We start from the raw sequence: 57,671 nt of genomic DNA, 5'->3' as shown, positions 1-57,671 counted from the left end.
CAGCATGCATGAGGAAGCTGTCTGTAGCCAACTTTCGGTCGTACATAAGGAGCGAAGGGGCAGTGTTCTGCTGCTCATTATCCGGGGGGAACGAGAGCGGATTGCAGAGACGATTGAGGCGTATGAGCCGCATGTGTTTGATTTGCTGCCGTTGACGCTTGAAGAAATTTTCATTTATGAAATGGAGGACGCAGGTTATGACATCCAACCGATTCTTCTGTAGCGGCGGCGTAATTCGCCAATGCCTGAGACAGCATGGCTGGATCGGTCTATTGTACTTGGCGGGGTTATTGTTTACGGTGCCACTGCCACTATTTATGAGTACTGGAAACGAGCGAGTGCCCACGGTTTTGAGAAGCTTGTTCGATAGTACAATCCCAGGAAATGAATTGCAAAATATTATTTTCTTGACTGTGCCTGTGCTGGCGGGCGTGATGTTGCTTCGTTTTATTCAGCGGAAGGGTTCATCAGATTTATACCATAGTCTTCCTTTACGCAGAGAGCATCTGTTATCGGCACATTTAATTAGCGGCCTTATCCTTTTACTCGTACCTATTTGGCTGACCGCGGGAGTAACTGCCCTGCTAAATACGTCGGTTGAACTATCTTATATTTTTTATATCAATGATATTGGATCGTGGGCTTTGGTCGTATCCGTCCTTACGATTTTCCTGTTTACCTTTACCGTGTTTGTAGGTATCTGTGTAGGACAATCGCTGTTGCAAGCTGTTGTAGTGTATGTTTTGCTGTTGTTGCCCTTTTTCTTGTACTCCATGATAAGTCGTTTTCTGGGGCACAATCTATATGGTTACTCTCAGATTTTGGGAACCATTGTTCAGAACGGTAATGGCGTGGGGTTGCGTAGCAGCAATAATATTTGGTATAGTTTATCGCCGTTCGTCCGCATTATGGATTTGTCGAGTAGCGTATTTTCATATGTGGAGCTGCTTATTTATATGGGTGTTTCCTTGCTGTTTGTGATTTTAGGCTATGTGTTATATCGCAAGCGGCTGGTAGAAAAGGCAACACAGGCTATGGCCTTTACTTTCTTTCAGCCCTTTTTTAAGGCAGGGGTCATGTTATGTGCCATGTTGCTGATAGGAGAATATTTTTATAGCACAGGAGGCCAGGGGAGAGATTGGTCAATTTTCGGGTATGTGCTTGGAGCTATTTTAGGTTATATTGCTGTGGAGATGGTCATCCGCAAGACATGGCAAATTGTACGTATTCGCGCTTTGCTGGAGCTGGTTGCATATGGGGCAGTTTTGGGTCTGGCAATGTACATCCCCACGTCTAGTTGGATAGGCTACGAGGAACGGATTCCAACCGCTCATTCAGTCGAGCAAGTCTATGCTGGGCAAAATTTGTATCTGGACGGGGGAGCGACACAGAAAAATCTCTATTTTTCGCAAGATAAAGTTTTTATTGCTGCTGTGCTGAATTTACAGCGTGAGCTTGTAAGTGCACACTCAGTTGGAGAGTCGGCTGGGTCCAATAAAGAACCGCAACAAATGATATCCATTGCCTATCGTTTGGACGATGGTACCATTATGACTCGTAGCTATACATTTCCAGAGCAGCCTTTCCGGGCAGCGCTGGCGAATGTGATGCTGTCTGAGCCTTACAAAACAGTAAGCTACTCACTTGATAAGCTGTATGGTAAAGCGGAGACGATCAGCATTCAATCGGCAGATGATAATGAACGGCGAGTTGTTCTGACTGATCCGGAAGATATTCGTGAATTTGAAGCTGTATTGAAAGAAGAAGTTTTGGGCATGAGCTATAGTGAAATGCAGGCAGGTTCTTACGCGTTGGGGAATATTAATATTGTGAACAAACCTTCATCTATTTTGTCAGAAGAACCAGAGTGGACTCGCACTGTCTCCTTTAATTGGCGTATATCCTTCCACAAGCTGAATGCTTGGCTGGAACGCAAAGGATACGCCGACAAGGTGATTGTCACGTCGAAAGACATTATATCGATTCGAGCTATTCCAATGGTTTCTCAAGAGAAGAAGTCGTATCAGCCCGGTAAGTATATTGAACCAGCGAATTTGTTCAGAATATTGCAGCAGAAGTATAAAGTCACCACAATTGAAGATCCAAAACTTTGGAATACTGTGCTGGATAACCGAAATGACTACAGCTATGATCCACAAGTAGAGAAAGGCACTTATCTGTTCCAAGTTAAAATCAAGTCCATCAGCGGTTCCGGCTTTCATACGATTTATTACTTATTAACCTCAAAAGACATCACACCGGAGCTTGCGAAGGCATTACCGACAGCTCCTTAAGTGGGACAGCATCTGGTTTGGATGGCATATGGACGGAGGTAGATGAACATGGGATGGTTGGGACACGACATATAACAACCTGATCGACGGGCAAGAGCTCCTCCACATTAGAGATGACATAAAATAGATGCACAGAGAGATAGAACGTAGAACATACAGAGAGAAGAGTTCAATAACGTACAGCTCAATGGTGGAGGAGCAAAAATAATATGAAATATACAGAAGATCGTGAATTTCTACAGTTCTTGGAGACTTATAAGCAGTCATTTTCCGGATGGGATTTTTCATTCATCTCGGATACGGGACGTGTGGCGAGCGAGCCCTTGGAATGGTCTTATGTCAGCAAGGCTATGAAGTTTATTCATTCATCCAAGGCGATGCTGGATATGGGAACAGGCGGGGGAGAGCTATTATCTCGGCTACGCCCTTTTCCAGAGATCGTATGTGCGACAGAAGCGTATGCACCGAATGTTCCTATCGCCAAGGAAAGATTGGAGCCGCTGGGTGTGCGCGTTATGACTATACAGGATGGCGATTCCCTTCCGTTTGGCGATGCCGGGTTCGACCTCGTGCTGAATAAGCATGAGTCATTTTCGCCAACGGAGGTACGGCGTATTTTGCGACCAGGTGGGACGTTTTTGACTCAACAGGTAGGGGGCCTAGATTGTGCGGGCATCAACGACCGTTTGGGAGCACCTGATTACGAGTATGCGGACTGGACCCTTTCTCAAGCACTTGCAGGTTTGAAAAGCAATGGCTTCGAAATTTTAGAGCAGCAGGAACAGTTTCCGATACAGCGCTTTTACGATATTGGAGCGATTGTCTATTACTTAAAAGCAATCGAATGGCAGATTACAGACTTTCAGCCGGAGAAATATATAGAACAGCTATATGGTCTGTATTTAGATATTAAACGTGATGGCTATTGGGACGTGAAGCAGCACCGTTTTTTGATCCATGCCAGAGCAATATAAAGAAGATTCGATGACAAAAAGGCCTTTCCCGTGGGGGAGGCCTTTTTTGCCATACGCAGCTTGAGTAATTCATCGCTGGGAAGATCGGATAAGGCTTTTTTTTCCTCCTCTCGTATACTAATCTTTACCATAATTGTACAATGAAGAAGCAATGGCTTCTGTCTCATTTCATTCAATTAGTTATAGGGGGATGTACATGTCTGATCCAAAGGGAGTTATAACCAAGCCGGAAAAGGATGAGTCTGTTCGGACAGCATGGTTTTGGCCATGGTTGGGCGGTACGTTTATGTTTGGATTGTTTTCAGTCATGTTTAATGTAGTTTGGAGTATGGTTGTGGCACCCCAAGTGCAGCTTCTACTGAGGCATGAAGGTGTAACGGATACAACTGTGATTGTAATACTGCTTCTATATGCATGGATTATCGGTCTCATCTTTGCAGCTTATGGTGCCTTGAGTGCGCGTATGTCCAGCATGGGCAAGCTTTCGCTGATGCTGACCGGGCTATTATCATTATTATGTGGGCTGTGGTTGTGGATTGTAGGAATACAAGGGTCTGGTGGTCAACCTGCTGAAGTGTCGGGAGGGGCGTGGGGGCTCTTTTCATTCTATCATGCTTGGGCGGAGCCTGTGTTAGAGGTATTGGGTCCATATACACAGCATGGCGAAATCTGGTTTCTACTGGCTGCACTGCTGCCGATAGTTGGCATGGTAGTAGGAGTTGGGGTGAATCGTTATCCAGCGCTAATCGACAAGAATGGTAAGGTGGATCATAGATGGCAATGGATTGTTGCTGCGATATCTGCTGCGCTCGTCATTGTGCTGACGATTACACTGATGCTTCCTCAACGCCCATACATTGCAGAGAGAGATTTTCCGGTAGTTGACGGGGCTACAGCGGCCATTCCGTTTGCGCAGGATATGCTGCATGAACTGACCGGAATGAGCAAGGCGCGAGCAGCGCACGAACTGAGATTCAACACGACCCATCAGGCATATGTCAATTTGATCGAAAAGAAGGCGGATCTGATTCTGGTGGCTGGTCCTTCCGATGAGGAACTGCGGCTGGCGAAAAGTCGGGGAATACAAATGAAGCTCACACCCATTGGGTGGGATGCGTTTATTTTCCTCGTACATCAAGACAATCCGGTTAGAGGACTTTCTTCGGAGCAGGTTCGCCGTATATATGAAGGGGCTATCCGTAATTGGAATGAAGTAGGGGGCAAGGATCAGCCGATCATTGCTTATCAGCGAGAAGAAAATTCAGGCAGTCAGACATATATGCAAAAGAAAGTGATGGCAGGCCATGAAATGGCTGACCCGCCACGTGAACTACAAATTGGCATTATGGGTGGTATGATTAATGCAGTCGCAGATTTTAACAAGGATCACAACGCGCTCGGATATTCATTTTATTATTTTGCAAATGTGATGCATAATCGTCAAGAGGTCAAATTTTTGTCTATTGATGGAGTGAAGCCGAACAAAGAGCACATCCTCTCGAAGCAATATCCATTCACAGCTCAACTGTTTGTAGTCACACGGGAAGGCGAGGAACCAAGCCCTTCGATGCAACGATTACTCGAATGGCTGCAAAGTGAAGAAGGAACTCGGGCCATCGAAAAAGGCGGCTTTGTTCCTGTAAACTCGTAATCCTGTAACGTTGGTTTGCATTCAGTCCATTCCGTATATTCACCTTAAGAGTGAAACGAAGACAGCAGGGTAATACATAGAATATACATGGCTGTGAATACAATACCCGCACAGCCATGTATATCACCAACATAAGGGGATGAACGAAAATGAAGAAAAAAACATCGGTCTGGGTGCTTTTACTCGCCGTAGCCATAGTGACAGCGGGGTGTGAAACAGGCTCACAAACAAGTTCGCAAACAGGACAAACGGCTCAAAATGAGCAAAAGGGTGCCGTCTCGGCACAAGCGAATGGTTCGGGAGCGACTGTAGATACACCGAAAACAGGAGGACAAGCAACCACAGACACTACTATAGCGAAAGTCCGCATGGACAATATTACCGCGTTGCGTTTGATCGACGGCCAATCCGGCTGGATCGGCGGAAATGGCTGGATTGCCCGAACGGACGCGTCTGCATCCGGTTCAGTCGGATCGACGTGGAATGTGCAATATCAGGGCCAAGGTACGGTTCAGCAGATTTTTGCCTTGAACGGGCAGCAAGGCTGGACTGTTATGGCAGACAGCGGATCGCTGCTGGCCACTCGCGATGGCGGCAAACGCTGGGAGGTTGTTGGGACTGTACCTGAGCAAGGGCAAACGGGCTTTTTACACTTTGTATCATCCAAGGAAGGGTTCAGTGGCAACCAATATACGAAGGATGGCGGGCAAAGCTGGTCTTCGCTCCCCGTGCCTGGCCACATGGTAGGACAGCCATATTACCATGATCGGCAAAACGGCTGGGCGGTTACGCAGGACACAGACCGTTCATTCCAGATTTTACATACCGTTAACGGGGGCCAAAAGTGGACTACTGTCATGTCACGGACAACGGAGGCGCCTCTAAATGGAGCCATTATTCGTTCGGTAGAACGTGGCAACGCGTGGATCGAGCTGGTTGGAGATACGGGGATGAATCAGACGTCGTATTCGCTTTGGCATACTGCCGATAGTGGACAAAGCTGGCGTCCTGTACTGGCGAATGCCACCGCTGGCGGTGGCCCGGCACCAGGTATTAGCCAGCAAGACAATCAGGTTCCTAAAAATGAAGGGGCGGCACCAGGTATGCTCTATGCGGTTAATAGCATTACCGCATGGATGGGCGGTTATTGCGCACCGTGCGACAAGCCCAATACGATTGGCTGGACGACTGACGGCGGCAAGACGTGGAACAATGGAAAGCAAGGCTTTGACGGTTATGGCGGTCAGCAAATCGGGATGGCAAATGCCAAAGAAGGCTGGGCTATTTTTTCGGACTCAGAGCAGGCCCCAGTTATGTACACTACCTCGGATGGTGGACAGCATTGGACGCAGAGCCATGTCTTTGATAAGCCTGTGACACCAGGCTCCTAAGGAGGGAATGCATATGAGCCAACATAAGAAAAGTGTGATCACATGGACGGACGGTCGTGAAGTACCGCTCATCGGGCAGGGCACGTGGAATATGGGCGAAAAAGCCTCACTTCGGCAGGAGGAGGTGCGTGCGCTTCAACTTGGCTTCGAGCTGGGCATGTTGCTGGTGGACACGGCTGAAATGTATGCGGAGGGCGGCGCAGAAGAGATCGTCGGAGAGGCCATTCAGGGGCGCCGGGACGATGTCTATCTTGTCAGCAAGGCTTACCCTCATCATGCGGACCGCCAAGGACTGGCTCAAGCGTGCGAAGCGAGCTTAACCCGCATGGGAACGGATTACATGGATATGTATTTGTTGCATTGGCGAGGGAATATTCCACTGGAAGAGACAATAGAAGGTATGGAACAACTGCGTGAGCAGGGCAAAATCCGCAGCTGGGGAGTGTCCAACCTGGACAAGTCCGACATGGAGGAGCTATGGAACCTGAGTGGAGGCGAAGCCTGCGCTGTCAATCAAGTGCTGTATCACGCGGCTTCGCGGGGCATCGAATATGATCTGCTACCTTGGAGCCGTGCGAATGGAGTGCCTGTGATGGCCTATTGCCCGATTGCCCAAGGTGGTCGCCTGCGACGGGGCCTGCTGGAGCATCCTGTTATGGTAGACATTGCTGCCAGCCACGGGGTAACTCCATCGCAAATTGCGCTTGCGTGGGTCATACGAGACGGTGATGTCTGGGCCATTCCGAAGGCGGTACAGGAATCGCATGTACGAGAAAATGCAGCGGCAGCAAGTATTCGGCTCACCCCTGAACAACTTCAACAAATAGACGAAGCTTTTCCTCCGCCGATGCGGAAGCAGCCGCTGGATATGGTTTGAGGAAGGAGGAGCCCATGACAGAGCGAGAGACAGAACTGCATGAGGTAGATGATCATCTGGATTATGGATTATCCGTTGTATTCATCGGCTTTAATCCCAGCCTGAAATCAGGCGAGGTAGGACATCATTATGCGAATCCGCGCAACCGCTTTTGGCGCATACTTGAGGGAGCAGGCTTGACACCTCGCTTGTACAATCCATCGGAAGATCGGGAGCTGCTGAAGCTGGGCTTTGGTTTTACGAACATTGTTTCCCGTCCCACGAGGGGAATGGAGGACATTGCACGCGAGGAATACGCCGAAGGACGTCTGAAGCTATACGAGAAGCTAAAGGAATACCGCCCGAAGGTTGCTTGCTTTGTCGGCAAAGGCGTGTACACCGAATACAGTAAAAGATCCAAAGTAGATTGGGGATTTCAGCCTGAACCGCTAATTCCTGAGATGCATGAATTTGTGGCACCTTCGTCTAGCGGACTGGTGCGCATGTCGCTGGAAGAAATCACAGATATTTATCGCCGTCTTCAAACGTTCCTTTCGTCAGAAATATCTGAAATGCAGTAAGTACGGTGAATATAGCTAGTACAAAAAGAACCACACGCTTCGGTCCCTGCTGGGAAGAGCGTGTGGTTCTTTGAGCTGTTTCTATTGTAAGGCTTTCGCCTGCCATGCCTGTTCCACGGGAACATAGGGATATCCCAGATCACGTGCGACCGCTTCGTAGGTAATATGTCCATTCAGGACATTGGTGCCACTAAGCAGTGGTTTGCTTCTGCGAAGCGCCTCCTGCACACCCAAATCTGCGAGCTGGAGAGCAAAGGGGAGTGTCGCGTTCGTCAGGGCCAGCGTCGAGGTTTGCGGTACCGCGCCCGGCATGTTTGCTACCGCATAGTGAATGACGCCATGCTTCACATAGGTAGGCTGGTCGTGTGTCGTAATGTGGTCAATCGTCTCGACAATGCCGCCTTGGTCGATGGCGACATCCACAATCACAGAACCGGGCTGCATCGTCTGTACCATGGCTTCCGTTACGAGCCGCGGAGCTTTGGCACCAGTGATTAGGACAGCGCCGATCAGCAAATCACTTTGCGCCACGGCTTCAGCAATGTTGGACGGGGTGGACACTAGCGTATGGAGCTGATTGCCAAAAATATCATCCAGTTGGCGCAGTCTTGGCAGGCTTAGGTCGATTAGTGTCACATCTGCCCCGAGACCGATGGCGACCTTGGCAGCATTGGTACCGACCACCCCTCCGCCAATAATGGTCACTTTACCGCGTTTGACCCCCGGCACACCTGCCAGCAGGATGCCTTTGCCACCCTTTGGTTTTTCCAGCAGTTGTGCTCCAATTTGTACAGCCATTCGACCGGCAACCTCACTCATCGGAGTAAGCAGCGGGAGGCTGCCCTCAACATCTAGTGTCTCATAGGAAATAGCGGCTACACCGTTGTCTGTTAAAGCGCGGGCCAGTGCTGGCTCGGCGGCCAAATGCAGATAGGTGAATAAAATCAATCCTGGTCGGAAATATCCGTATTCAGAGGAGAGCGGCTCTTTTACCTTGATGATCAGATCCGCCTGGGACCACACGTCCGCAGCTTGCTGCACAAGAGTCGCACCCGCAGTGGCATAATCTCCATCCGTAAAGCCGCTTTCAACACCTGCGTGGCTTTCCACAAACACATGATGTCCGTGTTGGATCATTTGAGCTGCACCTGCGGGCGTTAGAGCGACACGATTCTCATTGTTTTTAATCTCTTTCGGAACCCCAATTTTCATTTCATTCACCTCTCCTAAAAATAATGGTTAAGAAAATTTCACTATCATTTTTATGCAGCCTGCTGATTAGTTACATGGACTCAAGCCGATAAATGCAATTCATGTTAGATTAGGTACAGTTTACAAGGGGTGAAGCTCCTTGACATCATACATTTTGTTGGATTATCTGACTTAAAGGCTCGACTTTTTGATGAATATATGTCATGTAAAATGACATAAAGACATATACATAAGGAGAATGCCGATGAACGGTAAAAAAACATTTACCATTGCGGATGTGCTGGAACGTCCCGTTTTCCGGCGGGCGAAGCTGGCGGCGGGGGAACAGGGCGTACATCGCCGTGTGGGTTGGGTCCATGTGCTAGAAATCACAAATGTCTCTCCGTTTGTGAGCCGTCATGACTTGATTTTGACGACCGGCCTGTGGCTTACCCGGAAGGGGGAAGAGCGCGCCGAGTATATGGAGCAACTGATCCGCTCGGAAGCTGCGGGATTGTGTGTGGAGCTGGGCACGAGCATTCATGAAATCCCTTCTGAAATTCTGGAGTTGGCGGAACGACATCACTTCCCGGTCATCGTATTTGAGCAGCCAGTACGTTTTGTTGAAATTACACAAGATATTCATTCCCTACTTATTAACCGACATCATGAACTCCTAAAAGATCTGGAACGATTTTCACGTCAACTTCAGCAGGAAACCCTGCGCAGTACTGATATGAGCGCCCTCTTGCGTGTGCTCCATGACTATGCAGCCCGGCAGGTCATCTACATGTCTTCCATTGATACCAATCGATTCGTACCTTCCGTCCAGCCGGATCTAGCGGACCGTATTGCAGATTTTTATGCCCATGAAGTGGAATCTAGTATGACCGCCGATCGGGAGGGGCATCTGCTGTTTCACCTGAATGAATCCACTGCCGTGTTGTTCCAGCCCGTTGTATGCTTCGGTCAGGTGTTTTCCGCAGTAGGTTTGGTGCTGCATGGTGAAATGCCGACAGAAGAAATGTCGCTGCTGCTCGATTACACGGCCAAGGCAGCCGCTACATTGGTGCTGAGAACACAGTTTCTTGAAGACCGATTGCTGCGTAATCAAAATGAATTGATTCAGGATGTGCTGAGCGGGCAGCTTCCCAGTGAAGAACAGGCCCAGACCCGAATGGGCCTGCGATTGTTATCGAAGGGACAGTATTTATTTTGGGCAGGGGTCATTGAGGTGGAACATCAGGACAAAGATGCCAGTCAGGTACGCAAGGAGTCCATCAATCAGGATGTGCTAGTGCTACTTCGTTCATTGTTGAAAAAAGAAACGTTGCACAATCTGTTGATGATGAAGGGGAGTCAGTGTTACATCCTTTGTGCCAAGGAGGAATTAACACTACGTTCCGCAGCGCAAATGAAAAAAGTGCTTGCCCATACAGTTCAATATATTCAGAACTATGCCGCAGGACAGCTTGATAAGGTGCGCATTCATGCAGGCTTTGGTAAGGTAAGGCATCGCATGACGGGGACGGATCGCAGTTTTGAAGAGGCATATGAGGTCATTGAAGTGGCACGAAGCGTCCCAGTCATGAAGGATCGGTTATTTTACGACAGCATCGGAATCTATCAGTTGTTGAAGGCGGTGCCCCGCATTCCTTTTCTACAAGAGTTCGTAGAGGACCATTTGGGTGGGCTGATTGCGCATGATCGTGAGCACCATATGCAGCTTTTGGATACACTGGATGCCTACTTTAAATCCCATGGTTCCAAGCGTGATACCGCCGGAATTTTGTACATTCACAGACAGACCCTTTATAATCGGCTGGATAAAATTAATGAAATCATAGAGGGAAATCTGGCAGACCCTGACAAACGTCGTTGCCTGGAAATGGCACTACTGGCTTACCGGATGCTTCAGGCTGAAAATTGATTCTAAATAACTAGTTCTATTTTCCATTCTACTCATTTACAATGCGTGTTAACACTGAGATAATAGAAGAGATTACGGAAATATCTTGAAAGGGGATTAATATGAATATAAAAAAATGGATCGCCGTCCCTCTTATTCTGTTAATGGTAGCTTTGACAGGTTGCCAGGCAGTAGGTGGATTTGATGTAAGTAAAAATTTATTGGGAACACTTGATGTGAAATCCCAGCAGACAACGGAGAAAATCTCTCTTAAATTGACTCCAAAAGAAGGAATCACGCAAGGAGATAAGGAAATCGTAGATTTGATTAATTCGATTTCCGTCACTGTGGATGAAGCCAAAGTACAATCGGAGGAACTTGCTTCTGCCAAAGGTACATTGCACATCGATAAGTATAATTTGCCGTTTGAACTTGCTTTAGACCGCCAAGGTTTGGCTATTCAACTGGAAGGTGCCAAAAAACCTTATTACATATCTTTGAACTCGCAAGAGAGTTTGAGCGGTCTGCCTGCTGGATTTGATCCATATGTATATTCCAAAGACGTGAGAGAACTGACGAAAACAGCCGCTGCACTTATGCTCAAGCATGCGCCTAACCCTTCTACCATTTCTGCAACGTCTGTAACCGAGGAAGTATACGGTGAAAAGGACAAAGTGAAACTGACCCATCTGCATGCTGAACTTCGTGGTGATGAGCTGGTAACATTGGTAAAACCGTTCCTGGCGAATCTGGCGAAGGACGAAGCAGGCTTGAAAGAGCTGATCGGGCAAGCCATTGATATGACTAAAACGATTGCTTCCGGCATGAATATTGAAGGTAGTGATAAAGTAACAACGGAACTGAGTGCTAACAAAGAAAAAATGGTCAATGAGGCTTATACCGAAGTTAAAAAGTATTTGGATCTGGCCGTTGATCAGTATGATGTAGGCGTTAGCACCATGTATGCACAGTCCCCTGAAATCAAAACGGTTCTGAGTGCTAACACGGTTCTGAAAAGCGACATGTATTTTGATGAAAAAGGAAATGTTCGCAAAGCGGCGACAGACCTGACGGTTGCTTTGCCAGATGTGGACGGTCTTCCGGTGAAGTCCTTCACAATTCTGACCGAAACTCAATCTTGGAACGTCAATGGTGGTGTGACGGCTGATAAAGTGGATATTTCTAACGGTGTTATTGACTTGAATAAACAAGCTGAATTAACTCCGGGAGCAACGCTGCGCAATTTTGAAGCGAATTCTCCGATCTACAACATTTTAAAAAATGATTTGGAAATTACAAAAGTAGAAACAACTTTCGATCCTAAAGACGATTACTACGTCTTGGAGAATCGTGGTGGTACTGCCTTTATTCCATTGCGTGAACTGACGAGCGAACTGAACTCCGAGTTAAAATGGGATGCAGCTGCCAAACAGACTACTGTAATTGATGATATTACAGGTAAGACGATTAAGCTGAAAAGTGGCTCCAAACAGGCTGTACTGGAAGGAAGCACATTGACGCTGCCACAAGCTCCATATACGGATGAATATGGTACATTGTATGTTCCTTTCAAATCAGTTGCCGAGGCGCTTGGCGCCACAGTAACTCGTAATAATGATGGGGAATATGTACTGAAACGCGACTAAAAAGAAATTCAAGGAACCGGCCCAATTAGGGGCTGGTTCTTTTTTTGTTATATTGTTAAAATGCTCAGTAAAGCGATTAAAATAAGCGCTTACAAATTTTAAAAGTGCCATACTTTCATACAGGGAAAATTGAGATAATGATAGTATCATTCCAGCATAGGAAAACACATACAATTAGGGGGATATACGATGAAGGATATGGAACTATTGAATTCCAGAGAGGGACAAATGGTGCTTGCCCGAATGTACGGTCAACAGCAAATCTCTGAGCAAACGACTCGATATGAATCCCTTATACAGGCGTATCGGGAGCATTTTGGTGTAGCGGATATTGAACTGTTTAGTGCTCCGGGGCGCTGCGAAATTGGTGGGAATCATACAGACCACAATCACGGAAAGGTGCTGGCAGGCAGTATTACACTCGATACCATCGCTGCAGCTTCTAAAGTGGAGGAGTCTGTAATTACATTCTTTTCTGAAGGCTACAAGACGAAGTACGTCATCGATTTAACCGACTTGTCGCCAAAACCGGAGGATGACAGTACGATGCTGCTGATCCGTGGCATTGCCGCTGGTCTACTTGAATTCGGATACCGTATCGGGGGATTCCAAGCTTATATATCAAGCAATGTGTTCTCTGCTTCAGGTTTAAGCTCTTCCGCTTCTTTTGAAATGTTGATATGTACGATATTAAATCATTTTTATAACGAGGGAGCGTTAGATGCTGTTGCTAAATCCAAAATTGGTCAGTATGCGGAAAATGGCTATTGGAACAAGCCGTCGGGGCTGCTCGATCAGATGGCTTGTGCATATGGCGGCTTGATTTCCATTGACTTTGAAAATCCCAAGGAACCGATCATAAATCCTGTTCATTGGAATTTTGAACAAAACGGATATTCCCTCGTTATTGTAAATACAGGTGGAAATCATGCTGATTTAACGGACGATTATGCGGCGGTGCCCAACGAAATGTTTGCAGTGGCTCAGTCTTTAGACGCTTCGGTTTGCCGTGACTTATTGCCGGAGGATCTATATGCCAACCTTAAAATGGTCAGGGAAAAAGCAGGAGACCGTGCAGTACTGCGGGCGTTGCATTTTTTTGAAGAAAATAGACGTGTGGATGAACAGGTGAAATCACTGGAGGAGGGGCGCTTTACTGATTTCCTGAGGCTCGTTACCGAATCTGGTAATTCCTCATGGAAATGGCTCCAAAACGTATATAGAAGTGGGATTGCGCGGGAACAAGACGTATCGGTTGCACTGGCTTTAACCGAAATGTATTTAAAGTCAATAGATAACAGCGCATGCAGAGTACATGGTGGTGGCTTTGCTGGTGTCATCTTGACGATTCTTCCGAATGATCATGTGGATGGTTATAAGGAGTGGATCAGCGGCATGCTGGGAACTCCGGTACTTGTTGTCAACGTCCGTGAGGACGGTGCTGTTAATGTTAGTGATTTGATACATGTTGAACGGACTCATTGCGAGTCTACAAACTAGTCAGTCAGTAGAAGACTTTAACCCATGGGTTAAAGTCTTCGTCCTTTTTATCCCCGATACAGCTTGGGTTTGCGTTATAATAAAGAGATGATAGTTTTAATGAAGGAGGGCCTGTCATGGCTATATACCCGTCCTGGTCCTATTCGCAATCGAGGGCTCAAACGTTCGATGAATGCTTACGCAAATACTATTATCATTATTACGGCTCGCATAATGGCTGGAATTCGGCACAGGGCACTGAAGAGCAAGTTACGTTGTATCGGCTTAAGCAACTGAGCAACTTATATATTTTATTTGGAAATATTACGCATCAAATGTGTGAATCAGTCATACGTGGATGGATGGAAAAAGGGGCTATCCCGCGCACAGCATACCTCGAGACAGCTATGAAGAACATGTTGAATAACAGCTACAAGGAATCGCTACACCGTGAGCTATGGCTACAAGATCCGAAAAATCGCGTCATGCTGGCGGAGGTTTATTACGACGACGAGGTGCTTCCGGAACGGATCGCCCTTATTAAGGAGCGACAGCACGCGGTGATACACAATTTGTACCGTACCGCGGTTTGGCGTGAACTGCAACAGGGAAAGGCCCGAATTGTAGAAGTGGAGAAGTGGGATACGATGCTCCTTCATGAGACGAAAGTGTATGTCAAAATGGATTTGCTCTATCGTAGAGACAATGGAGACATGGTCATCGTGGATTGGAAAACAGGCAAGGAAGGCGATTTTTCCGACCAACTTTTTTTGTATGCTTCCTATGTGCAGGAGCACTATCAGCTTCCTTTGGAGAAGATCGAGGTACGTGTGGAGTATTTGATGACAGGAGAGCATGAGGTATATCGTCCCGCACAAGAGGATATCGACAAAGTGGTTGGTAATGTCGGACGATACATCGATGAAATGAAGTCCTGTCTCGATGACGATTACTATAATCGCCCCAAACCCGAGTCTTTCTTCACTCCGATGCCTTCCCGCAGAGCGTGCGGAGGCTGTAATTTTCGCGAGGTGTGTAAGTACCGAGCGGTGTGAAATGACTTGATCGCCTTTGCCCCCGGATTCCTACCCTAATTAAAGCTAGTGAATCCGGTCATATGGCAAATCTATAATTCTACTATATTTTGAAACCGCTTTATAATTTAGATGATGCGAGGTATGATAAGGGTATTATTGGAAAATGTGAAGGAGGAAGTTAGGAAGATGACGAGTACAGAACATGCACGTATTCTTTTTCAGGGAGATTCTATAACAGACGGAGGAAGGGGACGAAATGAGGATGCGAACCATTGGCTGGGTCAGAGCTATGTGTATCTGATCGCAGGTGCATTGGGGAGCCGTTTGACTACTACGCAGCCAGAATTTGTGAACCGGGGAATTTCGGGGGATCGAGTTTCGGATTTGTATGCACGCTGGAATGAGGACACGTTTAGCTTGAAGCCGAATCTGCTCAGTATTCTAATCGGGGTGAACGATGCCTGGCGGATCGTGGAGCAGGAGCCGTCCGGGGTGACGGACCGATTTGAACGAGCCTATCGCCACCTTCTGGAAGAAACACGTGAAGTGATGCCCGATATCGGGCTGGTGTTGTGTGAACCGTTTATTTTGAAAACGGGAGCTACCGAGGCGCGATGGGACATTTGGCAAGAAAAAATAACGGGGTACCAGCGTATTGTACGTCAGCTTGCGGACGAATTTGGGGCCGTATTTGTGCCGCTCCAGAGCATGTTGAACGAAGCCGCTACCCAGGCGGACGCTTCCTATTGGCTGCATGACGGGGTTCATCCGACAGCGGTTGGGCATCAGTTGATAGCTGATCAATGGATAGATATCGTGCAAAGGAGCCCGCTGGCGATTCGTTAACAGGGTCATACATAGTCTACTCCTTGTCATTTTTGGGTAATACACGATTATGGACATCATTACTTATGTTATGGTTCCATCCAAAAATGAATGTCAAAGGGGGTGCTTCTTGCTTCATTATGAACGGAGCAAGAGAGGGCTATGGAAACGATAAATATCATTCTGGTTATATTACTTATCGCATTAACTGCGTTTTTTGTGGCCTCGGAGTATTCCATCATTCGTGTGCGGGTATCTCGCATCAATCAATTGGCCTCTGAAGGCAACAAAAATGCAAAAGCCGTTAAAAACATTTTGTCTCGGCTGGACGAGTATTTATCTGCTTGTCAGCTCGGAACCACATTAACCTCAATGGCGCTAGGCTGGCTAGGGGAATCTACTGTTGAACATCTGCTACACCCCCTGTTTGTATTGGCTCATATTCCGGCAGGCCTGACGGGAGTGCTCTCCTTTTTGCTGGCTTTTTTGATCTTGACCTATTTCGAGGTGGTCATTGGGGAGCTGGTACCGAAAACATTCGCCATACAGATTGCTGAACCCATGGCATTGTTTTTTGCCCGTCCGATCACGATATTTTATAAAATGACCTATCCCCTGAATTGGGTGCTCAGTCGTTCCTCGCGTGTCATTACGGGTCTCTTCGGGCTGAAAAAGGTATCTGAAGAAGATGCAGCACTCAGTGAAGCTGAGCTTCGTTTGGCGTTATCTGAAGGCTTCCGTAGTGGTGAAATTACACCGACAGAATATCGATATCTGAACAATGTATTTGATTTTGACGACCGTGCAGCGCAGGAGATTATGGTACCGCGCATCCACATCCGTTCCATCTCCCACCAGGCAACAGTGGCCGAGTTTATGGAGCTGATCGAGGACAAAGTTTATAATTTTCTACCTGTAGCTGAACATGGAGACCGGGATCGTATTATCGGAATGATTCGCGTCAAGGAAGCCCTGCATGATTTGGCACGTGGGCACAGCACAGGGAATACGACGCTGGCTTCTTATATTCACCCGGTGCTTCAGGTTATCGAGACGGTTCAAGCTCGGGATCTGCTGATTCAGATGCAAAAACGACGCATTCCAGTAGCGGTGCTGGTGGACGAATATGGTGGAACATCTGGACTTGTCACACTGGAGGATATTATGGAAGAAATTGTTGGAGATATTCCTTCCTATACCGACACCGAAACCCCCGCAGCGTTAACTCCACTCATTACAAAAACAGATGATCATCGTTACATACTCAAATCACAGGCGCTCATTCATGATGTCAATCGGCGCTTGGAGACGGATATTGAGGCCGGGGACGTATATACGATTGGCGGATGGATGCTTTCAGAGCGTTTTGATATCCAGCAAGGAGAAAAGCTGACCATCGGTTTATGGGAGTTTACCGTACTGGAAAAAAACAGTCACCAAATAGACACAATTGAAGCGATGAAGAAAGCAGTCGTTGAACAGAAAAATGACAATGATTTTTAATAATGGAAAATGACTTTGTCGGTAACAGCTCGCTTAAGATGTGACGAATGGCCTGTAAAGCTTGTGACAGCGCGATTCGTCCGTTTTAAGATGCAAGCTGCTACCTGGTAATATATTGTTTTTTGTAATTAGGATAGGGGACTTAAGGCTCTGTATCTTTATGCTCATAAATATATCTGTCTGTGAAAAATTCTACTAGAAATGTAGCAATTTTATGGTAAAATGGAATCAAATTTGAGTTTTTTGGGGTGGGCTACAGTACATGAAGATGTCACTAGGTACGAAAATGGTTACTGCATTTGTCTCAATTTCTGCAATAACCTATGGAACAAGCGCTTTTTTTATTTTTGTACTCAAGGACTGGCTTGCTCAAGGTACACAAGAATGGGTGTACACTTCGATCATTCTGTTATTGGGTGTCCTGTGGAGTGGCATTTTGGGCTGGTTGATCTCAAAATTACTCACGCGGCCCATTGTTAGGTTGGCGAAGGCGGCAGAGGAAGCTTCGGCGGGGAACCTGTCTGTTGTGATTCCTGAACGTCGCTCGGAGGATGAAATCAAAGTTCTGTATGATGCATTTCGGCACATGATGCTGAACATTAAAGATATGTTCAATGAGATCTCGTACAGCACCAGAACCACTTCGCAAAGTGCGGAAAATCTGAGCTTGGCTATTGTACAGGCTACCACACAAATTGAGTCCATGTCTTCGGTGGTAGAAGATATTTTGAATGGCGTGGAGCAGCAAAAGCAAGCATCTGCCCAATCGATTAAAACAGCAGACCGAATGCTGGGCGATTTTAAAATGATGCGTAGCAAATCGGGACATATGCTGGAACTGTCTGGCCATATGGAGCATTCAGTAGATTCGACGCAGACCGTATTTTCATCCCTGATGGATGGAATGGGAGAGCTGACAGCATCACATGGTCGTTCGCAGCAGGTAATTGCACGACTGGAAAAAGAAGCTTCCCAAATTGAAGCGATTACAAGCACCGTGAAGGATATTGCTGAACAAACCCATTTGCTGGCGTTGAATGCTTCCATAGAAGCGGCGCGTGCGGGAGAAGAAGGGAACGGGTTTGCGGTAGTGGCTCACCAAATTCGCGCACTTGCCGCCCAAAGTACGGAGTCTGTGCAGCAAATAAATGCCATCGTTAGCCGTGTGCAGTCACAAATCGTAGAGACAGTGCAGTTGATGCATCAGCAAACGTCATTGGTCAGTGCCGAGGCGGAACGGACAAGCTCTGTGGATCAGACGCTGAACCATTTGAACGCTATTGTACGTGAATTTGTCGAGAGCATCCGTTTAATGGAAGAGGCCGTGACGGAGCAGACGAATCGGGTAGATCAAACCTTTGAGCAGATCCATCGTATTCAGCAAATGTCTGGGGCCTTCTCTGAAGGGGCTCACAAAATTTATACAGCTGCTCATGAGGAGACAGCAATTATGCAGGAAATTTCGTCTTCTTCCGAGGATTTGAAAGTGCTTACGAATAAACTCATGATGAAAACACGTGGAATGCAACTATAATCAGAAATCGTCATGTGAGGCATGATATATACGAACAAAATGTAGCCGCTATACACCGGAAAACGCAGCAAAATGGTTTCCCGGTGTGTAGCGGCTATTTTTTAATTTCAAAAAACTCACATTGTTTTCTAGGGTGGTAAGCCAGATCACTGACGCTGGATTGCACGACGATGGTTTGATCGTCGAAACGGATTATGATTCCGCCAGAGCCAATCAATTGGTCATCCTGAAATACTCGGACACGAAGATGACGTTCCAGTGCCTCATTGAAATCCTGATCTGTAATTAATCGGCGATTAATGGCCATGAGGGTTCTCCTTTGAATATAATATCTTTTATCATAAAGGTAAGGTATTGAACAAGCAAGAAACGCGGCTAGAACATAATTGGCTATTGGGTATAAAATAGAAGGCAATGAAGCGAGAAAGAGATTAAAGGGGGCTAGCTATGGATAGGTCGTGGTCAGGGCCTTGGTTTGATGCCAACGCGCCAGAAGGGTTCGAGGCTTTTTCTCCGTCACATGGGTTGGCTGTATTGGGACTCATTGTTTGCGCTTTGCTGCTGTGGCTGACTAGGGGATGGATTCGGTCGAACAAGCCTGTAAGTGAGGGAATTCGCTGGTTGTTAATTACAGTCCTCATTCTGTCAGAGGTGACTCTGAATATTTGGTATGTGATGCAGCATATTTGGGATGTCCAGACTTCATTGCCATTAGAACTGTGTAGTGTGACACTGCTGTTGTCTATCCTGATGCTCATTTTTCGAAGCCGCTGGTTATATCCGATCATCCTTTTTGCCGGAATTGGAGGGGCGCTCCAAGCAGTACTCACGCCTAATTTGGCATATGCCTTTCCGCATTATCGTTTTATCCATTTTTTCGTAGCTCATAGTGCTATTATTTTGGCAGCCTTGTATATGACCTGGATAGAAGGACTCCGACCGACGTGGAAGAGTGTGGGAGGAGTGATGCTTTTTCTGAATGGCTTGGCGCTGATGGTGTGGATCGTAGACGATGCTCTCGGAGCTAACTACATGTTTCTGGCCGGAAAGCCGTCAACACCGTCGATATTAGATTTTTTAGGGCCATATCCTCTGTATATTGTGGCTGAAGAAGTCATTGCACTGCTGTTCTTTTCTCTTCTGATGCTGTTGTTCGAGGTGCTTCCGGGAGGCAGGCTGTATATCCGCTCGCGTAAAGGAACTGTGCATAGTGCTGACAGGTCGTCATAGTGAGGTTGTAGAGGCGTTGTAAAGCCATATAAAAGCAGCCTATTCCACAAGTATATGACTAGGGATAAGGCTGCTTAGAAGCCTAAACAGTTGTACGAATGGGTATAACGTTCCCCATTCTAATACTTAACGCAGTAGTGATTCTGCTCCGTCTACATAAATTTCCGTACCCGATACATGAGATGACTCGTCTGAGGCGAGAAACAGGACCAGATTGGCAACCTGCTCTGGCTCACCAGGGGCATCCTCTAGCGGATGCTCTCCGCCCTTCGGAAATTCGACTGGAATTTGTACCTTCTTCAAGTCTTCCGAAGGGTACGTGTTATCGTCAATTTGCGTGTCGATAGCTCCCGGGCATATCGCGTTGACCCGAATTTTGTAACGTGCCAGCTCCAGCGCTGCCATTTTCATAAAAGCAACCTGAGCTGCCTTGGTGGAGGCGTAGGCTGAGAATCCAATACCCGAAAAGGTTCGATTACCGTTGATGGAGCTGGTAATGATAATGCTGCCACCGCGTTCTTTCAGGTAAGGGACGGCATATTTAACGGTAGCAAAGGTGCCGCGAAGATTAATGTTCATCGTGCGGTCCCATTCCTCCAGTTCCAGTGTCTCGATAGGGGCCATGGTGCCGTTAATGCCTGCGTTGGCGAACACAATATCCAGCTTTCCGTACGTTTCCACGACTTTAGCGAACCCCTGCTGAATCATATCCGGCTTGGATATATCACATTCCAGTACAAGCGCCTCGCCGCCAGCCTGCTCGATGGTTGCTTTGGTCTCCTCTGCATGCTTGGGTGTCCGATCCAGCATGACCACCTTGGCGCCTTGTTCTGCAAAACGGATCGCGGTCGCCTTGCCAATTCCTGAACCTCCACCACTGACCACTGCTATCTTTCCTTGCAATCTCTGCTCTGCCATTGACTATTCCTCCCATTCCGTTCATAAACTAAACCTGACTCGTTATTCCATACCTCTGGACGTTGAGGGTGAAACAGTCACAGCTGGATTTTATCCCATTTGCGAAATATGGTAACATAGGCGAACCAGCAGGAACTTGTAGCAAAAATATATAGCAGGAACAAGTATGGAGAAGACCGAGTGACGGAGGTGGATCGAATTGAGCTATAACGCAAATAACCGACCCGAATCGACAGACGCTATAGCACTGACCGGAAAAATGAAACCGTGGGCACTAAGCGGCCCCAGTATTCAAATCGATCCGTTGTTTCCCTATTACGCCAACCGTTCGCGGGACAGTATAGCAGATGAGATCGCCCTTGCGGGCTACCAGACCGTTCATTATTTTGTCGTGCGTGAAAATGAAGTGGATGGAGCGCTTGTTGCTGCTTTTCAACGCAGAGGCATAGCGGTGTGGGCAATGGTGCTAGGCAACGGCTCTTTTGGCGTGTCCCAGCTACCGCCGGAGTGGAAAGAATGGCGCATGGAGCTGCTGCGCGAACCGAACGACGGATTTCAGCGGCTTTCGCATTTTGCTCAGGAGTATGTGGAATGGAAAAAGAAAGCCGCTGCCCGGCTCGTCACCGACATTCCGTTCGACGGGTTCGAGGTGGCGGAGCCTTATTTCCCCGAATGGAACGGGCTGCGCAGTGGAGTGTACGGGGATGTTGGGCCGCATGCACAGCGTGCCTTTCGCGAGCGTAGCGGTGAGGACATTCCTGATTTCAGCGACAGGCATGCGCGGAATTATTACCGGAAGGTTCCGAAGCTGTACGCGCAGTGGGTTGATCTGCGTGTGGACGCCGTGAACGGCCTGATCAGCGAGCTGGTGAACGGCGCAGGCGGTGTGCGTGATGTCCGGCCGGACATCTGCGTGGCGACATGGTCGCTTGCTGTGAGCGGACGCGGCGATGTCCCAGGCCAGCTGCGGGAATGGCAGGGTCTGGACGCGGTAGCTATGATCGGGTGCGTCGCCCCGGATATGCACGTACTCCAGACCCATTGGCCGGACTGGATGCGCCGCCGTCTGCCGCCGCAGTATACCCACGGCTACGCCCGCATCGCGCAGTCGATACGGGCCGCTTATCCGGGTCTGCCCCTCGGGGTGCAGGCGGATATCGGTTCTCTCGCGCGTATGGTTCGGGACCGTGAGTGGACGCGGCGGTTTGGCGCTGCCGCCTTGGAGGGCGGGTACGACGCCTGGACCGCCTATGAATACCATTTGGGTGGTTACATGTACGATGAGCCGCCCAAACCGCTTAAGGCGGAACGATCAGCTGAAGATGAGGTGGTTATTTCTTTCAGCAAGCGGATTGCTACACCGTCTGTAGATGAGCTGCGTATATGGAGCCGGGAGGACAGAGCAGGTACAACACGTGACCTGAGCCGCCACCTAAGGAAGGATTCACTAACGTTGTTGGAGCTTGTGGATGCCGTAGCAGACGGAAACCGTCTATTGCTGCGTATACGCAATTTACCAGCGGGGGCGTTCAGCTTGCGCCTTGATGGTGTACAGGATACACCGGAGTTGTGGCTGTTTAAGGGGAGAAAGGTACATCGCAATCTGCCAGAGCATGAAGTGAAGATACCTTAAAATTTGGGTAATAACAAAATAACAGCTGTATAAACGGCTCATTTGCCGTAGCATTATTGAGTTGTATATATTAAGGCAACATCTTTTCAAAACATAAATAAATAGTGGAGTGAAAAAAGTATGTGGGATTGGGATTATCTGATTCGGGTCATGTTCGCTGGCTTGTGCGGTGCGTTAATCGGCTATGAACGGAAGAGTCGGATGAAGGAGGCAGGCATTCGCACGCATTTCATTGTCGGTATTGGCGCAGCGCTCATGATGGTGGTATCCAAATATGGGTTTCAGGATCAAGCCGTCTGGTCTAACCTGTCGCTGGACCCTTCCAGAATAGCAGCGCAGGTTATAAGTGGAGTCGGCTTTATCGGCGCAGGGATGATTTTCACACAAAAAAATAGAATCAAAGGATTGACCACAGCCGCAGGCATCTGGACTACCGCCGGAATCGGTATAGCCGTAGGTGCAGGAATGTATGGGCTTGGTGCAGGTGTGACGTTGTTTATTTTAGCGGCTCAGTCCTTGCTCCATAGTCGGTTTTATCAGATGGCTACCCCGTCTACGCGACAAGTGGTTGTTCAGGTCGACAATGAACCGGGCGTACTGAATCGGATCAAAGAACTGTTGGAGCACAAGAAGCTGACCATTCACAGTTTTCACGCCGAGCGCATCAATAACGGTGAACAGTTGGTTATTCATATGCTTCTAAAGCTGTCCCGGTCAGAAGGAGTGGAGGAATTGCTGTCACTGCTGCAAGAGATGGAAGGTATTCGTTCAGTCGAGACCAAGTCCAATTAGACGAATTTACTGCTCATACAGTAGTTTTTTTGTCGAACGCTGGCGGCTCTTATAACGGAAAAAAACTTTAAAAATAATGATTGAAAACGCTTCCTTTTGTGTATATACTCTTACTACATCATAGAGGCAGCAGCTTAGAGAGCATCAAGGGATAAGCAAAAACGACCTCATGCGTATGCACAAGGTCGTTGCTGTTATCCCGTTTTGAAAGAGTGATTTGAATGTCTTACTTTACTTTGACTGGAGCTGGATATTTTTTACCTAGCGTATCCACAGTTACTTTTTTCATCGTAGCCGGTTGGATCGGTTTGTCATTGCTATCCCGTTTGGAATTGACGATAGCATCGACCACGTCCAGCCCGGACGTTACTTTACCGAAAGCGGCATATTGACCGTCGAGGTAGTCCGCATCGGCAACCATGATGAAAAATTGCGATCCGGCCGAATCCAGATCCGCTGAGCGGGCCATGGATAATACGCCACGTGTATGTTTGAGTGTATTGTTAACACCATTGCTCTTGAATTCGCCTTTAATACTGTAGCCGGGGCCACCTGTACCGTTACCTTGCGGATCACCACCCTGAATCATAAAGCCTGGGATCACACGGTGGAAAATGGTGCCGTTATAGGCTCCCTTTTGTACCAAAGAAATGAAATTGTTAACCGTGTTCGGTGCTACTTCCGGATACAGCTCAAGCTTAATTTTCTTGCCATCATTCATGACAATCGTGACAATCGGATGGGAAACAGCCTTGTTCTTGTCTTTAGTCGCAGCAGGAGTTGAAGTGCTTGTCCGGCTGGCAGCTTCCACATCGGCCGCTTTTGTACCGCATCCAGCAACCAGCACGAGCATGATGGCTAGTAGGCACAGCGTGTACCATGGGCGTATCGTTTTTCGGTTCATTGATATTCCTCCTGAAAGGTTGGATGGTGTAACATCCTAATTTAAAGTTTGGGGGCAGCGCAGAACACTTTTCCATTTTCTATCATACCTTTTTTGCTGGGGATAAGGAAATACGGGTTTGAAAGCCGTATTCTTGACCCATACTGCTGCTATTCCCAAGGAAAGGGGCAGGATCATGATGGAGGTAGACAAAAAGCTGGCAAAAGGTCTCATATGGGGTATGGCGTTCAGTCTGCCGGTTTGGGTAGGGGTGCTGTACTCAGTACAACATATTCGTGACTGGCTATAACATAAAGCGTAAAGATAGGCCAAAACCGTTATGGTTTTGGCTTATTTGTATTTGTGCCAGTCCAAATTGCTGTTATTCAGCAGATGCTCAAAGTTGTTATCTAGCTTCTTCTGTTCAGCTTTTTTTGCTTCGACGGCACGCTGCCGTTCGTCTTCTTTACGCTTGTCCTGTTCTGCTTGGGCTTCATTGGCTTGAGCCTTAAGTTTATTCAGCACATCCTGACTCAACAGATCCTTTAACGTAGCAGGTTTGTCCTGAGGCGCAGGAGCAGGGGAAGACGAATTTCTCTTCTTAGCCATGTCATCATCTCCATTCCATTCGATTATATCAGCTTCTTCACGGTTGTTCCACGATGGAAGGATGAGGGGGGCGGTAGACTTTTCTAATTGAGGGGGTAATAATGGAATGAGCAGAAGGGACGTGTGGCATCATGCATCTATATTGGAAGCGAAACCTGGTCATTTTGTGGATTGGAGTGTTGTTTTGCAGCATGGCCTATTCCGTGTCTATTCCGTTTTTACCTATTTTTCTGAATACGGAAATGGGCGTAAATGATCATTTGGAACTGTGGTCGGGGACTGCCTTTGGAGTCACTTTTCTAGCCAGTGCGCTGATTGCCCCATTTTGGGGTTCGCTTGCAGATAAATATGGACGTAAGCCGATGCTGATTCGTTCAGGCTTTAGCCTGGCGGTGTTGTACCTGATATGTGCTTTTGTAACAGATCCGTATGTGTTCGTAGGAGTACGGTTGTTTCAGGGTCTTCTCTCCGGGTTTATTCCTGCTGCGATTGCGCTGGTCGGAACGGGTTCGCCAGAAGAAAAAACGGGCTATGCGCTCGGTATAATGGCGACCGCTGGGGCGACAGGCAGCATTATAGGTCCGTTGATTGGTGGTGTGGTGAGCCATTATTATGGCAATCGGAATGCCTTTTTCTTCTCTGCAGCTCTTGTACTGGTATCTGCATTAATTGCGACCTTTGGCGCTAGAGAGGACAGCTTCAAGGGAACCCGTACCCGCTCGCATGTTCGTGATGATATCAAGGAGGCTATTGCTAACCGGCCATTGTATTTTTTGCTTATTTTGGCCGGGATAAGTACCTTTTCCGTTATGATATTGGAACCGTTAATTACAGTATATGTGCTTGAGATGGGAGTTGACCGCAGCCAAGCTTCTCTAAGTTCCGGGATTGTATTCTCAGCCGTAGGCATTGCGGCGGTGTTGATGGCTCCTCAATGGGGACGGATTGGGGGACGGACCGGATTTGCACATGTGCTGCTGATTGGACTGATCGGTTCGGGAATCGGGAACATCCTACAATTTTATGTAACCAACTTCGTTGGTTTTGGTGCGCTTCGGTTTGGATATGGATTGTTTTATGCGTCCGTTATGCCTGCTATCAACGCAATGACTGTGGAGGTCACCAAGCCGGAGTTTCGCGGACGAGCCTTTAGCTTGAATCAATCAGCCACCCAACTCGCGACCATGGCGGGGCCGTTGATTGGCGGCATGCTTGGCAGCTGGATGCCAATCCGCTGGATCTTTGTGTTAAACGGTGGCATATTGCTGCTTGCAGCATTGTTGCTATGGGCCAAGGGAAAAAACGTTTTTCCGGTTTCAGCCAAGAAGAACGTCACGGATCAGGATATTCATTCTGCCGGATAGGAGAATGACAGCAGATTGTCTAATGGCATAAGCTTAAGGTTCCTAGAGCAGGTCTTTTTTTGCGCGATTAGATAATTATCCCAAACCTTTACTTTTAGTATACTTATTCATAACCCTCTACACTGATAATATGACAAGGAGGGATATATTATGATAAGAGACGACATTTTGCGTCAACAGCTTGAGAATGCTCGTCAAAAGCTGTATATTTTGCAAGCAAAACATGGTTTTAATCATGCCAGTGTGCTCAGACAGTCTGTAATTATGGATAACCTCATCAATCAATATAACCACCTTTTTTATATAAAAGAAAAAAAACCGACGGCATAAATGTAACCGATGGGCGAGAAACTTTTGGTGAGGTCACTCGCCCTTGTATTGTAGCGCTGATAATTATAACAACGATGCTTGTCTTAACTTTTCTAACTAGTGTGCAATCTATCATTTTAGGTACGGTTTGTTTGATGGGCACTTAGTAAAACACCGATAATAACGACCAAACCGCCGATGATTTGGCGCCATGTAATCGTTTCTTGCAAAAGCAACACAGAAAATAAGACTCCAAATATCGGAACCAAATTCATCAGAGAAACGGAACTGCTCGGTGACAGCTTGATTAATCCGTAATTATAAAGCAAAAACGCGATAACGGAGCAGAATACACCCAGATATACTAACAACATAAACGATCCTGTTGTTGGAACCTGCCAACGATCCTTTTCTAATAGAGCCAACGGTATAAAAAAGATACTCCCTGCAACGGTTTGATAAAAAGATAACGTCACGGGTGGATATTTGTCCACAACCTTACGCGTCATGAAAGTGTAAAACGCCCACGCAAAACCCGTTCCAATCAATATTAAATTTCCGATGAGTTGATTCTTACTATCCGAACTTTCGCCAACTGAAGTCAAGAAATATACTCCGATCATGGCCAGTGCTATGCCGCAGATTTTATATTTGGATAATTTCACTTTATACAAAATAAGTTCAAGCAGCGATGTAATTGCGGGATATGATGCAACAATTAATGCTGCGTTGGAAGCGGTAGTCAGGCTAACCCCTATATTCTCCATTGAAAAATAGAGAGTGATTCCCAAAACACCACTAAACGAAATCGTAGCCAAATCTTTTGGCTTTACTTTGACATGTTCTTTTTTAATCAGCAAAACGATACCTAGCACAACGGAAGCTATAATAAATCTGGATAGACCCAAGGTAAGAGGGGGGAACGTCGTGTAGGCTGCTTTGGTGGCAATAAACGATGTACTCCAGATCAATAGGGCCAGGATCGTAGAACCGTAGTAAATCCTGTTGCTTTCGCTGTGATGAGCTATGACTTTGTTCAAGTTAAATCCTCCCTGAGGTAATCCCCTGTGAAATAAAATAGTTGCTACTATAGTGACTACTATAAAAACGTTACTAAAAAGATAGTGTGTATATCAGTTTTTGTCAAGGGGAAGTGATATAGTAAGGATGAACACGAATTGAGGAGAAGACGTCATGAAACCAAAACCAAATATATTAGAAATTCTACGGGATTTGAATTTTAGTGAATATGAAGCCAAGGCTTATGTGACCTTATTGGAAAGCTCTCCACTTTCGGGATACGCCGTTTCATTGAATTCCGGGGTTCCGAGATCCAAAATTTACGAGGTTTTGTCTGGAATGGTCAACCGTGGGGACATCATGGTCAGTCAAGAAAATACGCCTCTGTATGTGCCGCTTCCGCCACATGAATTGATTGCCCAGAGAAAACGCAAAGCAGAGCAGATTTTCAATGTGGCGCAAGAGAGTTTGGAGCAGTACACGGCATCATTTCAAAACAGAGAGAATATTTGGAATATTTCGGGGTATGAAGCCATTATCAATCGTATAAATGAAGGGGTAAAAGGAGCTAAACACCGAATTTTATTGGAAATTTGGAAAGAGGATGCCGAGGTGTTCCGAGATGCCTTAGAGCAAGTAGCCCAACAAGGAATTGAAGTGATCATTGTAGCGTATGGGGAGCTTAACTTTGATTTCGCTACTGTTTACCGCCATGATATGAGTGAAGAGATTACGTCCGAAATTGGGGGGCGGTGGATTGTACTTAGCATAGACGACCGGGAGGTCGTAGCTGGCATACTTTCACTAGGAGATGACAGCCGCGCTGCATGGACGTTGCATCCGGGTCTGGTGATGCCGATTACGGAAGTGATTATTCATGATATTTATATCATGGAAATCCTATATGAGTTCCGTGAACAATTAGAAGAGAAATTCGGCCCTAATCTAATCCATCTCCGCAATAAATTTGCTATGGGTCCGAATGGCAAAGGATATTATATTCCTTTGACTGAAAAAAGCATGAAACGTGTATAGAGATTGTCTGAGGTCCGATGTGCAAAAATAAACAGGCCCATGGAGTGTTATTCCATGAGCCTAATTTTATTGGATGTTGTGTTCTATTATTTTACGGTTACAATCACACGTTGATAATGCTTTAAAGGATGTTTTCCATTGTCCTGTACTTCTGCAATGATATGAAGCGTATTCCCTGACTTAGCATCTGCGGGAACTGTGAAACTAACTGCATTCGTATCACTACCTTGCAAGTCAATCGTGTTTACTTTCTCTCATTTTTGTTCCCCACTCTGAACGCTCCTATGATGTTTTTTAGGATTATGACCATGTAAGTATTCTTTTTATTCAAGATTTAGGCATAAAAAAAACCTAAACATATATATGTCTCAACAATAGTTGAGCATATATACATTTAGGTTTTGCCTGCATGATCAGTCACAATCCTGATCCGATTTTACATCAATGTCCGAGAAAATGAAAGCGGTTTACAAGTCCCAGCATAAAATTAGTTTTACGCTTTGAATAAACCGGATTCTTTGACTTCAGATAGGAAGTTGTGGAACTCAGGAATGTTCAGCTGTTGCTGAGCATCGGACAAAGCGACTGCCGGGTTCGGATGGACCTCCACCATGATACCGTCGGCTCCAGCAGCCAGGGCAGCTTTGGCGCAAGGGGCCAGGATGTCCTTACGGCCTGTCGAGTGAGTCACGTCCACCAATACAGGCAGATGACTTTCCTTTTTCAAAATCGGAACAGCGGAAATATCCAGCGTGTTACGCGTCCATTTTTCGTACGTACGGATACCGCGTTCAATCAGCATGACTTGCGTGTTACCACGGGAAACGATGTATTCAGCAGCATGAAGGAACTCTTCCATTGTTGCAGCCAGTCCGCGTTTGAGCAGAACCGGAGTTCTTGTTTCACCCGCAGCTTTGAGCAATTCAAAGTTGTGCATGTTACGTGCACCAATTTGAATAATGTCGATGTATTGGATCGCTTCCTCCAAATGTCTTGGATCGACGATTTCACTGATTGTAGCCAGTCCGAACTCATCACCTACACGTTTGAGAATTTGCAGTCCTTCCACGCCCAGTCCTTGGAAATCGTACGGAGACGTACGTGGTTTAAACGCGCCACCACGAAGAATCGGCACACCGGCTTCCTTGAGAGCCGCACCTACTTCACGAGTTTGCTGGTAGCTTTCCACCGAGCATGGACCTGCGACCATGATGGAGGCTTTGCCGCCTACCAGCGTATCTTTAACCTTAATAATTGTGCTATCTGGTTGATTTTTGCGGCTGACGATCAGATGTTTTTTGTGTTCTTCTTTTTGATAGTTCAAAGAAGCCTTGAAAATATTTTTGAACAGTTGGCGAATCGTAGCATCGTCAAAAGGCCCACGGTTAGCCGCGATCAGCTTGTCCAGCATTTGTTGCTCACGTACCGGATCAAAGTCAGGTACCCCTTGAGCTTCCTTCAATTTTCCAAGTTGTCCGGCCAGTTCAGCGCGTTGGGACAGCAGCTCCAGCAATTGCAAATTTGTAGCATCGAGTTGTTCACGCAGCAGCTCCAAAGAATTTTCATTTGTAGACATACAGTACTACACCCTTCCCGAATTTAATTTGTTTTTTCTGTCAGTCCATGGACTTTTTTGCAGAAAATAACACAAAAAGGCACTCGCCGCAAGGGACGAATGCCGTGGTACCACCCTAATTACAGAAGTATACATACGAATCGTCAACGTCGTTCAGTCGACAGCAGTAACTTCTGAGCTTGATGCCCGTAACGGGGGCTTCCGGAAACCTCTACTCGGACAAAGGAATGAATCCTTCTGTCGGTTCAAGGCTCGACTCGGGAGTGAATTTCAACGCGGGATTGCGGTACGCTCTCAGCAATTCGTACCTTTCTGTGGGAATCCGTTAGACGTTTACTTGTCTCCGTCGATGTCTTTGTTCATGGTATTCAAAAGATTTGACCTTATTTTAAACAAAGTAGGTGCAGAAGGCAAGCCCTGATTATCAGGTTCAAGTTTTTGCCCTTGAATTGCTGCCCTTTTATTTTCCTTGATCCCTGGGTTCGGGATTCGCAGATGCGACTCCTCGTGGGTTATCTTCGGTCGAGGTATCGTCCGTATTCGTCTTGTCCGCAGTCCTACGGTCGTCTGCTTCCACAGGATTCAAGGCTTTATACCGTTTGTATTCCATATCGGCCTGAGACATCGGATCTTTATACATAGGAGATCAGTCAACTCCTTTCTGTTATACACTACATTACCCGCATAGCAGAATGGGTAACCGTTTTCTTTCACTCGATAAAATGAAGTGGTTAATCCAGCATATCGTCGCTTTCCAGTTGATCTTCTTCATCCCCATCGGTACCATTCAGCAAATCGGTACCATGCAGGAATTCGGCAGGAGCAGAAGGATCAACGGGACTGTTCGGTGTCAGTTCATCGGCATCTGGTACGTCCTCCAGAGGAGTATCCGGCCCTTCGGTCAGATTCTCCCAGTTGGTTTCTGCATTTTGCAGAGAAGGCTCAAAATCATTGTCATGTAGCTCAGTAGTTCGATCGTCACGATTTGCCATGTTGCTCAGCTCCTTTACTTTTTGTTGCTTATTCCGACCTTACCCAAACAGCGGAACGGCTAAACCTTCAGTTAGTGTGTCTGTAGGAAGTTAAAATCATGCGAATAGGGAGATGCCCATTCTCAATTAGCGTTTTTTTGGTAACTGCTGTGATATGATAAAGAAGATAGGGAGGGATATGAATTGGAATGGTACATGTTTGGTCCGATGATTAGTCGTATCCGCGTAGGACAAAAGGCATCTACCCCGGGATTTTCCCGCACCCTCATTCGACGCCCGGAAGGCTTATACTGGACAGATGGCGGACAGGCCGGAAAAATAGTAGAAATACGCGATTATTTATTTTCCGATATTTGGACGATCTATGAAGATGAAGATTGTGAACCATGGTTGGAGCTTAGAGAGCAGAAAGAGCGGCGCGAACAGGAAATGATCATTAATCAATATGAAGATTTTACAAAAAATGAGTAAAAAGAACATGATATCCTTCTTGTGAAGAAGGTATGCACATCATCGTATAGAATAATATAATTTCAGGACGTAAAAAATGTTAAAACGTATACAAACTTGTAAATCCTACTATGTAACTTTGAGGTGCTTAATATGAGGCATGTGCCCAAAGCTGTCGCCGCCCTGCTAGCGGTCATTGTGATGCTGTTGTCGCTGGGTCACTCCGCCTATGCGGCCAAAATGACCCCGGAAGGGGATTATAAAATACCCTCCTGGGATATGAGATGGGGAGAGGTAGACGAGGATGGCTCTTTAGATGAGGTAAAGAATCCCAGCAAGATCTGGATGCATATTGAAGATGATACACAACTGCTTAGGCAGCCCGGCAATATAGGCTCCGCCTGGATTCGTATTAAGTTACCTTCGCTAAATGATGAAACGCCAGCGATCCTTTTTGAAAATATTTATGGCAGGCATATTACGCTGTATAAGGATGGGACCAATTTTTACGAATCCTACCGTGGGTACAATTATGAGAATAATCGTATTCTGATTCCGCTGAAGCCGGAAGACAGCGGTAAAACATTATACATATGGACGGAAAGCAGTAAGAAAAGACTGGGCATCATCGGTAATGTGATGACCGGTGATTATCGTGATTTGTTGGGGACCTTGGTCAGAATGGATGTTTTAGATATTGTACTGGGCAGTACGTTTATCTTTATCGCCCTGGTGCTGCTGATCTGCTCGTTTTTTCTGTTCCGTCCGAGTATGGCCATGTGGCTGTCTCTAAGTGCGATTGTATTGTCTATTGGTCTGATGATCGTAACGTATTCACCATTCTTGTATACATTCTATCGCGGCTATGGCAAGCTGTACTTACAACTTTTTGATGTGGCACTATTTATTCTGCTGCCCTCATTAGCCTTCTTTTTTGAGCAAAACATCAATTCGATTATACTGATTCGCAAATTCAGAAAGTTGTTAACCGCCTACTCTTTGTTCTGCTTTACCATGATGATTGTGAATTTAGGAGCACAGGAGCGGTTGAACAACATATATTATTTTTTTAGTGTAGTCATTCTGGGTATATTACTCGTCGCCTTAATGATACTGCTGGTATTTGCTTCGGTTCGCATGGCACTTAAGGGTGATCACGAAGCGATCATCTTATCGACAGGCTTTGCATTTTTTGCAGTCATCTCTATCGGGGAACTGAGCTGGTTTTTCATTCTGGACGGACACTACAATATGTTTTTGTGGAAATGGGGCGTGTTCGGTTTTGTACTGGCGTTGATCGCGATTTTGGGCAGAAGACTGGCAGAAAAGCACAAGCAGGTGGTTCGGTATTCCAGAGAACTGGAAATGTTCAATAATGAGCTTCAACGTTCGGAGAAAATGGAGATTATTAGCGATCTGGCTGCATCTGTAGCTCATGAGGTACGTAATCCCCTTCAAGTTACACGTGGATTTCTTCAGTTGATGAGCAAGCAGGAGGATGGTAAGAACAAAGACTATCTACATATCGCTCTGGAGGAGCTGGATCGAGCTTCCGCGATTATTACTGATTTTCTGACCTTTGCCAAGCCAGAATTTGACCAAACCAAAACGTTGACCATATTGGACGAATTCAAGCATATTGAAGGAATCATCAGTCCAATGGCTAATTTGCAAGGTGGAAAAATTTCGCTGGATATTCCCCAGGAAATCAAAGTACGCGGGAATTCCTCCAAGTTCAAGCAGGCGTTCATCAATATCATCAAAAACAGTATTGAAGCGCTGCGAGACCAGGGGCTTATTCATATATGGGCTTATGTGGATAACGGAGAAGCTGTCATTCATATTCGGGATAATGGTGAAGGGATGGATGCTCAGACTTTATCCAGACTAGGTGAGCCTTATTTTTCGAATAAGACAAAAGGCACGGGTTTAGGAATGATGGTGACTTTTCGGATTATTGAAACGATGAATGGAAAAATAACTTTTACAAGTGCAAAAGGGGTGGGAACAGAAGCGACCATCCGCTTCCCCGTAGCCGGATAATATCCGGCTTTTTTGCGTTCGGAGAAAACGGAGGGAAGCTTGCTGAGCCCACCCCTATGAGGTTAAGGAATCTAGATTAAATAAGCATTAACAATCATTCTACCACATTGAGCGAGGTTTCTGGGATGCAGCGAGCACGCCGGAGGGGTCTGGAGGAATTACCAGAAAAAACTGATCAGGCGTTTCTTCTAATGTTTTGATTTGGATATGATCGGGGATCACGACTCCTAACACATCACGAATTGCAGATTTGGGATCAGTCATCAGTTTCTCTCTGAAACTGGCATCCTCCCAAGCTTTTTGAATGACTTGTGTTTGAAGAACTTCAGTAGCCATCAAAAATCACCCTCTCATTCAATTGGTTATATTTACCTAGTCAGTATACCACGAAGGGCTCAGAAAAATCTAGCATTATTTCATATTTTTGGAGAGCCAGTAGTCAAGTCCGCCTCTTCTCAAATGCGAGCGTCCGCCTTCAATTTCTGCCGCCACTTCGCCCAGCTCAGCTGCGATAGAATGTGCAAAGCTATGTAGGCCGTGGATAGAAGGCTCCAGGGTCTCTAACTGTTGGACTGCTTGATCGGCAATGTTCACATAGCTGGCAAGCGCACCGCGTACATAAATCGCTTCCTGAATCTGTTTGGGTCCCAATCCTTCACAGTAAGCCGTCTTTTGCTCGGCACTGATATGGGACAAAAGACAGTTATAGCTATGTTCGACCAAATCTTCTGACCAATCCGCCCAATCATCCGACATTTGAAGCACGAGTAGCGCCAAGTCCGTCATATTTGTAATGTTTTGAATCAGATCAGCACGGCCTGCGAGCAGCAAAGCACCCGTTCCGGCCATTTTTAATGGACTTGCTTTCAGCGCGACCTTATTTTTTTCTCCTTGAAAATAGTCCTCTGTTCCTTCGGATATCACACTAACGGCCCATTCATCAACATACGTTCGGGCATATGACCAAAAAGGAGAGGTTGCCGGAAAAAGGTCCCGATATACGCTTAGACACTCGGTATAGAATAGTTGACTTAAAGCGAGTTGCGTTTTACGGTTGTCTGCTGCTGTGTCCATCACATCGTCTTGAATTAAATAGTGAGCCATGACGAACACGTTGCCAAGTGACAGCCTGCGGCATGTTTCGGGGGGCAGTCCTGTGAGTTCTTGCAGCCAAAATGGAAGCAAATAGCATATGTAATTACGCGTGCTGTCTTCCCGCAACGGATTAAAACGCGCCAGATAGTCCAAACCCTCTTGCTGAAAGGGAGCTGGAAACGTGGACGTCCGTTCCTCCGCTTGACGAAATACTTTTTCCAATTCGTCTTTGTATGCAAAATACCATTCCATCGCCATCACCTGCATCTCTTATGAATATTTTTATAGCGACTTCTAGTTGTTACCCGCCATTATACAACAGATTGCAATTTTCAAGATTTTGTTATTTTTACATTGAGAATGTTGTAAAAAGGATATCGACAAAAATCCCGGTTGGGAAGATCCCGCCGGGATTTTGTTTTTTTAAATTAGATGATCTCTAAATAGTCAATATAAGCATCCCATGTCCCATTATCGGCTGTTACAACAAGCTCAATCTCTTGATTTCCGGTTCCATGGCTGACATTGTTTAAAGTATAGACCGCAGGACTGTTCCCGCCGTAGTAGAAGGTACCCTTCGTTTGTCCACCAATTTTCAAGTCAACTTTGGCCATGTTGGAATTATTTGAAGCACCACGGAGTGAAAAACTATGGGTGCCGCTGGTAAAATTCTGTGTGAATTTCACTGAATCATTGTTGGAGTATAAAGCCACTCCGTTGAACGGCGAGCTGATATTTGAAGTATACTGACCGCCTTTGGTCATATTCTCTGCTTCCACTTTTGTGCCTTTGTTTGGCGGCGTTTCGCCGTTTCCGCCATCAGGCGCTACCGCCCGGCCATTGCTTGGTGAGATCATACCAGAGCAAAGGTTACGATTTTTGAGGTTCTGTGCAATTTGTGGAATAGCTTGGAGTGTAGTCTGGTACTGATCATGCATCAGGATCACATCGCCGTTTTTAAGTTTGCCCGCAGCAGCTACGATCTGTGCGGTGGAGGCGCCGTTCCAGTCTTGGGAGTCAACGTTCCACAATACTTCGGTAAGACCGTTTTGGGTCTCAATGGATTTGAGGGTTGCGTTGGTCTCGCCATACGGAGGACGGAACAACTTTGGTGCCGTGCCAGTAATGGACTGTATCGTTTGCTGCGTGCGTGTAATTTCCGATGACATCTGCGATGTGCTCAGTTGTGTCATATGCGGATGTGACCATGAATGATTACCGATCCACATGCCTGCTGCTTGCTGGTCACGTACAAGCGAAGGATTATTCTGCGCGTTTTGTCCAAGATTAAAGAGCGTCGCGCGTAAACCGTTTTGCTTCAGAGCACTAAGAAGCGCTTTGGTGTTAGAGGGATTGGGACCATCGTCGAAGGTTAACGCTACATAACCGCTCGAGCAATCAGCCGCAAGCGCCTGGTTGCTCGAGATCACCAGCGAGCCTGTGAATAAAGACAAGGTGATTGACATAATCGCCGTCCATTTTCCTGCTTTAGCTATAAACATGGGTCTACCTCCTAGCTATTTTAATATAGTATGGATGTTCCGATACTCCGAACCGATTCAACTCTTTACTAGATTTGAAATTTTAGTTGATCTCCAAATAATCAACATAAGCATTCCATGTTCCGTCATCGGCTATTACAACGAGCTCGATCTCTTGGTTTCTGGTGCCATTATTGCCGCCAATCGTAATTGTATTACTAGTTACATTGGCACTCCGACTGCTTTGGTATCCCTATACAATAAGTGAATCTTCATACATCTTGTCCATGTCTTCCCACTTTTTGAAGTGCTCGCTGACCGATATGGTTTTGCTCGTGCGTTTGGATGTCCATAAAAATAACCTTATTTTTTTGTTTCATTGGAACTTTCCTCCTGTAGCCTCACTATGATGCAGTGCATTCTGTAGTAGCTTAATGCAACATGTCTTTCCAAAAATAAAAATGTAAACGTTTACAATTTTATTTTATCATATTTTCCTTAATATATAACTTGGAAAATTTCAAGTTATATTGTAGAAAGTATAGTTATTCATTCTTGCTCACTCTACAGGATAGGGTTCCCAAGGAGCGCGTGTAGATCGAAGGTTGGGTGTAATTGTGATAGCAATGTTCATAATTTCTTTTTTCCCGTCTTATGGTTACTTAACAGGCGAAAATATGAATAAAAATAGCGGGAAAAGAAAATATTATTTTAAAAAGGATGAAAGAAGGGTCTGCAACATGAAAAAACAATGGAAACTGACCGCTGCTATCCTGTATGGAGGAGTGATGATGTATGGCACTGCGGGTGCAGCTGGAGCTTCCGGGACGGAACCGGGTAATTCGTTGCAAGCAATCACCTCCAACGCCTCTATCCAAGGGGCAGCCCGCCAATGGAATGCTGAACCACAGGACGAACACGGGCATGTTCACAGACATAGGCACGGCAAAAGGCCTGGCGGCTTGAATCACCATCTCAACGAGAAAGTAGCCAAGCTGCTGGGCATCACTCCTGTCCAGTTAGAGAAAGAGCTGGGACAAGGGAAGTCGTTGGCCGAGGTTGCTAAAAGCAAAGGCATCCAAGAAGATCAGCTTATTGATAAGTTGAAGAATGAAATGACCGTGGACTTGAAACGGCTTGTGAACCGTAAAGGCCCGATTACATTCGATCGTAAGTCCGGCGCTTCGAATGAAGCTCAATTGAAGCGTTAGCCGGGGATACCGTGGTATATCTGCTCTTGAATAAGTCGAGGAGTAGATCGTTTGACAATAAAAAAAGGATGGGGAAACCCATCCTTAAATTTCCACTTCCTTATCTTGTGCTATGTCATATTTAGTTACTTTACTGGTGTATTTATCTACATAATAGAATCCATAAGTTGCAATGTGATCAGGGAAATCTTCGTAAACTCTTATACAATATTTAGTTCCTTCCAAACCTTCAACCATTAAGTTTAAATTATATTTAACAGCATCCTTTTTTATTTTATCAGAAAGAATATGGAGTGCTTGATTTTCTGTAATCATCTTTTGCTGTTTACCTAAATACAGTTTATTATCAATGAGGCTGATTTGTCTGCTTTCTGCAATCCCAATATCTTTAACAGAGATATACGTGTTTCCGTTGTAAATCAAGCCATCGGCAGTGTTCTTTTTTGTCCCCTCTAAAAATACATCAAACTTTTTCACAACAGCATTTACGCTTGTTCCAGATGCAGCCATTGCGGTTGCACCAGTAATCATCATGCCAATGGTTAAGCCCACTAATAGCCCCTTTAATTTGTCATTCATTTTAATTACCCCTCTTATGTATGCTAATTCCCTCACTATAGTATCCTAAATATCACCATACATAAAGTGATTGTTGTGGGAGAGCAGAAGAGTCAATTATCTTTAAAGAGCTTAAAAAAATCAATGGTTTCTTTTAAATCTTCATCATCAGTATAAATGTTCATCACCTTGCCTATTTCAATTGCAAAGTCCACATACTGATTTGGTTTAGCCGTAATGATATTCTTGTGTATCTCCAGACCCGTTGGATGATTCACAGGATTTTTATAGGAGACACCTGCTATCTCCAGTAGTTCAGTGGCAGAACAAATGGTCGCTATCACTTTATGATCATTATTCAATGTATTAATTAGAGCTAGAAGCTGCTTGTTCGTCTTTAATGGGGTGTTATCTCCGCCAGGTATAATTAGGAGTTGAATATCCTCAGCAGACACTTCATCAAGGGCTACCGAAGGCGTAACTTTAAAATCCTCATAGGAAATTACAGGGTCTTTGGTTACTCCAATCGTAACAATGTCCCCTTTGGTTTTCATAAAATAGGTTGCTAGCATAATCTCAAAACTCACATAACCATCATAAATTAAAACGTGTGATTTCATTTATACACCTACTTCAACATTAGTTTTTAGCTTTGAGTCAATATACCACTTTGATAGGTTTAATTCCATAATTTACAGCAAATATAGGCTTAGAAGTTTAAATAACCAGTCGCACGAAATCAACCAGCGACTGGTTATTTAGCTTTGCTAGAATATGAGTTGAGCGATACCTATAATAGCTTTTTAAGCTGGGAAATACGGCCTTGGGATACGCCGAGCCGTTCAGCGTATTCGCCTTGCTTGGCGTTTGGATGCTCGTGCATGAGTCTTCTTAGCTTCTCAACCAAATGTTGTGAAGACAACCGATGTACACTTTTTTCTTTGCACGCAGGTTCCTTAATAACAGGTACAGGCATTTGACTCACACCTATGTTTCCCTTCAGATCGTTTATGCATTTTTTACATAAAAATGAACCCCTGAAATAGCTTAAATCCTGAACCGAATAGCATAAATGACAGCAGACTCCTATATACTTTCGCATGCTCAATAATCCTGTTTCAACATCCAAATAAAATTCTAAAGATTCACCAGCTTGAATCCCCATAGAGGTTCGCATCTCCTTAGGAATAACAATCCGGCCTAACGTATCCAAGGGACGTGTCATACCTGTATTTTTCAAGTGATCTTCTCCTTCCATTGTCCAACATCTAATGATCTCCTAAAAAAAATATAAAAATCAATAAAGTAAAAGCATTTATGTTTGTTCCAAAAGATGGTATTATCGTGAAAGAAAATCAATAATTATACCATTAGTTTCCAAACTACATTGTTTATTGAAATTGAAATTGAAATTCTATGAAAATGCTGAAAGGGTGGTTTATCCATGGAAATCACACCTACGATACAGGCAGAAATTCAAACTTATCTGAAACGAAAAGGCTTAACGATGACCAAGTTTGGTCACACGATTGATTTGAATGTAGGTACAGTTAGTAGCATTGTGACTGGTAACCGATCTATTTCTGTTCATCAACTGGATAGTATTACTGCGGGAATGAATTTACCACCGGATTATTTTTACGAACGTTATATTGAAGAATGCATTGAAGAATCTCCGCTAAACTGGAAAAAAATAAGCCCTTTCTTATACCGATGCATTGAACTAGGACGACTCGACTGCTTGCAGCGAGTTGTAATTTTGCTATTGGATAACCCTAATTATCCGCCATCGCTCTTTGAAGTTGCCGAAAATGTATACAAAGACGGTTACAACGAAGCAGCGGCATACCTTTACAAAAAGGTGGCTGAAAGTGAGAAGCAGCAGCATTCAGAGCGATTGGCGGTCTGCCAGTATCGTTTGTTCCAAATCAATATTGGACAAGATAGAGCTGTAAATCTTCAAGCTGCCATTGAATTTGCCCCTTTTGTGGATCGTTTAGACGAGATAGAGCAATTAGATGCTTTAAAAGATTTGGCTAACGTGTACAGATCATTAAGTATGTGGGACAAGGTGTATGAATTTGCCCATCAGATGGGTCAATTAGGACAGATCCAATATAATTTGGTTCATAACTCTAAGCGAAAAGGAACAGAGCCACGAAAGAAACTAAGCAGGCCACTGTTTGTATACATAGTTTACTCCGAGTTGCTGTGTGCTAATGCTTGCGATGCAAAAGGCGATCATGAACAGGCATTAGAACATATTCGAGGTTATGCCGATCTAAGTTGGGTGAAGGAACAAGATTCCGAGTCTCTCTATTGGAAGAAGCAGTATCTGCAATGGGCGAAAATTAATACGTACGTCAATAGACTTATGTCCGGGGACATCAGTGTTCTGCCGGATTACGTAGAACATATGGCTGCCGAAAAAGAGATTTTTTCCGAATTAATAAACGTCATTGAAGTGGCTAATCGGTACAATGTAGATGTGGACCATATCTTACAGCGCTTTGAACCCCAAATTGCAGCTTATCAGGAACCGTCATCTTCTGACATGTACACACAACAAGTTTTACCGGGAGAATACATTCGGTTCTGGTACAAGATGGCTAAATACAATTTAAATAAAGGTAGATATCCATATGGTTTCAAATGTCTCCTAAATGCATGGGAAAAGGCCGAATCCATTAATAAAGGAATACTTTCACATAATTGTGCAATGTTATTTGAACGATTCAAAGCGTATGCCGTTTCTGAAACCCGAGATCAGTTGCAAAGTCTATGGGAGAAAATTGATCAAAAAGATGGTTTTACTTTTTACAATAACTAGCTGTTTACCGGTATTCACAGTACCAGTACAAGCTGGAAATCTAATACATGGCATGATCCAAACACAAGGACACGTTGGTGGAAGTGATCCAAGTAATCATCATCTTCAAATTCATTACTATTGACCAGCTTATAGCTGGTCTATTTTTGTATTATTTTGTAATTTTTCGGTTCAAAAAAGATCATGACGTAGTTGGACATCCCTCCTTAAAATAAGATTCAATAGGAGGTATGCAGGATGAACAGGGATAAAACGGAAACGTTAATTCAACAAATGGAACACGCCAGACAACACTTGCATGATCTTTACGCAGAGTATGGCTTCGGACATGCTTGTGTACTTGAACAGTCTATGCTTTTGGATGAACTGATTAATCAGTACAACCGTATGTATCAGACCAGAAAGCAGCCTCACCATGTTTTGGATCAGATCATTAACAACGACGATGTTATGTTCAGTCCATCCTCCCCTTTCTCTTTATGCAAAACTGTGACTTCTCCCACGTAATGTTTATTATTATTCTATATAATGACTTATTTTAAAATAAAATACATATTCATGTCATAAAATGTTAATCATTTTTTTGGGGACAGCATACTAAGGCAACAAAAAAGCAGAGCTCCATAAGAGAGCCCTGCCAAAGTCCATTGGATTTATAACCCCATGCTGAAACACAGACGCACAAGTTTAGCCAAGCTCCTGCGTGCTTTTGGAAGCGCGCTTAGAGGAAAGGAACTGGAAACGAAACGAATGCCAGTTCAACCGCTGTCTGCCTTTGGAGCCAACAATCCAGTTGCCGCCGGGCAGATGGGCAAAGAGCCAGCTGATGCCCAGAGAAACACTTGCCACGACGACAAACGTAATGAGCGTAGCTGTAAAATGATGATCACCCAGTGCAAGCGGGCGGGTGTAGTAGGATATGAAGGACAGCACGAGCGCATGGGCCAGATATCCTCCGAAGGAATAGCGTCCGATCCAGTTCAGCATACGGCGAAACGGCTCGGATCGCGTATCTTTTTGCAAATGAAGCAGCAGTCCATACAACAAAAGCAACTGCGAGACAATCAGCACGAAGGTGCTTGGTTTCAAATAAGTAGAAATATTGAGATTGATCGTATCACCCGACTGGATCAGCATTGTGTGACCCATAAGCATGAATAGACCAATAAAGACAAATACATTCCACGGTAACGTCTGTTGGGCCAATCCCCGCCAGGTGTCCGTCATATAGGCGCACACTGCGCCCAGCATAAAATAGAAAAAATACATAACAAAGTTATAAGTGCGGTAATCTAACAGAGTCTGCCAAAAGGACGGCAACCCAGTGCTCCATGCAGACATGTCATAGTAGGACCATTGTAACAACAAAGCGTAAGCCGCAGCGGCAATCAGCATAACAGCCAAAACAAGCTGTTTGCGTCTTTTCGTGCTGTAACGGCGTAGAAACGCTTGAACCTGCCCGGCTGCTTTTGAAAATAAAGGAAACAAAATATAAAACTGAAAGATCATCACTACAAACCATAGATGATATCCGCTGACGGGGATGATCATTTCCTCGAACATACCTTTGTAAAAATAAATATTTCCCCACTGCGCCGTTGACCAGTTTTGAGTACATACCCAATAAATAACCGTCCAGCAGAGGAAAGGAACATAAATATCTCGAAACCGCCTGCCAATATAGCGAGGGTAGCCAATCGGTTTGTTACCATTATAAAAAAGCAGCGCCGCAGACAGGAAAACGAACGTCGGTGTGCCAAAACGTGTCAAATGATACAGCATCGCGAGCATCACAGAATCTGGCTGTTGGATGTCGCTGCGATAAATATATTCGCCAATGCAATGCTGAAGCACGACAGCGAGGTAGGCAAGGCCCCGTAGTTCTGTCCACTCCGCGATACGCGGCTTGCTCATCCATATCACTCCTTTTCCTCAAGATACGCACATGTTTTTCCTAGCGCAATTGTAGGTATTGTAACGTAGAAACATTAGTGCAGGATTAACGCCACCTGAAAGTAAGAAGAGTGAAGTAGTTCCAATTTAATATGATTGCGTTTACAATCTAAGTGAAACCAGAATAAATTAAAGTGAATTTATAACTTAAGGATACACACAGGAAGAGGGAGGAAGGATGAAAAAAACGCTGCTGGTATATATGCTGTTGATTGCGGCCTTTGCTCTCTATGTGTTCAGGTATGAACAAACTGGCCCGTTGAATGGTACTTGGGAAGATAAGGGGCTACGAGGCAGCATCGGAGAAACCTATATGATGATTACCTTCCAGTCTGGCTTGGAGTATTGGAAAAGCGGGCTCAAGGGTTTCGAGGATGCAGGAGATGCTTTGGGAGTGACTGTGGAGTATCGGGGAGCTACCCGTTATGATGCACAGGAGCAGACGACAGTTATTGAGCAGGCGATTGCTCGTAAGCCCGCAGGGATTGCCATATCAGCGATTGATCCTCACTCTCTGATTCCGGTAATTAATAAGGCGCTGGATGCGGGCATTCCTGTGGTACTGTTTGATGCCGAAGCGCCGGGGAGTCGGGCGTATTCTTTTTTGGGCACGGATAATTATAAGGCGGGCGTGACCGCTGCGGACAAAATGGCAGAGCTGTTGGGACGAGAAGGTCAAGTCGCTGTTTTGACGCTACCCGGTCAGCAAAATCATGAGGAACGCTTGCGTGGCTTTCGCGATACCATACAGCGGCAGTATCCTGCCATGAAGGTGGTGGAAGTAGCGGATGGCCGCGCAGACGCGATGGTCTCCCGGGATGAGTCGCAAAGGCTGATGAAAGCTTATCCGAAACTGGCGGGCATTTTTGTGACCGAAGCAACGGGAGGAACAGGTGTAGGTGAAGCGGTACTGAGTCAAAAAAACAGCCACCCGCTGAAAATCATTTCTTTTGATACGAATAAAGCGACATTGGATATGATTCGTGGTGGCACAATCTCGGCAACAATTGCCCAGGGAACATGGAATATGGGCTATTGGTCGCTTCAATATCTGTTCCATCTGCATCATCATTTGACGACTCCTGCGCCTTCTTCCACTGGAGACAACACTCCGCTGCCCGTGCGGGTAGACACTGGAATCTCTGTTGTCACCCAGGCGAATGTAGATGATTATTATGCGAAATAAATTTTGGAAGCGTATCCAGCTAGGAGTGCACCACATGATGCCGCGGTTACGCTTGCGCAATATGCCCTTACGTTATCAGCTGATGCTTCTGTTCCTGTTGTTTGGCATTGTACCTTCGCTGGGATTAGGTCTGCTGGTCAATTGGACGGTGGAACGGATTATTGAGCGGCAGGTGGAAGACCATACGATGCAGTTGATTGGCAAGGTAAATGAAGCACTGGACACCAAAATGGAAAATTTGCAGAACATGACGTATCTGATTGCTTTTAACCCCGATATCGGGGAGTTCTGGAAAGGGAACACGCTGGCTGACGGCCACGCAGGTCATGCGAGTGTAATAACACCGGAAAACCAGGGGGAGCAGACTCAGAACTCGGCGCAAAATCAGGCTCTCAGCTCCAAGCAGGCATTAAGTTCTGTACAGGAGCAGGATACGCTGTATAAAATGAAGCAATTTTTGCAGGGCTATACTACGTTATATCCTGAAATTGCAGGGATTCTGATCGTGAACGAAAAAGGCGACTATATCAGCAACGAAATGTATGCTCGAAGCACGCGTAGCCTGACGGAAGAAGATTGGTACCAACAGGCGGCGCAGCATGCAGGCATATTCACTGTGCTAGGACAGCCGAGCCACCGTAATGTGACCACTCATGTCCGGTACAAGGACAGTGAAATTGTCTCCGTCGTTCGTTCGGTTACGGATTCGGAAACCGGACGCGTGCTAGGCGCGATAATGATTGACCTCAAGCTACGGGCTGTGTCGCAGGCCGCCAGAGATGTAACCTTGGGCAAAAGTGGCTATTTAATGGTGACAGATGCTGAGGGACGCAGCGTGTACAGGCCGGATATGCCTTTGATTGAGCGCATTCCACCGCAATGGTTCGGGGCAGGTGACAGCGGGATGTTTACCCGTGAAGCTGGGGGCAGAGAATTGCTGTTCATGTTCAGGGCTTCCGAATTCACGGGCTGGAGAACAGTAGGGGTATTCCCGGCACGCGAATCTACACTGGAAGTGCGGCAAATTCAGTTCTATGTCGTCTGTTTTGTTTTCATTGTATGTCTATTTGGCTTAACGGCATCCTTGCGATTGTCGAGTTCCATTGCGCAGCCAATTTTCCGGCTGATGTCCTATATGCGGACGGCAGAGACAGGGGATCTTACAGTTCGCCAATGGAGTGACCGTGGGGATGAAGTCGGAATGCTGGGGCGGAGCTTTAACCGGATGCTGGAGCAAATTCGCCGTCTCATGTCACTTAGCGAACTGAGAGAACGGCAAAAACGGGATGCCGAGCTACGCAGCCTTCAGGAGCATATTAAGCCCCATTTTCTATACAATACGCTAGATACGATTCATTGGATGGCCCGAAGAAATGGAGTAGACGACGTATCTGACATGGTAGGAGCGCTATCGAGATTGTTTCGTCTCGGGCTGAGCAAGGGGGATGACTTTATTCCGCTGCGCTCCGAGATTGAGCATATATCTAGCTATATGCAAATCCAGCAAACCCGCTATCGTGACCGACTTCGCTGGGAGTTGAATGTACCCGACGAGCTAAAGGATCTGTTCGTGTTGAAGTTGATGCTTCAGCCTGTAGTGGAAAATGCGATTTATCACGGCATCAAGGCCAGACGTGGCCCAGGCACGATTTGGATAGAAGCTAAAGCTGAAGGCGACAAGCTGCTGCTGACGGTGCGTGATGATGGCGCAGGGATGGCGGCAGAAAGGCTGCGTGAGCTGCGTGAATTGCTGGAAATACCGCTGGAGGCGATGGAAGGACAGCAGAAGCAAAGTGGGGCTAGTACAAATGGTAGAAGCTACGGCATGCTGAATGTACAAGCGCGTATCCGGCTATCTTTTGGTGAGGAATATGGAATTGTACTGGATAGTAAAGAAGGAGCAGGCACCTGCGTGACGATCATTCATCCGCTGCTGCTGGATATGGCGCAACTGAAGAAGCCGCATGAAAAAGGAGAGGGTCAGGATGACGAAATCAAAGGGCAGAGACAACTCAACGACGGTGAGTCTGATTGACCAGGCCATAACGGAAGTGATAACAGGGACAGCACAGCGTTACCAAGTATTGATCGCAGATGATGAGCCGATCATCCGAGAGGGGATACGGGATTGCATAGACTGGGCGGCACTCGGCATGGAGGTTGCAGCTGAGGCGGAGGATGGTGAAGAAGCGCTGGAGCTGGTGGGTCAGCTTCGCATAGACATCATGCTGGTCGATATGAATATGCCGTTCATGGACGGGATTGAACTGATTCGTCGGCTGCGGGAGGTACGTTCGGAGTGCCGCTGTCTAATCATTTCCGGGCATGATGAATTTGCTTATGCGCAGGAGGCTGTCCGACTTGGCGTAGAGGATTATATTTTGAAGCCGGTAGATGCTGAGCAGCTTCACGCTGCGCTGTCACGGCTCGGTCAGCGGCTCGAGGAAGAGCGTAAGCGTGCCGCCTATGTAGAACAAGCTGCCGGGCAGATTGAGCGGAATATTCCGCTGCTGCGCCAGCGGTTTTGCCTGGAATGGCTGGAAGGGCAACACACGGGAAAAGACGTCATGGAGCAATTGGCGTTTTTACGGCTTCCATCGCGGCCGCCTGCTCAGATCGGTGTCGTACGGTGGCCTGCGGCAGAGGCCCGGCAGACGATTATGCGCGAGAATGACCGCCAGTTGTTTCTTTTTGCCGCTGAAAATATTATTGGCGAACTGCTGGAGGACCGACCGCATGTGTTGTTCCGCGATGCGAACGGGCTGATCGGCATATGCCTGTGGCAGGAGGCACCCGAGACGATTGGCGCTTCCATGGAGCAGGCGATTGGACGCTACCTGAATATAGCGGTTCATACGCATGTGGAATCCAACGCGGGTGGGCTGGAAGGCGTAATGGACGCGTACCGGGTGAGTCGGGATCGAGTGTATGGTGAATCGCAGCTGTCTCCCATCGTACGTCGGGCACGGCAGCTCATTCAGGAAGGTTACGCCGATCGGGAGTTGACGCTGGAAGCCCTTGCCTCGCGGCTACAGGTATCCGCCGTATATCTCAGCCGTGTGCTCAAAAAGGAGCTCAACGACAGTTTCGTGACCCTCGTCACGCGTGCCCGTATCCGTAAAGCAGTGCAGCTACTGGATTCCACGACGTTGTCTATCTATGATATAGCAGAACGTACGGGTTACGACAGTCAGCACTATTTTAGCACCGCTTTTAAAAAGACCATGGGTGTGTCCCCTGTGCAGTACCGTAAAGGCGGGGGAATTCAGGAAAATTCGCTGGAGTAGGAATGATTGGCATGTGGAATTGTCCTACACTGTTCTATGATGATAAATGCTAAAAAAATGTGTGTGTAATCACACCTACGCATTCAGGGGTTTGTTACGCTGGGGATAACGAACAAATATCTATAAATATTTGGAGGAAAACGATATGTTTTGTTATCAGTGTGAACAGACGCCGAGTGGCGGGTGTAAAGTAGTTGGGGTGTGCGGGAAAGATGAGACGATAGCGAGCTTGCAGGATACGATGATTTTTGCATTAAAAGGGATTGCTGCCTATGCGACACATGCTCGCCAGTTGGGCTATACCGATCCTGAGGTAGATCGCATCACGCATGAAGCGTTATATATGACCTTAACCAATTCTAACTTTAATGTACAAGAGCATTTGGAAATGGCGATGAAGGTCGGAAATGCGGCTGTACGGATCATGGATGTGCTGGATCGTGCGCATACGGATCGTTTTGGCATTCCGCAGCCGATTACGGTCAGCCAAAATAAAATCGAAGGCCAATGCATCGTCGTGACCGGACATAATCTGTATGCGCTGGAGGAATTGCTGCGGCAGACAGAGGGCAAGGGCATTAATATCTATACTCACTCGGAAATGCTGCCTGCTCACGGTTATCCGGCATTGAAGAAATATGCACATCTCAAAGGGAATATCGGTAAAGCCTGGTACGATCAGCGTAGACTGTTCGAAGAGTTCCCGGGCGCAATTCTGGCTACGACGAACTGTGTTATGCCGATTAAAGGCACGTATGCAGACCGCTTCTTCTCTTATGAAGTAGCCGGGCTGGAGGGAGTAGCCAAGATCATGGACGACGACTTTTCACCATTGATCGAGCGCGCGTTGGCTCTGCCAGCCGCAGATGTAGATTCAGAGCAGGTGCTTACAACGGGATATCATCATGAGACAGTTATCGGGCTGGCTCCTGAGATTATTCAGGCCGTTAAAGACGGACATATCCGCCGTTTCTTCGTCATCGCAGGCTGCGACGCACCAGGCAAAGGCGGCAACTATTATCGCGAGCTGGCTACATCCTTGCCGAACGATACGGTCATTCTGACCACATCCTGTGGTAAATTCCGCTTCAATGACGTGGATTATGGAACCGTTGGAGATACAGGAATTCCGCGTTATATTGATTTGGGGCAATGCAACAATTCGGGTTCTACTGTGAAAATCGCTCTGGCATTAGCGGATGCATTCGGTTGTACGGTGAACGAGCTGCCTGTCAGCATTGTGTTGTCCTGGTTTGAGCAAAAAGCCGTTGCCATCCTGCTGGGCTTGTTCAGCCTTGGCATCCAGGATATTCGCATTGGGCCGAAGCCGCCTGAGTTTATTTCTTCTGGCGTGCTGGATGTACTAGTGGAGATGTTTGGCTTGAAGCTAATTACGACCGCAGAGGAAGATATGAAAGCGATGTTGGCATTGTCGTAAGAGGTTGGTGGGGAACTGCAAAGCGCAGTTCCTTTTTTGTTTCATCGTTCATCGATTCTTATAAAGATGTCCGTAAGAATCTTTAATGCCAGTTCAGTATCTTTGGATTCACGAGTTCTTAGGAGAGTTAAAATGGTTTTTATACTTGAATGTTCTTCGGTAAGCTCATCATTGTCCTTCACATATGTAAGCAACTGATAGACGCCCACGTTCAATGCCTTCGCTATTTTCTCCAGATTTTTCAAAGATATATTTCTCTCCGCTCGCTCAATAAATCCAATATAACTCGAATTGAATCCTGCTTTTTCGGCTAAAGCTTCTTGGGAAAGCCCTTTAGACTTTCGAATATCTCGAATACGTGTACCGACTAATTCCAAAAGTTCTGACATGAATACACCTCTCTATAGTAAGGGTTCTACAAAATCGATTCCAATCGCTCCAAAGTGCAATATATAGACGAACTAGATCATCACGACCTATATATTATTATTGGAAGTCGCTTGTTGGATTTTGCAAAATCCTCTAGTTAGAAGTGTAGAGAAAGAGTTACATCTAATTAATAAGTGTTAGTAAGTAAATTGAATTAAAAACTACTATATAGTAATATTTATTAGGAAGCTTGTCCGGTAGCTAGAAAATTATACATCTTGATGGTTACATATTTGTGCTACGTTGCTCACATCTGTTTCAGGATTTTGCAAAACCCTTATTTATGAAATTTTAATTCAGGAGTTGATTCCCCATGAAACATTACTCCTTAAGTCCCCAACTACATAATGGTTCTGATTTCAAATTGCCTAAGTACAGCGACACCTACATATTCAATTGCATGATGGATTTTCAAAAGCTTGCCGAATACCAGATCAAGCTTGCACAGATGATGCGCGACCATCATCAGTTTCAAAACTGCCTCATTCTTTGTGATCGAGCGATGTTTTCTATGGCTAAGGCCATGTATGTTCATCGAAACCAAATCATTCCATCGTACATTCGATCCATGACTGACCTATTCCCTTTAATTCACACAGATGCTGAGCCCAATTTAGATATGGTGCTGTTTATCGGTACGGTACATTATCTGGTTTCGGGAGAGGATGAAGCATCCGAGGAGACGATGAGACAGGAGGAAGTAGACAAGTTGCTTTATAAAACGGACTCTATTCTAGAGTCTCTGTCACAGCGGATCGTAGCTGATCCGTCTAAGCGGTATCCATCTATTTATAAAGAAAATTCGTTCAATGAATCGGTAGATCTTTTATCAATAATACCCGGTTCTTTTTGAGATAATGATATAATGAAGAAAAGGAAGATGTTGGATGAAGGTTGCGCTTCCACATATCAGAAAGGGTGTTATTTCATATGCCTACATACAACAAACTGGTGCGGGATCGGATTCCGCACCTCATTATGTCTCAGGGCAAGGAATGTCGGACACGCATTTTGGACCCAGAGGAGTATAAGCAGGCACTGCGAACGAAGCTTCGTGAAGAAGCCGAGGAATATTTTGAAGCGAATAAAGATCAGGAAGCGCTAGAAGAGCTGGCGGATATGCTGGAAGTCATCCGAGCACTAGCAGAAGTACATGGGGCGAATGTACCCGAGTTGGACAAGCTGTGGGCAGACAAAGCCGAGGCCCGAGGCGGATTCCAAGAGCGGGTGTTCTTAATTGATGTCGACGAAGCTTAATGCCAAGTGGTACACATGGAATAAACCTATTTTCTTATATATTATGTATAGTTAACGTTTGACGATTCTTACGTACATGTCATTGATGGGATGCCCGTGTAAATCAATTATTCAAAAAAGCTTCTGTTTAGTAAACTGTACCCTGTAGAGTAGACACTTCAAAAAAGTCTCTCTATGGGGTATTTTTTATGTATACCGTGAAAAAGACAGGGATGGGGATACAGATGAGTAAAAAAATGTTCACAGCAGAAGAAATAAAACAGCTTTCCGCAAACCCATATGTGAAATCTGTATCTTCTAAAGGAATTACGTATACCGAAGAGTTTAAACAGCTCTTTATCGCATCTAATCAACAAGGCAAACTGCCAAGAGATATTTTCGAAGACTGCGGATTTGACGTCCAGATCGTCGGCATGAAGCGGATTGGATCTTCTGGGAAAAGGTGGAGAGCCTCTTACAGGGAACAGGGTACCCTGGGTTTACAAGATACGAGAGGTAAGTATTCGGGGAGACCACTGCAACGAGAGCTCACCTTGGAAGAAAAGAATGCACGACTTGAAGCACAAATTCATCTCTTGAAGGCAGAAAACGAACTGTTAAAAAAGATTCGTCTGGCAGAAGGGAGGCTGGGAAACAGGGGATAGAACTGGCGCCTTGCCATAAATATATCCTAATTCAAGATGTAATTCAGAAATACAAGCTGAAGCGGATGGTAGGCTATCTATGTAAGACTGCAGCCGTCTCCAAGAGCGGCTATTATGGCTACTGGTCCTCTACATCCATCAATCTGCGCGATCAAAAAGAACAACACGATGAAGCGGTTAAATATACGATAACCCAGGCATTCCACTTCAAAAAAACGTAAGCGAGGAGCTCGTTCCATCAAGATGATTCTAGAGGGACAATTTCAGGTGGTTTACAATCTGAAAAGAATACGGAGGATCATGAAAAAATATGGCATGGTCTGTCCTTTCCGAAGAGCCAATCCATACAAGCGAATGATGAAGGCGACTCAGGAACATCGGACCCTACCTAACTTGTTGAAGCGCAACTTTAAACAGGAAGTGCCCGGTAAAGTGTTGCTCACCGATATTACCTACTTAGTCTATGGGAAAGGTCAACGAGCATATTTATCCACGATTAAGGATGGTTCTACAAACGAAATTCTAGCTTACCATGTGTCTGAGCGAATCACCATGGATCTGGCGATGGAAACGTTGCTCAAATTAAAGAAGAATCGAAGTTTTAAGAAGACTTCAGAAGCTTTGATTCATTCCGATCAAGGGACTCACTACACGCATCCGGATTTTCAAAAGATGGTGAACCACATGGGGTTCAAACAATCCATGTCCAGGCGAGGAAACTGCTGGGATAACGCCCCACAAGAATCATTCTTTGGTCATTTAAAAGATGAGGTATCCCTAAAAACATGTACCACCCTGGACGAAGTTAAACGAGAAATCAAGTCGTATATGACCTACTACAACCATTACAGATATCAATGGAACTTAAAAAGGATGACCCCTGTACAATACAGAGATCATCTCCTTCAAGCAAACTAGTCTTTTTTAGAATAGTCCTTTACATAGGGTACAGTTTATAGAAGGCAGGGATTTTTTTGTTTTTAACTATAGTTATCAGTCGTAATATTCTTCCATTTGATGATACAATATAAACATGATTCAAAAGGACTATTTCAAATACGGTGATTCATTTAACTTATTATATTCCTTGTTTTCACGAAATTCGTAAATAATACGTTAGCAGAAATTAACCTAGGAGGACTTCAAATGAGATTAAAAATGAATTTACTTGAGAATGCATACGATTTTTTAAATTCTTCACTTTCTTACTACAGTTATGCTGAAGAAGATTTTAGAGCGTGGAAAATTGCTTTTATAAATATTGTACAGTCAATTGAGTTGATGACTAAAGAGAAACTTAGACGTTCAAATAAGTTTCTGATTTATGAAAATATTGATAATCCTAAAAATACTATTTCATTTTCATTGGCATTAGATAGAATGATTAACATTCTTGAGCTACCTCTTGAAAAGAATGACGTTCAAAAAATCAAAAAGGCTATAGCATTAAGAAACCAAATGATGCACTTTGAAGTAGATTTACCTGTTCAAGAACTAAAATCAAAGTATTCAGTGTTATTTGAGTTTGCAACTTCATTTCATTACAGATTTCTGGATGGTGAATTACATAATTTCATTGATGAAGGATTATGGGAAGAAGAAGCTGAATTGATGGCCTTCTTCAAACAAGATTTTTTTATTTATAACTCTGAAGAGGTACATCGCTTATTCCCAAAAGATTTTATAGAATCAAAATATATTGAAGAATATGTGATAAAAGGCGAAGCGTATCCTCGAATTAGATACGGTGAAGAGAAGTATGAACGAGGATTAAGACATACTAGGGAAACTTGTGCTGATTGTATGGTTAAACAAGGTGAATTTCATGTGCTCGGATGTGACTGGGAGCAATGTCCAAAATGTTTTGGACAAGCAATTGGATGTGGTTGCAATTCTGAGGAAGAAGAGATGGTATTATGATTCTATAGAAGGGGTTACATCTGATAACATTATATTCACGCGTCGGGCATGCGCCCTCGTTCCGGCAGAGGGATTTCAGGGAAGCAGAGGCAGCCGGACACATCCGACTACGTCGGACGTCGTGAGTACGGGAACGTTATAGGAAATGGGCTGTAAATAATATATAAAGGGCGATAACAAAGAATGAAGAAAAAGATTGCAATTATGTTAGGGGAATTTTTAACTAATTTTATGAAGGTAATAATACATTTACCGGGGTTCCAAGTAACAATAACAAATGAAGTATATCAATCAATAATGAAAGAACTACACGGATCAAGAATCGAAATAGAAAAAAAGATTCGGAAGGCATACGAATCGTTACATGAAACTTCAAATTTACTTTTTGAATTGGAGGATACTTTGAAAGAACGAACCGAAAAATTGAATTACCTTAGAACTGAATACGAGAGATATAACAAATTAACTGAAATAGAACATAGTAAGGCCGTACCTCTTATCAATCATATGGACACTATCTTAGAAAGAGGAAAGAAAACGGAAAGGTGGTTCAACTTCTTTCTGGGTTTAGCTGCTGGTGTTATTACTACACTATTGGGGATCATTTTTGGGCCATATATCACGAACGTATTTATTAAGTAATTCGATGAAGTCAGCCACATCCTATAACATAATATTCAAGCTGCGGCTCCTTACGGAGCCTTGGTCTGCGGGATGAATTTCGAAGAGGAATTTCAGCAGACAACCCTTCGGGGTTCATGAATACAGGAACGTTATACGTATCCCTTGTTCTTACTTTAATTCGTTTAAGGAGACGATAGGATTGTCATATCTAAAATTACAAACATATTCTTATAGATTCGCCGAGGAAGTACTTAATAGTAATTTGAGTTTGAAGAAAGAAATAGAAGAAATCTTACAAAGTGATTTTGATGAATTGTATTTATCCAGACCAGGATTTAATAGATTATTAGAAGTGAGATTCAAAGAAAGAATGTGGATTTCCCAACCACCACTATTTGAAGAAGCAGGAGATCCAGCAACCAAAATGGATTTTCTAAAGAATCGACTGGGGGTTGAAGTCCAATTTGGACATGCTTCTTTTATTGGAATAGATTTATTGAAATTTCAAGTTGCTTCGTATTCGGGGTTAAATAAAATTGATATAGGAATTTATATAGTTACAACAAAGCATTTCCAGAGAACAATGAAGAATCTCTACAATCATAATTGGGATGGATCTCTATCATTTGAGAAGGTGGTTAAATATCTTCCTCACTATAAGAGCGCAATACAAGTACCTATTTATGTTATAGGTATAGACGCTTAAAAACGGAAGAGTAAACATGGACTATAACGAGATGACAGGGGCTACGTATAACATAATTTTCAAGCTTCGACTCCTTACGGAGCCTTGGTCTGCGAGATGGGTTTCGAAGAGGAATTTCAGCAGACACACCTGGCATCGTGAATACAAGAACGTTATACGCAACACACTAAAAAAATTATTGAGGAGATATCATATATGACTAAGAAGCCACAACTTATTCTACCACCAAATATCCCGAATTTATTTGGTCCAATGGGGGAATCTGTTTTCTCTCATCCATTATGGTGGTTGTTTAGATGAAGAAAAAAAGAAAGAAATATCTTCAAAAAACTTAGAAGCATTAGTACATATAATTCCTTTAAAGGATGACAGACTTTTATTATTAACTGGCGCACTTATCATTGAGAACTCTATTGATAACTATCTTTCAGATTTTATGTCTGGATATAATGCATTAAAAGAAAACAGAGATTTCTCGCTTTCAATGAAAATTGGATTAGCTAAAGCATTGGCTCTGTGTCCATCAAAGATTTTTAACTATTGCAATATAATACGGTTAATGAGGAATGATTTTGCTCACAACTTACAGGCAAAGGAAATTGAAGGATTACCAGACAGACATAAACAAACACTTTATCAATATTTACTAGAACTTTATCCTGCTTATGATGAGCAGACTGTTTTGTATGAGTAAGTTTTTGACTAGTATCCGAAACTGTGTTTGCGCTTGAAATGTATCGAACAGCTATTCAAAAACTAAATCAAATGATAAGAAGTGCTGATATTGAGGAGATAATGAAAGATTTTTTTGAATTTTCGCAAGAATCTCGTTGAAGTAGTGTACTACGTATAACAAAATATTCGCACTGCGGGCCATATGGTCCTTGATTTGTCCGAGGCACTTTCAAAGAAGAATAATCAGACAGATACATCCATCCATTCCCCTAAGAAAAGAGCTATCTAAAGGGAACCGACGTCGCGAATACCAAAACGATATGAGAAATGACCAGAATAATTAAAAAGGAGCTTTCAATGAATTCAGCAATTGATCCTGTCAGTGGTAAACTTTATGAAGTAGAAGTTTGGTTGAAGAACTGTGGTAATCGAAGAGAAGGAATTTGTCAAGTATGTGGAGATAACGTCTATCTCCGTGCAGACAAATCTGAAGATAGAAGAACACACTTTGCACATAAAAAAGGCTCACCATGTCCTACCATTGTTGAAAATCATAGACCATTTGAACAGTTAAATGCTAGTGATACTGATTTAGAGAATGCGAAAATTGTTAAATTGTTAATTAATTCATACTCATATTTATTGTATGAGAAATGTAAAAGAATGTCTGAAAGTTTAACTGTTAAAGAATTCAGAGAATTGATTGAGTTTGCAAATACAAAAGGAGTTTGGAATTATAAAGGACTGACATTTACATATGTTCCTTATATTCTCCTAACCTGTAGAGAGAAGTTTTCAAAAAAAGATAGTGAATTTAGGAAAAGGGACTTTTATTTCGTTTTTGATCCCAATGTGAAAAATGTTGATGAACTATGGAACGACACTAAAAGAAAGAAACAAAAGTTGTGGAAGATATATCTTAGTAATGACAACAGCATTGTAGAATATTTAATTGATGATTCTCTAGAACCTGAATGGTTTGCATTTACAAAAGAGTTTATATCTAAGAAGCTGACTTGAGTTATTCAAGGATGCTGGTCACATCTCATAACATCATATCCACACGGCGGGCATACGCCCTTGGTCCGGCAGAGGGATTTCTGGGGAGGGGCAGCCGGACACACCCAGCATGTGCTGGGCGTCGTGAATATAGGAGTGTTATACGAAACCTAAAATTTACAAAAAAACTAATATTTAAAAGTGTTTTATTACTCTGATAAATTGAATCGAAAAGTTCAGTGTTTTGAACATTAAAGGAGAATGTATTAGATGCAAGAGTTGACAATAGAGCATTTAGCATATTTGTTGAAAGAAGCAAAGGAAAACCATAAACCTCAACCTATATTCTTTTTAGGTGCTGGAGCATCGCGTTCTGGTAACATACCGCTAACACAAGAAATTATTAATGATATATTGAATAAACATCCAAATAGTCCTTTTATTAAAGGTTTAGACGAAGAACAAAGAACATATGCAAGCTTGATGAATTGTCTCACGCCACACGAACGAAATGAACTATTGAAAGGATACATTGATAAGGCGAAAATTAATGTAACACATATATATTTGGCCCAATTATTACAAGAAGGTTTTATAGATTATATACTAACTGTAAACTTTGATAATCTGATGTTGAGAGCGTTAGCAATGTTTAATATATTTCCTTCAACATACGATATGGCGATTCTGAAAGATCTAACAACGACAACATTTAAAGAAAAATCAGTAGTTTATCTTCATGGGCAAAGTCATGGGCTATGGTTACTCAATACGCCTGAGGAAATGAGTAAAGTAAAAACTATAATTCCTCGTATTTTTGATAGTATTAAAAATGAAAGGCCTTGGATTTTTATCGGTTATAGCGGTGAAGATCCAGTTTTTGAGCATATAAAAAAGTTAGGAAGGTTTGACAATAGTCTGTATTGGATTACATATAATGACGAGAGTCCAAAACCTCAGGTAGAGAAATTTATTTCCGATCCGCATATTAATGCTTTCTTAATAAAGGGCTACGACTCTGATTCATTTATGTTGAAACTCAACAGTGAATTGGGATTAGATCAACCACGTATTGTGGATAAACCGTTTACTGCTTTACAGGAAATGCTTCAAGAGATTGTTGATATTGATGAAAAAGAGCATTTTCAAGGGGTTAAAGAACGTTTAGAAATTGCAAAAAGACAAGTGTCAGAAGCCATACAAAAGTATGAATTGGGGGACGTTATTAGAGATTCAAACTTAATAGAGCTTGAAATAGATAAATTGAAAAAAGAAATAATTAATTTGATGATTGATAAAGATTATGACAAAGAAAAAATATCGAGTATAGAAGAGAAAGTTAAAAAAACTAATGATAATACACTTCATGACTTAATATCAGGATTATATAACAACTGGGGGATTGCTTTAAGGAATTTGGCAAAGAGCAAGGAAGGAGAAGAAGGAGAAAAACTGTATCAGCAAGCCTTTGAGAAATACGAAAAGGCCGTTGAAATCAAACCGGACAAGCACGAAGCGTATTACAACTGGGGGATTGCTTTAAGGAATTTGGCAGAGAGCAAGGAAGGAGAAGAAGGAGAAAAACTGTATCAGCAAGCCTTTGAGAAATACGAAAAGGCCGTTGAAATCAAACCGGACAAGCACGAAGCGTAT

54 protein-coding genes, 3 pseudogenes and 1 other annotated feature (1 of these 58 running past the window's edge) are annotated in these 57,671 nt (G+C 44.7%); of the genes and pseudogenes, 38 read left to right on the top strand and 19 right to left on the bottom strand.

Annotation, left to right across the window (positions count from 1 at the left end):
* The 7 genes from JOD82_RS23750 to JOD82_RS23720 all read left to right on the top strand — a co-directional run.
* On the top strand, nt 1-223 hold the final stretch of the coding sequence (locus JOD82_RS23750; RefSeq protein ID WP_029516088.1) for an ABC transporter ATP-binding protein. 680 nt of this gene lie to the left of the window's left edge; 223 of the gene's 903 nt are visible here — the last part of the coding sequence; its start codon lies off the left edge, out of view; it ends in the stop codon at nt 221-223.
* Nucleotides 198-2,294: a multidrug ABC transporter permease gene (locus JOD82_RS23745; RefSeq protein WP_069010352.1), complete on the top strand. Its 2,097-nt coding sequence runs from the start codon at nt 198-200 to the stop codon at nt 2,292-2,294. The genes JOD82_RS23750 and JOD82_RS23745 overlap by 26 nt, the downstream gene beginning before the upstream one ends.
* A 209-nt stretch (nt 2,295-2,503) precedes the next feature.
* The gene (locus JOD82_RS23740) at nt 2,504-3,268 is read left to right on the top strand and encodes a class I SAM-dependent methyltransferase (protein ID WP_069010353.1); all 765 of its coding nucleotides are present in this window, start codon (nt 2,504-2,506) and stop codon (nt 3,266-3,268) included.
* 196 nt (nt 3,269-3,464) lie between these two features.
* Nucleotides 3,465-4,919, top strand: a complete 1,455-nt coding sequence (locus JOD82_RS23735; RefSeq protein ID WP_209950042.1) for a PstS family phosphate ABC transporter substrate-binding protein — start codon at nt 3,465-3,467, stop codon at nt 4,917-4,919.
* A gap of 149 nt (nt 4,920-5,068) precedes the next feature.
* A complete protein-coding gene (locus JOD82_RS23730) occupies nt 5,069-6,310 on the top strand; it encodes a WD40/YVTN/BNR-like repeat-containing protein (RefSeq protein ID WP_069010355.1) in 1,242 nt (413 codons plus the stop codon).
* A gap of 13 nt (nt 6,311-6,323) precedes the next feature.
* Entirely contained in the window at nt 6,324-7,187 is an 864-nt protein-coding gene (locus tag JOD82_RS23725) for an aldo/keto reductase (RefSeq protein ID WP_069010356.1), read from the top strand.
* 14 nt (nt 7,188-7,201) lie between these two features.
* A complete protein-coding gene (locus tag JOD82_RS23720; protein WP_029516095.1) occupies nt 7,202-7,747 on the top strand; it encodes a mismatch-specific DNA-glycosylase in 546 nt (181 codons plus the stop codon).
* Between the two features lie 81 nt (nt 7,748-7,828).
* Here JOD82_RS23720 and ald read toward each other — a convergent pair whose 3' ends face one another.
* The gene (gene ald, locus JOD82_RS23715) at nt 7,829-8,959 is read right to left on the bottom strand and encodes an alanine dehydrogenase (protein WP_069010357.1); all 1,131 of its coding nucleotides are present in this window, start codon (nt 8,957-8,959) and stop codon (nt 7,829-7,831) included.
* A gap of 244 nt (nt 8,960-9,203) precedes the next feature.
* Here ald and JOD82_RS23710 point away from each other — a divergent pair, with 244 nt between their 5' ends.
* The 7 genes from JOD82_RS23710 (at nt 9,204) to JOD82_RS23680 (ending at nt 18,871) form a co-directional block, all read left to right on the top strand.
* Nucleotides 9,204-10,868: a PucR family transcriptional regulator gene (locus tag JOD82_RS23710; RefSeq protein ID WP_069010358.1), complete on the top strand. Its 1,665-nt coding sequence runs from the start codon at nt 9,204-9,206 to the stop codon at nt 10,866-10,868.
* A 101-nt stretch (nt 10,869-10,969) separates the two neighbouring features.
* Nucleotides 10,970-12,493 carry a copper amine oxidase N-terminal domain-containing protein gene (locus JOD82_RS23705; protein ID WP_209950041.1) on the top strand — a complete coding sequence of 508 codons (1,524 nt, stop codon included), beginning with the start codon at nt 10,970-10,972 and terminating at the stop codon, nt 12,491-12,493.
* A gap of 189 nt (nt 12,494-12,682) precedes the next feature.
* Nucleotides 12,683-13,993, top strand: a complete 1,311-nt coding sequence (locus JOD82_RS23700) for a galactokinase (protein WP_209950040.1) — start codon at nt 12,683-12,685, stop codon at nt 13,991-13,993.
* A gap of 116 nt (nt 13,994-14,109) precedes the next feature.
* The gene (locus JOD82_RS23695; RefSeq protein ID WP_209950039.1) at nt 14,110-15,027 is read left to right on the top strand and encodes a PD-(D/E)XK nuclease family protein; all 918 of its coding nucleotides are present in this window, start codon (nt 14,110-14,112) and stop codon (nt 15,025-15,027) included.
* A gap of 168 nt (nt 15,028-15,195) precedes the next feature.
* Entirely contained in the window at nt 15,196-15,855 is a 660-nt protein-coding gene (locus tag JOD82_RS23690) for an SGNH/GDSL hydrolase family protein (RefSeq protein ID WP_209950038.1), read from the top strand.
* 141 nt (nt 15,856-15,996) lie between these two features.
* On the top strand, nt 15,997-17,337 hold the full coding sequence (locus JOD82_RS23685) for a hemolysin family protein (RefSeq protein ID WP_209950037.1): 1,341 nt from the start codon (nt 15,997-15,999) through the stop codon (nt 17,335-17,337).
* A gap of 262 nt (nt 17,338-17,599) precedes the next feature.
* Nucleotides 17,600-18,871: a methyl-accepting chemotaxis protein gene (locus tag JOD82_RS23680; protein WP_029516103.1), complete on the top strand. Its 1,272-nt coding sequence runs from the start codon at nt 17,600-17,602 to the stop codon at nt 18,869-18,871.
* A 94-nt stretch (nt 18,872-18,965) separates the two neighbouring features.
* Here the strand turns inward: JOD82_RS23680 and JOD82_RS23675 are convergent, their stop codons facing one another.
* The gene (locus JOD82_RS23675; RefSeq protein ID WP_013309048.1) at nt 18,966-19,178 is read right to left on the bottom strand and encodes a hypothetical protein; all 213 of its coding nucleotides are present in this window, start codon (nt 19,176-19,178) and stop codon (nt 18,966-18,968) included.
* Between the two features lie 140 nt (nt 19,179-19,318).
* On the opposite strand from JOD82_RS23675, the gene JOD82_RS23670 reads away from it, so the two are divergent.
* On the top strand, nt 19,319-20,101 hold the full coding sequence (locus tag JOD82_RS23670; protein WP_209950036.1) for a YwaF family protein: 783 nt from the start codon (nt 19,319-19,321) through the stop codon (nt 20,099-20,101).
* A 126-nt stretch (nt 20,102-20,227) separates the two neighbouring features.
* On the opposite strand, the gene JOD82_RS23665 is transcribed toward JOD82_RS23670, so the two are convergent.
* Entirely contained in the window at nt 20,228-21,019 is a 792-nt protein-coding gene (locus JOD82_RS23665) for an SDR family oxidoreductase (protein ID WP_209950035.1), read from the bottom strand.
* A gap of 259 nt (nt 21,020-21,278) precedes the next feature.
* Between JOD82_RS23665 and JOD82_RS23660 the strand changes: the two genes are divergently transcribed.
* Complete coding sequence (locus JOD82_RS23660) at nt 21,279-22,652, top strand: N-acyl-D-glucosamine 2-epimerase (protein WP_209950077.1); 1,374 nt, start codon at nt 21,279-21,281, stop codon at nt 22,650-22,652.
* 120 nt (nt 22,653-22,772) lie between these two features.
* Nucleotides 22,773-23,444 carry an MgtC/SapB family protein gene (locus JOD82_RS23655; RefSeq protein WP_165144485.1) on the top strand — a complete coding sequence of 224 codons (672 nt, stop codon included), beginning with the start codon at nt 22,773-22,775 and terminating at the stop codon, nt 23,442-23,444.
* Between the two features lie 226 nt (nt 23,445-23,670).
* On the opposite strand, the gene JOD82_RS23650 is transcribed toward JOD82_RS23655, so the two are convergent.
* The gene (locus JOD82_RS23650) at nt 23,671-24,348 is read right to left on the bottom strand and encodes a peptidylprolyl isomerase (RefSeq protein WP_029516108.1); all 678 of its coding nucleotides are present in this window, start codon (nt 24,346-24,348) and stop codon (nt 23,671-23,673) included.
* 330 nt (nt 24,349-24,678) lie between these two features.
* Nucleotides 24,679-24,936 (bottom strand): YqkE family protein, encoded by a 258-nt coding sequence (locus tag JOD82_RS23645; protein WP_029516109.1) that lies wholly within the window; start codon nt 24,934-24,936, stop codon nt 24,679-24,681.
* Between the two features lie 131 nt (nt 24,937-25,067).
* Here JOD82_RS23645 and JOD82_RS23640 point away from each other — a divergent pair, with 131 nt between their 5' ends.
* Both JOD82_RS23640 and JOD82_RS23635 read left to right on the top strand, forming a co-directional pair.
* Nucleotides 25,068-26,300, top strand: coding sequence for an MFS transporter (locus JOD82_RS23640; RefSeq protein ID WP_209950034.1), 1,233 nt, complete (start codon nt 25,068-25,070; stop codon nt 26,298-26,300).
* A 150-nt stretch (nt 26,301-26,450) separates the two neighbouring features.
* The gene (locus JOD82_RS23635; RefSeq protein ID WP_023987319.1) at nt 26,451-26,630 is read left to right on the top strand and encodes an aspartyl-phosphate phosphatase Spo0E family protein; all 180 of its coding nucleotides are present in this window, start codon (nt 26,451-26,453) and stop codon (nt 26,628-26,630) included.
* A 116-nt stretch (nt 26,631-26,746) separates the two neighbouring features.
* On the opposite strand, the gene JOD82_RS23630 is transcribed toward JOD82_RS23635, so the two are convergent.
* A complete protein-coding gene (locus tag JOD82_RS23630; RefSeq protein WP_039269437.1) occupies nt 26,747-27,649 on the bottom strand; it encodes a DMT family transporter in 903 nt (300 codons plus the stop codon).
* 154 nt (nt 27,650-27,803) lie between these two features.
* On the opposite strand from JOD82_RS23630, the gene JOD82_RS23625 reads away from it, so the two are divergent.
* Nucleotides 27,804-28,664, top strand: coding sequence for a TrmB family transcriptional regulator (locus JOD82_RS23625; protein ID WP_029516112.1), 861 nt, complete (start codon nt 27,804-27,806; stop codon nt 28,662-28,664).
* Nucleotides 28,665-28,750: 86 nt separating this feature from the next.
* On the opposite strand, the pseudogene JOD82_RS29810 reads toward JOD82_RS23625, so the two are convergent.
* The 4 genes and pseudogenes from JOD82_RS29810 to JOD82_RS23610 all read right to left on the bottom strand — a co-directional run.
* Nucleotides 28,751-28,918 (bottom strand): annotated as a pseudogene (locus tag JOD82_RS29810) (hypothetical protein); the annotation flags it as partial.
* A gap of 239 nt (nt 28,919-29,157) precedes the next feature.
* Nucleotides 29,158-30,240: a bifunctional 3-deoxy-7-phosphoheptulonate synthase/chorismate mutase gene (locus JOD82_RS23620; RefSeq protein WP_029516113.1), complete on the bottom strand. Its 1,083-nt coding sequence runs from the start codon at nt 30,238-30,240 to the stop codon at nt 29,158-29,160.
* Nucleotides 30,241-30,328: 88 nt separating this feature from the next.
* Nucleotides 30,329-30,599: a binding site (T-box leader), on the bottom strand.
* Between the two features lie 101 nt (nt 30,600-30,700).
* Entirely contained in the window at nt 30,701-30,880 is a 180-nt protein-coding gene (locus JOD82_RS23615) for a hypothetical protein (protein WP_029516114.1), read from the bottom strand.
* Between the two features lie 91 nt (nt 30,881-30,971).
* Entirely contained in the window at nt 30,972-31,232 is a 261-nt protein-coding gene (locus JOD82_RS23610; protein WP_029516115.1) for a hypothetical protein, read from the bottom strand.
* A 183-nt stretch (nt 31,233-31,415) separates the two neighbouring features.
* Between JOD82_RS23610 and JOD82_RS23605 the strand changes: the two genes are divergently transcribed.
* Together JOD82_RS23605 and JOD82_RS23600 are read left to right on the top strand one after the other, a co-directional pair.
* Nucleotides 31,416-31,703 carry a hypothetical protein gene (locus JOD82_RS23605; RefSeq protein ID WP_029516116.1) on the top strand — a complete coding sequence of 96 codons (288 nt, stop codon included), beginning with the start codon at nt 31,416-31,418 and terminating at the stop codon, nt 31,701-31,703.
* Nucleotides 31,704-31,835: 132 nt separating this feature from the next.
* Nucleotides 31,836-33,725: a sensor histidine kinase gene (locus JOD82_RS23600; protein WP_029516117.1), complete on the top strand. Its 1,890-nt coding sequence runs from the start codon at nt 31,836-31,838 to the stop codon at nt 33,723-33,725.
* A 99-nt stretch (nt 33,726-33,824) separates the two neighbouring features.
* On the opposite strand, the gene JOD82_RS23595 is transcribed toward JOD82_RS23600, so the two are convergent.
* From JOD82_RS23595 to JOD82_RS29365, 4 genes and pseudogenes are all read right to left on the bottom strand, one after another.
* Entirely contained in the window at nt 33,825-34,061 is a 237-nt protein-coding gene (locus JOD82_RS23595) for an NHLP leader peptide family RiPP precursor (RefSeq protein WP_013309068.1), read from the bottom strand.
* Nucleotides 34,062-34,136: 75 nt separating this feature from the next.
* Complete coding sequence (locus JOD82_RS23590; protein WP_029516118.1) at nt 34,137-35,072, bottom strand: hypothetical protein; 936 nt, start codon at nt 35,070-35,072, stop codon at nt 34,137-34,139.
* A 176-nt stretch (nt 35,073-35,248) separates the two neighbouring features.
* A complete protein-coding gene (locus tag JOD82_RS23585) occupies nt 35,249-36,322 on the bottom strand; it encodes a polysaccharide deacetylase family protein (protein WP_029516119.1) in 1,074 nt (357 codons plus the stop codon).
* Between the two features lie 82 nt (nt 36,323-36,404).
* Nucleotides 36,405-36,647, bottom strand: a pseudogene (locus tag JOD82_RS29365) (hypothetical protein); the annotation flags it as partial.
* A gap of 394 nt (nt 36,648-37,041) precedes the next feature.
* On the opposite strand from JOD82_RS29365, the gene JOD82_RS23580 reads away from it, so the two are divergent.
* Nucleotides 37,042-37,512: a hypothetical protein gene (locus tag JOD82_RS23580; RefSeq protein WP_029516120.1), complete on the top strand. Its 471-nt coding sequence runs from the start codon at nt 37,042-37,044 to the stop codon at nt 37,510-37,512.
* An 84-nt stretch (nt 37,513-37,596) separates the two neighbouring features.
* Here JOD82_RS23580 and JOD82_RS23575 read toward each other — a convergent pair whose 3' ends face one another.
* The 3 genes from JOD82_RS23575 to JOD82_RS23565 all read right to left on the bottom strand — a co-directional run bounded on the left by JOD82_RS23575 (nt 37,597) and on the right by JOD82_RS23565 (nt 39,310).
* Entirely contained in the window at nt 37,597-38,091 is a 495-nt protein-coding gene (locus JOD82_RS23575; RefSeq protein WP_029516121.1) for a hypothetical protein, read from the bottom strand.
* 92 nt (nt 38,092-38,183) lie between these two features.
* Nucleotides 38,184-38,690 (bottom strand): DJ-1/PfpI family protein, encoded by a 507-nt coding sequence (locus JOD82_RS23570; protein WP_209950033.1) that lies wholly within the window; start codon nt 38,688-38,690, stop codon nt 38,184-38,186.
* A gap of 170 nt (nt 38,691-38,860) precedes the next feature.
* Nucleotides 38,861-39,310: an AbrB/MazE/SpoVT family DNA-binding domain-containing protein gene (locus JOD82_RS23565; protein WP_245249123.1), complete on the bottom strand. Its 450-nt coding sequence runs from the start codon at nt 39,308-39,310 to the stop codon at nt 38,861-38,863.
* Between the two features lie 204 nt (nt 39,311-39,514).
* On the opposite strand from JOD82_RS23565, the gene JOD82_RS23560 reads away from it, so the two are divergent.
* Nucleotides 39,515-40,900 (top strand): helix-turn-helix domain-containing protein, encoded by a 1,386-nt coding sequence (locus JOD82_RS23560; RefSeq protein ID WP_209950031.1) that lies wholly within the window; start codon nt 39,515-39,517, stop codon nt 40,898-40,900.
* 237 nt (nt 40,901-41,137) lie between these two features.
* Nucleotides 41,138-41,407 (top strand): aspartyl-phosphate phosphatase Spo0E family protein, encoded by a 270-nt coding sequence (locus JOD82_RS23555; protein WP_141695431.1) that lies wholly within the window; start codon nt 41,138-41,140, stop codon nt 41,405-41,407.
* Nucleotides 41,408-41,587: 180 nt separating this feature from the next.
* Here JOD82_RS23555 and JOD82_RS23550 read toward each other — a convergent pair whose 3' ends face one another.
* A complete protein-coding gene (locus JOD82_RS23550; protein ID WP_165144524.1) occupies nt 41,588-42,814 on the bottom strand; it encodes an acyltransferase in 1,227 nt (408 codons plus the stop codon).
* Nucleotides 42,815-43,031: 217 nt separating this feature from the next.
* Between JOD82_RS23550 and JOD82_RS23545 the strand changes: the two genes are divergently transcribed.
* From JOD82_RS23545 to hcp, 4 genes are all read left to right on the top strand, one after another.
* Nucleotides 43,032-44,039, top strand: a complete 1,008-nt coding sequence (locus JOD82_RS23545; protein WP_165144527.1) for a substrate-binding domain-containing protein — start codon at nt 43,032-43,034, stop codon at nt 44,037-44,039.
* A gap of 34 nt (nt 44,040-44,073) precedes the next feature.
* Nucleotides 44,074-46,074 carry a cache domain-containing sensor histidine kinase gene (locus JOD82_RS23540; protein ID WP_209950030.1) on the top strand — a complete coding sequence of 667 codons (2,001 nt, stop codon included), beginning with the start codon at nt 44,074-44,076 and terminating at the stop codon, nt 46,072-46,074.
* The gene (locus JOD82_RS23535) at nt 46,025-47,326 is read left to right on the top strand and encodes a response regulator (protein WP_209950029.1); all 1,302 of its coding nucleotides are present in this window, start codon (nt 46,025-46,027) and stop codon (nt 47,324-47,326) included. The genes JOD82_RS23540 and JOD82_RS23535 overlap by 50 nt, the downstream gene beginning before the upstream one ends.
* 145 nt (nt 47,327-47,471) lie before the next feature.
* The gene (hcp, locus tag JOD82_RS23530; RefSeq protein ID WP_028543172.1) at nt 47,472-48,764 is read left to right on the top strand and encodes a hydroxylamine reductase; all 1,293 of its coding nucleotides are present in this window, start codon (nt 47,472-47,474) and stop codon (nt 48,762-48,764) included.
* 41 nt (nt 48,765-48,805) lie between these two features.
* Here the strand turns inward: hcp and JOD82_RS23525 are convergent, their stop codons facing one another.
* Nucleotides 48,806-49,153, bottom strand: a complete 348-nt coding sequence (locus tag JOD82_RS23525; protein ID WP_029516129.1) for a helix-turn-helix domain-containing protein — start codon at nt 49,151-49,153, stop codon at nt 48,806-48,808.
* A 353-nt stretch (nt 49,154-49,506) separates the two neighbouring features.
* On the opposite strand from JOD82_RS23525, the gene JOD82_RS23520 reads away from it, so the two are divergent.
* The 9 genes and pseudogenes from JOD82_RS23520 to JOD82_RS23480 form a co-directional block, all read left to right on the top strand.
* On the top strand, nt 49,507-50,046 hold the full coding sequence (locus tag JOD82_RS23520; protein ID WP_209950028.1) for a HEPN domain-containing protein: 540 nt from the start codon (nt 49,507-49,509) through the stop codon (nt 50,044-50,046).
* A gap of 77 nt (nt 50,047-50,123) precedes the next feature.
* Nucleotides 50,124-50,450, top strand: coding sequence for a nucleoside triphosphate pyrophosphohydrolase (locus JOD82_RS23515; RefSeq protein WP_209950027.1), 327 nt, complete (start codon nt 50,124-50,126; stop codon nt 50,448-50,450).
* Between the two features lie 224 nt (nt 50,451-50,674).
* Nucleotides 50,675-52,012 (top strand): annotated as a pseudogene (locus JOD82_RS23510) (IS3 family transposase).
* A 228-nt stretch (nt 52,013-52,240) separates the two neighbouring features.
* Entirely contained in the window at nt 52,241-53,014 is a 774-nt protein-coding gene (locus JOD82_RS23505; protein ID WP_209950026.1) for a hypothetical protein, read from the top strand.
* 183 nt (nt 53,015-53,197) lie between these two features.
* Nucleotides 53,198-53,656, top strand: a complete 459-nt coding sequence (locus JOD82_RS23500) for a hypothetical protein (RefSeq protein ID WP_165178539.1) — start codon at nt 53,198-53,200, stop codon at nt 53,654-53,656.
* Nucleotides 53,657-53,837: 181 nt separating this feature from the next.
* Nucleotides 53,838-54,344, top strand: coding sequence for a BglII/BstYI family type II restriction endonuclease (locus JOD82_RS23495; protein ID WP_209950025.1), 507 nt, complete (start codon nt 53,838-53,840; stop codon nt 54,342-54,344).
* 244 nt (nt 54,345-54,588) lie between these two features.
* A complete protein-coding gene (locus JOD82_RS23490; RefSeq protein ID WP_209950024.1) occupies nt 54,589-55,038 on the top strand; it encodes a hypothetical protein in 450 nt (149 codons plus the stop codon).
* A gap of 338 nt (nt 55,039-55,376) precedes the next feature.
* Complete coding sequence (locus tag JOD82_RS23485) at nt 55,377-56,039, top strand: competence protein CoiA family protein (protein WP_209950023.1); 663 nt, start codon at nt 55,377-55,379, stop codon at nt 56,037-56,039.
* A 249-nt stretch (nt 56,040-56,288) separates the two neighbouring features.
* A partial coding sequence (locus JOD82_RS23480; protein WP_209950022.1) for an SIR2 family protein occupies nt 56,289-57,671 on the top strand: 1,383 nt, incomplete at its 3' end.

Source organism: Paenibacillus sp. 1182, from assembly GCF_017833915.1.
Classification (GTDB): Bacteria; Bacillota; Bacilli; order Paenibacillales; family Paenibacillaceae; genus Paenibacillus; species Paenibacillus polymyxa_D.
This window is presented reverse-complemented; position numbering and strand designations above follow the sequence as displayed.

Coding starts and splice junctions, on each gene's coding strand:
- JOD82_RS23745 (WP_069010352.1), top strand. CDS start 198: ATGACATCCAACCGATTCTTCTGTAGCGGCGGCGTAATTCGCCAATGC.
- JOD82_RS23735 (WP_209950042.1), top strand. CDS start 3,465: ATGTCTGATCCAAAGGGAGTTATAACCAAGCCGGAAAAGGATGAGTCT.
- JOD82_RS23520 (WP_209950028.1), top strand. CDS start 49,507: ATGAAACATTACTCCTTAAGTCCCCAACTACATAATGGTTCTGATTTC.
- JOD82_RS23505 (WP_209950026.1), top strand. CDS start 52,241: ATGAGATTAAAAATGAATTTACTTGAGAATGCATACGATTTTTTAAAT.
- JOD82_RS23730 (WP_069010355.1), top strand. CDS start 5,069: ATGAAGAAAAAAACATCGGTCTGGGTGCTTTTACTCGCCGTAGCCATA.
- JOD82_RS23680 (WP_029516103.1), top strand. CDS start 17,600: ATGAAGATGTCACTAGGTACGAAAATGGTTACTGCATTTGTCTCAATT.
- JOD82_RS23690 (WP_209950038.1), top strand. CDS start 15,196: ATGACGAGTACAGAACATGCACGTATTCTTTTTCAGGGAGATTCTATA.
- JOD82_RS23615 (WP_029516114.1), bottom strand. CDS start 30,880: ATGTATAAAGATCCGATGTCTCAGGCCGATATGGAATACAAACGGTAT.
- JOD82_RS23620 (WP_029516113.1), bottom strand. CDS start 30,240: ATGTCTACAAATGAAAATTCTTTGGAGCTGCTGCGTGAACAACTCGAT.
- JOD82_RS23570 (WP_209950033.1), bottom strand. CDS start 38,690: ATGAAATCACACGTTTTAATTTATGATGGTTATGTGAGTTTTGAGATT.
- JOD82_RS23590 (WP_029516118.1), bottom strand. CDS start 35,072: ATGGAATGGTATTTTGCATACAAAGACGAATTGGAAAAAGTATTTCGT.
- JOD82_RS23655 (WP_165144485.1), top strand. CDS start 22,773: ATGTGGGATTGGGATTATCTGATTCGGGTCATGTTCGCTGGCTTGTGC.
- JOD82_RS23645 (WP_029516109.1), bottom strand. CDS start 24,936: ATGGCTAAGAAGAGAAATTCGTCTTCCCCTGCTCCTGCGCCTCAGGAC.
- JOD82_RS23725 (WP_069010356.1), top strand. CDS start 6,324: ATGAGCCAACATAAGAAAAGTGTGATCACATGGACGGACGGTCGTGAA.
- JOD82_RS23485 (WP_209950023.1), top strand. CDS start 55,377: ATGAATTCAGCAATTGATCCTGTCAGTGGTAAACTTTATGAAGTAGAA.
- JOD82_RS23700 (WP_209950040.1), top strand. CDS start 12,683: ATGAAGGATATGGAACTATTGAATTCCAGAGAGGGACAAATGGTGCTT.
- JOD82_RS23595 (WP_013309068.1), bottom strand. CDS start 34,061: ATGGCTACTGAAGTTCTTCAAACACAAGTCATTCAAAAAGCTTGGGAG.
- JOD82_RS23640 (WP_209950034.1), top strand. CDS start 25,068: ATGCATCTATATTGGAAGCGAAACCTGGTCATTTTGTGGATTGGAGTG.
- JOD82_RS23650 (WP_029516108.1), bottom strand. CDS start 24,348: ATGAACCGAAAAACGATACGCCCATGGTACACGCTGTGCCTACTAGCC.
- JOD82_RS23550 (WP_165144524.1), bottom strand. CDS start 42,814: ATGAGCAAGCCGCGTATCGCGGAGTGGACAGAACTACGGGGCCTTGCC.
- JOD82_RS23740 (WP_069010353.1), top strand. CDS start 2,504: ATGAAATATACAGAAGATCGTGAATTTCTACAGTTCTTGGAGACTTAT.
- JOD82_RS23560 (WP_209950031.1), top strand. CDS start 39,515: ATGGAAATCACACCTACGATACAGGCAGAAATTCAAACTTATCTGAAA.
- JOD82_RS23635 (WP_023987319.1), top strand. CDS start 26,451: ATGATAAGAGACGACATTTTGCGTCAACAGCTTGAGAATGCTCGTCAA.
- JOD82_RS23625 (WP_029516112.1), top strand. CDS start 27,804: ATGAAACCAAAACCAAATATATTAGAAATTCTACGGGATTTGAATTTT.
- JOD82_RS23610 (WP_029516115.1), bottom strand. CDS start 31,232: ATGGCAAATCGTGACGATCGAACTACTGAGCTACATGACAATGATTTT.
- JOD82_RS23585 (WP_029516119.1), bottom strand. CDS start 36,322: ATGTTTATAGCTAAAGCAGGAAAATGGACGGCGATTATGTCAATCACC.
- JOD82_RS23670 (WP_209950036.1), top strand. CDS start 19,319: ATGGATAGGTCGTGGTCAGGGCCTTGGTTTGATGCCAACGCGCCAGAA.
- JOD82_RS23665 (WP_209950035.1), bottom strand. CDS start 21,019: ATGGCAGAGCAGAGATTGCAAGGAAAGATAGCAGTGGTCAGTGGTGGA.
- JOD82_RS23600 (WP_029516117.1), top strand. CDS start 31,836: ATGAGGCATGTGCCCAAAGCTGTCGCCGCCCTGCTAGCGGTCATTGTG.
- JOD82_RS23705 (WP_209950041.1), top strand. CDS start 10,970: ATGAATATAAAAAAATGGATCGCCGTCCCTCTTATTCTGTTAATGGTA.
- JOD82_RS23500 (WP_165178539.1), top strand. CDS start 53,198: ATGAAGAAAAAGATTGCAATTATGTTAGGGGAATTTTTAACTAATTTT.
- JOD82_RS23525 (WP_029516129.1), bottom strand. CDS start 49,153: ATGTCAGAACTTTTGGAATTAGTCGGTACACGTATTCGAGATATTCGA.
- JOD82_RS23555 (WP_141695431.1), top strand. CDS start 41,138: ATGAACAGGGATAAAACGGAAACGTTAATTCAACAAATGGAACACGCC.
- JOD82_RS23710 (WP_069010358.1), top strand. CDS start 9,204: ATGAACGGTAAAAAAACATTTACCATTGCGGATGTGCTGGAACGTCCC.
- JOD82_RS23660 (WP_209950077.1), top strand. CDS start 21,279: ATGAAACCGTGGGCACTAAGCGGCCCCAGTATTCAAATCGATCCGTTG.
- JOD82_RS23675 (WP_013309048.1), bottom strand. CDS start 19,178: ATGGCCATTAATCGCCGATTAATTACAGATCAGGATTTCAATGAGGCA.
- JOD82_RS23535 (WP_209950029.1), top strand. CDS start 46,025: ATGACGAAATCAAAGGGCAGAGACAACTCAACGACGGTGAGTCTGATT.
- JOD82_RS23695 (WP_209950039.1), top strand. CDS start 14,110: ATGGCTATATACCCGTCCTGGTCCTATTCGCAATCGAGGGCTCAAACG.
- JOD82_RS23685 (WP_209950037.1), top strand. CDS start 15,997: ATGGAAACGATAAATATCATTCTGGTTATATTACTTATCGCATTAACT.
- hcp (WP_028543172.1), top strand. CDS start 47,472: ATGTTTTGTTATCAGTGTGAACAGACGCCGAGTGGCGGGTGTAAAGTA.
- JOD82_RS23720 (WP_029516095.1), top strand. CDS start 7,202: ATGACAGAGCGAGAGACAGAACTGCATGAGGTAGATGATCATCTGGAT.
- JOD82_RS23540 (WP_209950030.1), top strand. CDS start 44,074: ATGATGCCGCGGTTACGCTTGCGCAATATGCCCTTACGTTATCAGCTG.
- JOD82_RS23545 (WP_165144527.1), top strand. CDS start 43,032: ATGAAAAAAACGCTGCTGGTATATATGCTGTTGATTGCGGCCTTTGCT.
- JOD82_RS23515 (WP_209950027.1), top strand. CDS start 50,124: ATGCCTACATACAACAAACTGGTGCGGGATCGGATTCCGCACCTCATT.
- JOD82_RS23580 (WP_029516120.1), top strand. CDS start 37,042: ATGAAAAAACAATGGAAACTGACCGCTGCTATCCTGTATGGAGGAGTG.
- JOD82_RS23575 (WP_029516121.1), bottom strand. CDS start 38,091: ATGAATGACAAATTAAAGGGGCTATTAGTGGGCTTAACCATTGGCATG.
- ald (WP_069010357.1), bottom strand. CDS start 8,959: ATGAAAATTGGGGTTCCGAAAGAGATTAAAAACAATGAGAATCGTGTC.